General features: G+C 67.8%; 45 protein-coding genes and 1 pseudogene (1 of these 46 cut by a window edge). 17 read left to right on the plus strand and 29 right to left on the minus strand.

All coding sequences use genetic code 11. The features are described from left to right. Together ACLJQZ_RS39745 and ACLJQZ_RS39750 are read left to right on the plus strand one after the other, a co-directional pair. Nucleotides 1-319: the 3' portion of an endo alpha-1,4 polygalactosaminidase gene (locus tag ACLJQZ_RS39745; RefSeq protein ID WP_410625833.1), read on the plus strand. 122 nt of this gene lie to the left of the window's left edge; 319 of the gene's 441 nt are visible here — the last part of the coding sequence; its start codon lies off the left edge, out of view; the stop codon is at nt 317-319. Between the two features lie 165 nt (nt 320-484). Next, nucleotides 485-1,978, plus strand: coding sequence for a serine hydrolase domain-containing protein (locus tag ACLJQZ_RS39750; protein ID WP_410625835.1), 1,494 nt, complete (start codon nt 485-487; stop codon nt 1,976-1,978). Nucleotides 1,979-1,984: 6 nt separating this feature from the next. Here ACLJQZ_RS39750 and ACLJQZ_RS39755 read toward each other — a convergent pair whose 3' ends face one another. The 6 genes from ACLJQZ_RS39755 to ACLJQZ_RS39780 form a co-directional block, all read right to left on the minus strand. Then, nucleotides 1,985-3,199: a cytochrome P450 family protein gene (locus tag ACLJQZ_RS39755; RefSeq protein ID WP_410625837.1), complete on the minus strand. Its 1,215-nt coding sequence runs from the start codon at nt 3,197-3,199 to the stop codon at nt 1,985-1,987. A gap of 45 nt (nt 3,200-3,244) precedes the next feature. After that, a complete protein-coding gene (locus ACLJQZ_RS39760; protein ID WP_410625839.1) occupies nt 3,245-4,258 on the minus strand; it encodes an ABC transporter substrate-binding protein in 1,014 nt (337 codons plus the stop codon). A 394-nt stretch (nt 4,259-4,652) separates the two neighbouring features. Continuing rightward, nucleotides 4,653-7,373, minus strand: coding sequence for a glycosyl hydrolase family 95 catalytic domain-containing protein (locus tag ACLJQZ_RS39765; protein ID WP_410625840.1), 2,721 nt, complete (start codon nt 7,371-7,373; stop codon nt 4,653-4,655). A gap of 132 nt (nt 7,374-7,505) precedes the next feature. After that, on the minus strand, nt 7,506-10,292 hold the full coding sequence (locus ACLJQZ_RS39770; RefSeq protein ID WP_410625842.1) for a hypothetical protein: 2,787 nt from the start codon (nt 10,290-10,292) through the stop codon (nt 7,506-7,508). 69 nt (nt 10,293-10,361) lie between these two features. Further along, the gene (locus ACLJQZ_RS39775; protein WP_410625844.1) at nt 10,362-10,760 is read right to left on the minus strand and encodes a DUF5684 domain-containing protein; all 399 of its coding nucleotides are present in this window, start codon (nt 10,758-10,760) and stop codon (nt 10,362-10,364) included. Between the two features lie 150 nt (nt 10,761-10,910). Further along, a complete protein-coding gene (locus ACLJQZ_RS39780) occupies nt 10,911-11,468 on the minus strand; it encodes an ester cyclase (RefSeq protein ID WP_410625846.1) in 558 nt (185 codons plus the stop codon). Between the two features lie 105 nt (nt 11,469-11,573). Between ACLJQZ_RS39780 and ACLJQZ_RS39785 the strand changes: the two genes are divergently transcribed. Further along, nucleotides 11,574-12,197 carry a TetR/AcrR family transcriptional regulator gene (locus ACLJQZ_RS39785; RefSeq protein WP_410625848.1) on the plus strand — a complete coding sequence of 208 codons (624 nt, stop codon included), beginning with the start codon at nt 11,574-11,576 and terminating at the stop codon, nt 12,195-12,197. Between the two features lie 465 nt (nt 12,198-12,662). Here the strand turns inward: ACLJQZ_RS39785 and ACLJQZ_RS39790 are convergent, their stop codons facing one another. The 16 genes from ACLJQZ_RS39790 to ACLJQZ_RS39865 all read right to left on the minus strand — a co-directional run bounded on the left by ACLJQZ_RS39790 (nt 12,663) and on the right by ACLJQZ_RS39865 (nt 29,952). Next, entirely contained in the window at nt 12,663-12,980 is a 318-nt protein-coding gene (locus tag ACLJQZ_RS39790; protein WP_410625850.1) for a hypothetical protein, read from the minus strand. Nucleotides 12,981-13,070: 90 nt separating this feature from the next. Continuing rightward, nucleotides 13,071-14,030 carry a UDP-glucose 4-epimerase GalE gene (gene galE, locus ACLJQZ_RS39795; protein WP_410625852.1) on the minus strand — a complete coding sequence of 320 codons (960 nt, stop codon included), beginning with the start codon at nt 14,028-14,030 and terminating at the stop codon, nt 13,071-13,073. 54 nt (nt 14,031-14,084) lie between these two features. Continuing rightward, nucleotides 14,085-15,170 carry a thioesterase domain-containing protein gene (locus tag ACLJQZ_RS39800; RefSeq protein ID WP_410625854.1) on the minus strand — a complete coding sequence of 362 codons (1,086 nt, stop codon included), beginning with the start codon at nt 15,168-15,170 and terminating at the stop codon, nt 14,085-14,087. A 55-nt stretch (nt 15,171-15,225) separates the two neighbouring features. After that, complete coding sequence (locus ACLJQZ_RS39805; protein WP_410625856.1) at nt 15,226-16,098, minus strand: hypothetical protein; 873 nt, start codon at nt 16,096-16,098, stop codon at nt 15,226-15,228. Further along, on the minus strand, nt 16,095-17,381 hold the full coding sequence (locus tag ACLJQZ_RS39810; protein WP_410625857.1) for a D-arabinono-1,4-lactone oxidase: 1,287 nt from the start codon (nt 17,379-17,381) through the stop codon (nt 16,095-16,097). Before ACLJQZ_RS39810 ends, ACLJQZ_RS39805 begins: the two co-directional genes overlap by 4 nt. Next, a complete protein-coding gene (locus tag ACLJQZ_RS39815; protein ID WP_410625859.1) occupies nt 17,378-18,565 on the minus strand; it encodes an acyltransferase family protein in 1,188 nt (395 codons plus the stop codon). The genes ACLJQZ_RS39810 and ACLJQZ_RS39815 overlap by 4 nt, the downstream gene beginning before the upstream one ends. Nucleotides 18,566-18,571: 6 nt before the next feature. Beyond that, on the minus strand, nt 18,572-19,252 hold the full coding sequence (locus ACLJQZ_RS39820; RefSeq protein ID WP_410625861.1) for an HAD family hydrolase: 681 nt from the start codon (nt 19,250-19,252) through the stop codon (nt 18,572-18,574). After that, nucleotides 19,252-21,093, minus strand: a complete 1,842-nt coding sequence (locus ACLJQZ_RS39825; protein ID WP_410625863.1) for an ABC transporter ATP-binding protein — start codon at nt 21,091-21,093, stop codon at nt 19,252-19,254. Before ACLJQZ_RS39825 ends, ACLJQZ_RS39820 begins: the two co-directional genes overlap by 1 nt. Further along, nucleotides 21,090-22,925, minus strand: a complete 1,836-nt coding sequence (locus tag ACLJQZ_RS39830; protein WP_410625865.1) for an ABC transporter ATP-binding protein — start codon at nt 22,923-22,925, stop codon at nt 21,090-21,092. The genes ACLJQZ_RS39825 and ACLJQZ_RS39830 overlap by 4 nt, the downstream gene beginning before the upstream one ends. After that, nucleotides 22,915-23,910: a R2-like ligand-binding oxidase gene (locus ACLJQZ_RS39835; protein ID WP_410625867.1), complete on the minus strand. Its 996-nt coding sequence runs from the start codon at nt 23,908-23,910 to the stop codon at nt 22,915-22,917. The genes ACLJQZ_RS39830 and ACLJQZ_RS39835 overlap by 11 nt, the downstream gene beginning before the upstream one ends. Beyond that, nucleotides 23,907-25,535, minus strand: a complete 1,629-nt coding sequence (locus ACLJQZ_RS39840; protein ID WP_410625869.1) for an AMP-binding protein — start codon at nt 25,533-25,535, stop codon at nt 23,907-23,909. The genes ACLJQZ_RS39835 and ACLJQZ_RS39840 overlap by 4 nt, the downstream gene beginning before the upstream one ends. A 50-nt stretch (nt 25,536-25,585) precedes the next feature. Next, complete coding sequence (locus ACLJQZ_RS39845) at nt 25,586-26,545, minus strand: hypothetical protein (RefSeq protein ID WP_410625871.1); 960 nt, start codon at nt 26,543-26,545, stop codon at nt 25,586-25,588. Next, the gene (locus ACLJQZ_RS39850; protein WP_410625873.1) at nt 26,542-27,780 is read right to left on the minus strand and encodes a beta-ketoacyl-[acyl-carrier-protein] synthase family protein; all 1,239 of its coding nucleotides are present in this window, start codon (nt 27,778-27,780) and stop codon (nt 26,542-26,544) included. The genes ACLJQZ_RS39845 and ACLJQZ_RS39850 overlap by 4 nt, the downstream gene beginning before the upstream one ends. 35 nt (nt 27,781-27,815) lie before the next feature. Continuing rightward, nucleotides 27,816-28,088: an acyl carrier protein gene (locus ACLJQZ_RS39855; RefSeq protein ID WP_410625875.1), complete on the minus strand. Its 273-nt coding sequence runs from the start codon at nt 28,086-28,088 to the stop codon at nt 27,816-27,818. Then, nucleotides 28,085-28,915, minus strand: coding sequence for a class I SAM-dependent methyltransferase (locus tag ACLJQZ_RS39860; protein WP_410625877.1), 831 nt, complete (start codon nt 28,913-28,915; stop codon nt 28,085-28,087). Before ACLJQZ_RS39860 ends, ACLJQZ_RS39855 begins: the two co-directional genes overlap by 4 nt. Continuing rightward, a complete protein-coding gene (locus ACLJQZ_RS39865) occupies nt 28,912-29,952 on the minus strand; it encodes an inositol-3-phosphate synthase (RefSeq protein WP_410625879.1) in 1,041 nt (346 codons plus the stop codon). The genes ACLJQZ_RS39860 and ACLJQZ_RS39865 overlap by 4 nt, the downstream gene beginning before the upstream one ends. A gap of 861 nt (nt 29,953-30,813) precedes the next feature. On the opposite strand from ACLJQZ_RS39865, the gene ACLJQZ_RS39870 reads away from it, so the two are divergent. The 5 genes from ACLJQZ_RS39870 (at nt 30,814) to ACLJQZ_RS39890 (ending at nt 38,237) form a co-directional block, all read left to right on the plus strand. Then, the gene (locus ACLJQZ_RS39870; protein WP_410625881.1) at nt 30,814-32,247 is read left to right on the plus strand and encodes a polysaccharide pyruvyl transferase family protein; all 1,434 of its coding nucleotides are present in this window, start codon (nt 30,814-30,816) and stop codon (nt 32,245-32,247) included. Then, nucleotides 32,244-34,001 carry a 2-succinyl-5-enolpyruvyl-6-hydroxy-3-cyclohexene-1-carboxylic-acid synthase gene (gene menD / locus ACLJQZ_RS39875; RefSeq protein WP_410625883.1) on the plus strand — a complete coding sequence of 586 codons (1,758 nt, stop codon included), beginning with the start codon at nt 32,244-32,246 and terminating at the stop codon, nt 33,999-34,001. The genes ACLJQZ_RS39870 and menD overlap by 4 nt, the downstream gene beginning before the upstream one ends. 85 nt (nt 34,002-34,086) lie before the next feature. Further along, a complete protein-coding gene (locus ACLJQZ_RS39880; protein WP_410625885.1) occupies nt 34,087-35,295 on the plus strand; it encodes a CaiB/BaiF CoA transferase family protein in 1,209 nt (402 codons plus the stop codon). Further along, nucleotides 35,282-36,571, plus strand: a complete 1,290-nt coding sequence (locus ACLJQZ_RS39885) for a helix-turn-helix transcriptional regulator (protein ID WP_410625887.1) — start codon at nt 35,282-35,284, stop codon at nt 36,569-36,571. The genes ACLJQZ_RS39880 and ACLJQZ_RS39885 overlap by 14 nt, the downstream gene beginning before the upstream one ends. A gap of 82 nt (nt 36,572-36,653) precedes the next feature. Next, complete coding sequence (locus tag ACLJQZ_RS39890; RefSeq protein ID WP_410625889.1) at nt 36,654-38,237, plus strand: acyl-CoA carboxylase subunit beta; 1,584 nt, start codon at nt 36,654-36,656, stop codon at nt 38,235-38,237. A gap of 23 nt (nt 38,238-38,260) precedes the next feature. On the opposite strand, the gene ACLJQZ_RS39895 is transcribed toward ACLJQZ_RS39890, so the two are convergent. Together ACLJQZ_RS39895 and ACLJQZ_RS39900 are read right to left on the minus strand one after the other, a co-directional pair. Beyond that, nucleotides 38,261-38,662 carry a cobalamin-dependent protein gene (locus tag ACLJQZ_RS39895; RefSeq protein WP_410625891.1) on the minus strand — a complete coding sequence of 134 codons (402 nt, stop codon included), beginning with the start codon at nt 38,660-38,662 and terminating at the stop codon, nt 38,261-38,263. After that, nucleotides 38,662-40,239, minus strand: a complete 1,578-nt coding sequence (locus ACLJQZ_RS39900; RefSeq protein ID WP_410625893.1) for a methylmalonyl-CoA mutase family protein — start codon at nt 40,237-40,239, stop codon at nt 38,662-38,664. Before ACLJQZ_RS39900 ends, ACLJQZ_RS39895 begins: the two co-directional genes overlap by 1 nt. 258 nt (nt 40,240-40,497) lie before the next feature. Between ACLJQZ_RS39900 and mce the strand changes: the two genes are divergently transcribed. After that, on the plus strand, nt 40,498-40,935 hold the full coding sequence (gene mce, locus ACLJQZ_RS39905; protein ID WP_410625895.1) for a methylmalonyl-CoA epimerase: 438 nt from the start codon (nt 40,498-40,500) through the stop codon (nt 40,933-40,935). 802 nt (nt 40,936-41,737) lie between these two features. Then, nucleotides 41,738-42,151: a hypothetical protein gene (locus tag ACLJQZ_RS39910; protein WP_410625897.1), complete on the plus strand. Its 414-nt coding sequence runs from the start codon at nt 41,738-41,740 to the stop codon at nt 42,149-42,151. 151 nt (nt 42,152-42,302) lie between these two features. Here the strand turns inward: ACLJQZ_RS39910 and ACLJQZ_RS39915 are convergent, their stop codons facing one another. Next, nucleotides 42,303-42,659 (minus strand): hypothetical protein, encoded by a 357-nt coding sequence (locus ACLJQZ_RS39915; RefSeq protein ID WP_410625899.1) that lies wholly within the window; start codon nt 42,657-42,659, stop codon nt 42,303-42,305. Nucleotides 42,660-43,358: 699 nt separating this feature from the next. Here ACLJQZ_RS39915 and ACLJQZ_RS39920 point away from each other — a divergent pair. The 3 genes from ACLJQZ_RS39920 (at nt 43,359) to ACLJQZ_RS39930 (ending at nt 46,803) form a co-directional block, all read left to right on the plus strand. Next, nucleotides 43,359-43,856, plus strand: coding sequence for an RNA polymerase sigma factor (locus tag ACLJQZ_RS39920; RefSeq protein WP_410625915.1), 498 nt, complete (start codon nt 43,359-43,361; stop codon nt 43,854-43,856). 21 nt (nt 43,857-43,877) lie between these two features. Next, entirely contained in the window at nt 43,878-45,128 is a 1,251-nt protein-coding gene (locus tag ACLJQZ_RS39925) for an ABC transporter substrate-binding protein (protein ID WP_410625901.1), read from the plus strand. Nucleotides 45,129-45,201: 73 nt separating this feature from the next. Beyond that, nucleotides 45,202-46,803 carry a hypothetical protein gene (locus tag ACLJQZ_RS39930; RefSeq protein ID WP_410625903.1) on the plus strand — a complete coding sequence of 534 codons (1,602 nt, stop codon included), beginning with the start codon at nt 45,202-45,204 and terminating at the stop codon, nt 46,801-46,803. Between the two features lie 53 nt (nt 46,804-46,856). Here ACLJQZ_RS39930 and ACLJQZ_RS39935 read toward each other — a convergent pair whose 3' ends face one another. After that, nucleotides 46,857-49,046 (minus strand): ATP-binding protein, encoded by a 2,190-nt coding sequence (locus ACLJQZ_RS39935; protein ID WP_410625905.1) that lies wholly within the window; start codon nt 49,044-49,046, stop codon nt 46,857-46,859. A 751-nt stretch (nt 49,047-49,797) separates the two neighbouring features. Between ACLJQZ_RS39935 and ACLJQZ_RS39940 the strand changes: the two genes are divergently transcribed. Continuing rightward, complete coding sequence (locus tag ACLJQZ_RS39940; protein WP_410625907.1) at nt 49,798-50,652, plus strand: helix-turn-helix domain-containing protein; 855 nt, start codon at nt 49,798-49,800, stop codon at nt 50,650-50,652. Nucleotides 50,653-50,702: 50 nt separating this feature from the next. On the opposite strand, the gene ACLJQZ_RS39945 is transcribed toward ACLJQZ_RS39940, so the two are convergent. Together ACLJQZ_RS39945 and ACLJQZ_RS39950 are read right to left on the minus strand one after the other, a co-directional pair. Further along, entirely contained in the window at nt 50,703-51,080 is a 378-nt protein-coding gene (locus tag ACLJQZ_RS39945; protein ID WP_410625909.1) for a DUF2690 domain-containing protein, read from the minus strand. 132 nt (nt 51,081-51,212) lie between these two features. Beyond that, nucleotides 51,213-51,749 (minus strand): hypothetical protein, encoded by a 537-nt coding sequence (locus ACLJQZ_RS39950; RefSeq protein ID WP_410625910.1) that lies wholly within the window; start codon nt 51,747-51,749, stop codon nt 51,213-51,215. Nucleotides 51,750-51,756: 7 nt separating this feature from the next. On the opposite strand from ACLJQZ_RS39950, the gene ACLJQZ_RS39955 reads away from it, so the two are divergent. Beyond that, the gene (locus tag ACLJQZ_RS39955) at nt 51,757-52,881 is read left to right on the plus strand and encodes a malectin domain-containing carbohydrate-binding protein (RefSeq protein ID WP_410625911.1); all 1,125 of its coding nucleotides are present in this window, start codon (nt 51,757-51,759) and stop codon (nt 52,879-52,881) included. 86 nt (nt 52,882-52,967) lie between these two features. On the opposite strand, the gene ACLJQZ_RS39960 is transcribed toward ACLJQZ_RS39955, so the two are convergent. Continuing rightward, nucleotides 52,968-53,810 (minus strand): NlpC/P60 family protein, encoded by an 843-nt coding sequence (locus ACLJQZ_RS39960; RefSeq protein ID WP_410625912.1) that lies wholly within the window; start codon nt 53,808-53,810, stop codon nt 52,968-52,970. A gap of 151 nt (nt 53,811-53,961) precedes the next feature. On the opposite strand from ACLJQZ_RS39960, the gene ACLJQZ_RS39965 reads away from it, so the two are divergent. Together ACLJQZ_RS39965 and ACLJQZ_RS39970 are read left to right on the plus strand one after the other, a co-directional pair. Then, on the plus strand, nt 53,962-54,834 hold the full coding sequence (locus tag ACLJQZ_RS39965) for a helix-turn-helix domain-containing protein (RefSeq protein ID WP_410625914.1): 873 nt from the start codon (nt 53,962-53,964) through the stop codon (nt 54,832-54,834). Between the two features lie 57 nt (nt 54,835-54,891). Beyond that, nucleotides 54,892-55,176 (plus strand): annotated as a pseudogene (locus tag ACLJQZ_RS39970) (transposase); the annotation flags it as partial. Nucleotides 55,177-55,291: the final 115 nt, after the last annotated feature.

The following is a 55,291-nucleotide window of genomic DNA, read 5'->3' on the forward strand; positions in this document are numbered from 1 at the left end:
CAAGGGGTACCGCGCTGTCGAGCTCGACAACTACGACAGCTACTCCCGCTCCGAAGGTCTTCTGTCCACTGCGGACGCCGAAGAGTTCATGCGGCTGTTGTCCGCGCACGCCCACGCCGCCGGTCTCGCCGTCGGGCAGAAGAACGCGTCGGAGCCGGCGAGCCGGAAAAAAGCGACCGGCGTCGATTTCGCCGTGGCCGAAGAATGCGGTGAACAGGACAACTGCGCCGAATTCACCGAACAGTTCGGCGACGACGTCCTGGTCATCGAATACACCGGTGAAGGTCTCGCCTCGGCGTGCGCGAAATGGGGCGGGTAGCTGAGCATCGTCCTCCGGGACCGGAACGTCGTCACGCCGGCGGCGCGGACTACGTGCGCAAGACCTGCTGAGGCCGTCGACGGTCGTGGTCACCGGGACCGGCGGATGATCACCTTCCGGACGGGCCTCGACTAGGGCATCCTTGGCGGCCTGACGAGGAGGATCATGCTCGACGATGTGATGACGGCGCTCGACACCGTCCTGCCGCGGCTGGCGGCGGTCACCGGCACGCCCGGGGTCGCCGTCGCGGTGGCGACGAGCAGCGAGCTGCGCACGGCCGCGACCGGGTTCGCGGACCTGGCCGCGGGCGCGCCGATGACCGCCGAGACCGTGGCGCCGGCGGGGTCGCTCACCAAGCCCGTCACGGGACTGGCCCTCATGCAGCTGGTCGAGGCGGGCGCGGTCGGCCTGGACACGCCGATCGACGCGCTGCTGCCCGCGGGGCTGCGCGGTCCCGGCGCGGCGCCCGTCACCACGGCCATGCTGGCCGCCCACCAGGGCGGCTACTACAACGACATCGTCACGGCCACGGCGTTCGAGGCGCCGGCCGAGCCGGTCCTCGACTACGTCCGCCGTCGCCACGAAGCCGGGCGCGCCGTCGAGTACGGCGGGGCGTTGCCGCTGGTGACGACGCCGGGTCCCTACTCGTACTCCAGCTTCGGCGTCGGCGTGCTGGGCGGCGCGCTCGAGCACCTGACCGGTGACGCCTACGGCGCGCGCGTCCACCGGGACGTCTTCGCCCCGGCGGGGATGACCGGCACGAGCATCGACGACGGCACGCGGAACCCGTGGGCGACCGGCGCGCCGGGCCGGAGCACCGACCGGGCGACGGGGTACATGGCCTTCGGCGACTGGTGCGTGCCGAGCCCGCCGCTGCGCACCTCGGCCTACCCGGGCGTCGGGATGCACACCAGCGCCGCGGACGCCGGGCGGCTGCTGCAGTCCTTGCTGCGCACCGCCCGCGGCGACCGCGGTCTCGTCCGGCCGGAGTCGCTCGCGGTCATGGTGACGCCGCGGGTCGCCCGCCCCAGCCACGGCGCCCCCTCGTTCTCCGGCCTGACGCTCGAGCTCGCCGACCCGGAGCTGGGCGACGACTGGTGGTGGGGCCACACCGCGGCGTTCCCGTGGGGCTTCTGGTGGGAGGCGCGGGTCTGGCCGCACCGCGACCTCGCCGCCGTCGCGGTCGGCACCCGGTGGGACATGGCCCGGTTCCACAACCCTGCCACCCGCAGTGCCCCGGGCCTGGCCGTCGAGTGGGCCGGCCGCTGGGCCGTGTCCGGGGTCCCTGCGAGCTTCCCGGACGCGGACGCGCGCCCCCGCTGGACCGGACCCCGCCCCACGCCGGAAACCTCGCGCTGGATGGGGGTGCTGGCCGGGGAACGCACCCACGGCCTGCTCGGCGTCACCGACCCGCTGCCGGCCGCGACGCTGACCGCGATGACCAAGGGGGCGCGCAGCCTCGGCGAGGCCGTCCCCGACGGCTGGGACCCGGACGCGTTCACGCGCGGGGTGGCGCAGGCGCGCGCGGTCGCCCCCGATCCGGACGCGCTCGGCGCACTGGGCCGGGACCTCGGGCCCGCCGCGGCGCTGTGGATGCTCGAGTGCGGGGCGTCGAGCGCCGAGGTGACGATGCCGGTCGGCTTCTACGCGCGGGCGTAGCGACGATCAGCGCAGCCGGACGTCCAGGTTGACGCGGTGGCGGCCGCGCGGTAGCGGCACCCACGCCGGCTCGGTCACCGGGGACACCTCGGGAAAGCGGGCGAACAGCGTGCTCAGCGCGACCTCGGCCTCCAGCTTCGCCAGCGCGACGCCGAGGCAGAAGTGCGGCCCCCAGCCGAACCCGACGCTGCCCGCGCGGCCGCCGTAGAGGGCCTGCCACCGCACGTCGGTGTCGTGGGGGTGGGCGAACTGCGCGGGATCGCGGTTGGCCGCCCCGAGCACCGCCTGCACCGCGTCACCCGCGCTGATCCGCACGCCGCCGACCTCGAGGTCGGTCGCGGCGTAGCGCAGCCGGGCGAGCTGCACCGGCCCGTCGGTGCGCACCAGCTCGCGCACCGCGGCCGGCCAGAGCTCGGGCTCGGCGCGCAGCAGCTCCCGCTGGGCGGGGTCGCGCATCAGGGCGAGCGCCGCGTTGGACAGCATGTGCGCCATGGTTTCGTGCCCGGCGAGCACGAGGAACACCAGGACGGCCACGGCGTCGACGTCGGTCAGGTCGTCCTTGGCGACGACCTGGCTGATCAGGTCGTCGCGCGGCTCGGCGCGGCGCCGGTCCACCAGGGCGTGGCAGAAAGCGAACATCTCGCCCAGCGTCGGCGTGATCTGCGCCGGATCGCCGCCGACCAGCACCTTGCCCCAGCGCCACCAGTCCGCCCAGTCGGCTTCGGGGACCCCGACCAGTTCGCAGACCACGGCCATGGCCAGCGGGTAGGCGTACTCGTCGAGCAGGTTCACCGTCTCCGCCGCGGCGAAGCCGTCGAGCAGCTCGTCGACGATCTCCTGCACCCGGGGCCGCAGCGTGGCGACCTGAGCCGCGCCGAAGGCGTGGCTGATGCTACGGCGCAGCCGGGTGTGCTCGGCACCGTCCAGGCTGAGCAGGCTCGCCCGCAGGTAGGGCAGGTGTTCCGGGGGCGTGCCCAGCGCGAGGAACGCCTGCTCCTGCGTCTGGGCGCCCGCCCCCGGCAAGCCGGTGGGATCGTTGCGCACGGCCGGGTCGGAGAGCACGGCGCGGACGTCGTCGCTCCGGGTGACCAGCCAGCCCTCCTCGCCGCCCGGCAGCCGGGCCCAGCAGACCGGTGACTCGGCGAGGATGCGGTCGTAGCCGGACACGGGGTCACCGAGGATGGCCGGATCGCGCAGGTCCACAACGGGTTCGGGCGGCACCCGGCCATCCTGCCACGAAGATCGCCCCGGGCGGAGCGGCCCGCGTCACTTGCCCGGCTGCGGCCCGAGCATCGTGTTCACGTCGATCGGCGACGGGATGGCGCCGAGCTGCAGCAGCAGGTCCGGCACCCGCTGCAGCCGCCGTGAGTCCAGGCTCGACCCGTAGCCCGGCAAGGTGAGCAGCTTGGCCGTGTCCTCGTCGATCTTGGCGAACCGCACCAGCAGCGGCTCGACCTTGGCGCGGTCGTTGGTGGCCTCGTGGGTGGCCTTCTGCATCGCCCGCTGGAACGCGGCCAGCGTCTTCGGGTTCTCCCGCACCCACTTCTTCGTCGCGCCGAAGCCGGTCAGCGGGAAGTCCTGGGTCGCGCCGGTGTTGATGTCGATCACCGGGATCGCGCCGGCCGTCTTGGCGGCCTGCGTGATGTAGGGCTCCGGCAGGTACGCGGCGTCGGCCTCGCCCCGTTGCAACGCCGCCGCGATGTTCGGCAGCGGGATCAGCACCCATTTCACCTTGCCGAAGTCCACGCCGTGGTCCTGCATCACCGACCGGGTGAGCAGATCCGACGCGGTGTTCTTGGCCGTGATGGCGATCTTGCTGCCGGCCAGGTCGAAGATCGTTTTCACCGGCGAATTCGGCACCGTGACGATCGCGTTGGTCTTCGCGTTGACCGACGTGGCGTCGGCGACCAGTTCCATGTCGGCGGCGCCGGTGCTCTTCGCGATGAAGAACGGCGGGTAGGTCGAGAACGCGATGTCGGCTTCACCCGAGATCGCCTTCGTCAGCGAGGCCTGCCCGCTGGCGGCGACCACGGACTGGACGTCGAGGCCCTCGTCCTTGAAGTAGCCGCTGTCCTGGGCCAGCCAGAACGGCCCGAGGTCCGTGGTGGGCAGGATCGAGACCTTCAGCGTCGTCTTCTCCAGGCCGGTGCCCGCGGAGGCTTTCGAATCGGTCGAACCGAGTGCACCGCAACCGGTGACGAGCGTGACGACGGTGGCGGCCGCGAGGGCGAGGGTGGCGCGAAGAGCGCGATCCCGGCTGCTCCTGGCGATTCCAAACAAGACCTGCTCCTTGACGGAGATGATGGTTGATGTGCTTCTTCCAAAGAAGTCGGGTGAATAATTCCCGGAGTCAGGCAGGTGACTGTAGGGACCTGCGAACCGCGTGGCAATGCGTTGGTGTGCCCCGAAACCGGGATTTCACCAGAATGGCGGTGCGTATTCTTGATCGACGATCATGAATTGATCTTCGCCGAGCACGGCGTAATTCTACGAATCGCTGCGGCCGACCGGCGGGGCGCTGCCGATTCCTCCGGCCACGGCCGCCGGGATCGCGGATTCGCGCGGGGGCCGGTGGCGGCCGGTGGTGACCGGTGGTGTGCGGTGGCCACCCATCCGGCCCAACGGTGCCGGTTCCCGCTTGCCGTTGGAGTCCATTGTGGACTCGACGAGGTATCTACGTGGTGACGCGAAAAGCGTCGATCATGCCGACGGACGTGCTGCGGTTGACGACCCGGACGGTGTGCTGCGCCGCGCTCAGCCCGCTCTTCTGCCAGACCACCTGCCGCACCTGCCGGGCGCCGTCGGCGTGCAGGTCGACGGTCGCCTGGAAGGTGTTGTCGAGGTAGACGTCGACGGCGCCCATGTCGCCGTTGCGTTCGGAGAGGTACTGGATTCCGGTGCCGGTGAAGGAGTAGTTCGCGGTGGCGCCGACGACGGTCGAGTGGTGCGTGTCGTCGTTGTAGTCGCCGTAACCGCGGTTGGTGGTGGCGAACCAGTTGCTGTCGTAAGCGACGTCGGTGTCGTTGACCAGGCCGCCGCCACCGCCGGCGTCGAGGCCCAGGGTGGAAGCGGCGCCGCTCAAGGCTTTGGCGCCCTGGTTCGGGCTGCCGGTCAGCCGGGTCGTCGCGTACGAGGTCAGCGGCTTCGCGGTGCGCTCGACGACGTACGTGGTGCCGCCGGCCGTGGGGAACTCGAACTCCGCGTCGGTGGTGGTCAGGAGGATCGTGTTGTCCGACGCGCGCCGCACGCGTACCTGCTGCCCGCTCCAGGGGTTGACGACGTGCGCGGTGGCGCCCCACTGGCTGCGCAGGCCGACGTACTTCGTCTCGTTGGCCTCGCGCTCGGAGCTGACGAGGAAGCCGTTCTTCGCCAGCAGCGTGAACTTCCCGACGAACGAGGAGTTTCCGGGCACGGCCGGGAAGACACGGATCTTGTCGTTGTACGACTGCAGCAGGGCCTCGTTCATCGCGGAGAGGTTGACGCCGTGGTACTCGAAGACGCCGTTGGTGTTGCCGGTGAACCCGTTGGGGTAGTTCTGGTACTGCCGCAGCATCCGCTTCACGCCGTCGAAGGTCTGGTCGCCGAGGCCGAGGCGCGCGGCCTGCACGGCGTCGTTGGCCCACACGTTGCCGTAGGGGAACGGCCGGCTGTTCCAGGCGTTCAGGGCGGTCTGGTAGTCGGGGGCGCCGATGCCGGTGACGTTGTAGGGCCAGATCAGCTCCGAGGCGACGTTCTCGTTGTTGCGCGTCGGGGCCGGCGGTGGCTGGTGCGGCTGGTACGCGCCGTTCTGCTGCGGGTAGGCGACGAGGTTGGCGAGGACGCGCTGCCATTCGGGGCGCAGGCTCGCGTCGGCGCCGAGCTGCTGGGAAACCTGGATGGCGATGGGGAAGATGCTGCGCACGGCGGCGAGGTCGGTGATGGCGTTCGGGACGTTCCAGTACGTCTCGTGCGCGTTCGAATTGGCCATGTAGTACTTGCCGTTGCCGTCGACGGAAAGCATCCGCGAGTAGAACTTCGCCGTTTCCCGGATGAACGGGTAGGCGACGGTGCGCAGGTAGTTGTCGTCGTTGGTGTAGCGGTACTGCAGGTACATGTTGTACGCGGCTTCGTAGCCGGTGGAGAGGATGTTCTTGGTGTAGTCGCTGCCGACCGTGCCGCGCGCGTTGCCGTCCCAGCCCATGGTTTCCGGCACCCACAGGCCGTCGACGCCGTACCGGGTCCGGGTGTAGGACTTCAGTGCGGTGTAGTTGCGGCTGTAGAGGTTGTTAAAGGTGTTCATCAGGTCGACGTGGTTCGAGGCGAGGAACGAGTTGTAGACGTCGCGCTGGTTCCAGTACCAGTAGGCGTTGCTCCACTTCGTCTGGTCACCGGTCGCGCGGAAGACGCCGTTGATGAAGTGGTAGGGGTAGTTGCCGTAGCCGCCGGCGGCGATCAGGTACGTCGAAAGGTAGTAGACGTTCTCGAGGTAGTCGGCGTCGCCGCCGAGCCCGCCGTACTGGACGAAGGACTTGCCCCAGAAGCTGTGCCACCAATTCCGGTAGGCGGTGTAGGTGCTCGGGTAGCCGGTGGCCTTGACCGCGCTGAGCGCGGTTTTCGCCTGGTTGACGGAGTTGTTGCCGGCGGCGTTGAGCCGGGTGCTCGCCGTGAACCACACGGTGTAGCTCGAAGTGGGGGTGATGGTGAGGCGCACGCGGCTGTTGTTCACGACCGAGGCGCTGTAGTTCGCGCCTTCGACGGTGGCCGCGAGGGTGTAGCCGAACTTCTGCGGGTCGGCCTGGCCGCGGCTGATCCCGGCGCCACTGGCGTCGGCGTAGCTCGACACCTGGCGCCAGGTGTTGATATCGGGCACGTCGCCGCTGTTGGCCAGGTTCGCCACGTCCCACAGTGACAGTTCGAGGGTCACGCTGCTCACCCCGCCGCGGGTGTCGTCGATGTGGACGCCCATGACCTCGGAGCCGGGCTGCCCCATGATCGTGACGGTCCGGTCGGCGTCGTACTTCGTCGTCAGCGTCCCGTCGTAGAGGGACAGCCGCTGCTGGTAGGTGCTGTAGCTGGAGTCCATCGCCGGCGTGGTGGCCAGGTTGACCAGGCCGGCCCCGAAAGCGGTCTGCTGCGACGCGTCGACGTTCGACACCTGCATGGTCAGGCCGCCCGCCTGCCAGACCATCGCCCCGGTGCGGCCGTTGCCGACGGTCAGGCCGTAGTCCGGGTTCGTGTTCGGCCGGTTGTAGACGATGTCGTGCTTGGCCAGGTAGCCGGCGTAGTCGACGTCGAGGCGGCCGGCCGCGGGGGAGAACGCGGCGTCGCCCGGAGCGGCCAGCGCGGGCGAGGTGACGGGGACAGCGAGCGCGGCACCCAGCAGCACGGCGACGGGCAGCAGGCGGATCGACCTCATGGAGCACCTTCCGGAGCCAGAGATATGATGAATCGATCAGATATTGAGCGCGTAACCGAACTAGGGCCTTGTTTAAGGTTGTAGCAGACGTCAGGCATCGCGTAAAGAACCGATGTCTGGACCTTTGGCCGCTTAGGAATCGGGCGGGCACCAGGTGTCGGACGTCGGACCGTCGGCGGCGCCGCAGAAGCCGTGCACCGACTTGTCGACCTCGCCGCCGGCCACCCCCATCACCGCGACCGGCTTGTTCTGCGGCACGTTCCGGCTGATGTCGCCGCCGTAGTCGATGGTGCCGGTGACGCCTTCGAGGTACTTGTTGACCTGCTTGCCGTCCGCGCGCGAGGTGTGGATCGCGGTGATCTCGCGCCAGATCGCCCCCGGCGTCACCGGGATTTCGGCGGCGGTCTCCCGCAGGTACGCCGCCGCGACGATCATCACCTGTGCGGCGTCGTAGGCGAGCGCGGCGTGGCCGTCGTACGAGCGGCCCTCCGGCGTCCGCTCGAACGGGAACAGCGTCTGGTCCAGCGTCGTGTAGAAGTCGAGCGCCGCGCCCCTCGGCTCGGTGACCGGCGCGGTGGCGAACGACATGAAGTAGTACGGCAGCGCGCGGTTGCGCTGGCGTTCGCCCTGGTCGGCGACGAACCGCGTGACGTCGTCGTCGCCGATCACGGTGGCCCGGCTGCCGCACAGCGCGGCGCTGCTGATGAACTGGCCAAAGTCGGGGACGCCCCGGCCGGCGAAGAACACGAAGCCGTCGTAGGAGCAGGTGTCGCGGCCCGCCGCGCCGGCGTTGCCCACCAGCGTCTCGCCGTACCGCACGTGAGAAGGCGGCCCGCCCGGGCCGCCGTCCGGTGTGAACGCCCGCGCCTCGACCTGGAAACCCTTGTCCCGGAACGACTTCAGCGTGTCGTCGCGCAGGTTGGTGCTGTAGACGTCGGCGTCGTCGTCGGAGTAGTAGACGCGGAGCACGCGCGGACCCGGCAGCTGCTCGGCGAACCCGGCCGCCACCGCGGCCTCGCGCCGGTTCTGCGGCGTGACCTGGAAGTACATCGGGTTCAGGTCGGCCAGGGGGTCGGCGGACAGTGTCGAGGCGACCATCGGCAGCCCGGCGTTGGTCAGCGCGGCGATGGTCTGCTGGGTCGGCTGGCTGCTCAGGTCCAGCCCGACCACCCCGACGATGCTGCGATCCTGCTCGGCCTGCTGCCGCAGCTGGTTCGCCACCCGCACGCCTTGGCGCATGTCGCGGCCGGCGTTGGCGATGAGCAGCCGGACGATCGGGTCGGCCGAACCCGGCGCGTTCAGCTGCCGCAGCTGGGCGACCGCGAACCCCTCCAGCGATTCGCGCTCGCTGGTCAGCCCCTCCGCGAGGTCGTTGGACGACGTCAGCGCCTCCAGCGCGACGAGCGTGATGTACGGCCGCTCCGGGTGGGCCTCGTGCAGCTTCTCCGCGCGGTGGTTCTGGTCCAGCACCACCGCTTCGACCTGCCGGATCGTCGCGTCCGACGGCTGGAAGACGTCCTGGGAGCCGTCCGTGGTGCCGACGCACTCGCTGCCGGTCCAGGTCAGCCAGGGGTTGTCCGAACCGCAGTGCACGGCGTAGGTGTCTTGGTGGCGGTAGGCGACGAACCCGGCGACCAGCGCCACCACCACGACCGGCACGCCGATCCGCGTCCACCGGCTCGCCCACCACGGCGGGCGCACCTGCCGGCGGAACCGGTAGTCGCTGCCGAGGGTCTGCAGCATCTGCTGGACCTTCGGCTCGTCGGCGTCGGCGGGCGGCCGGACGCCGATCGGCAGGTACCACGCGGTCGGCTGCCGTTCCCGCCGGTCGCGTTCGAGCTGGTTCTGCCAGGCCACGTAGGCCGCGCGCGCCTGCTCCGCCTGGAACTGCGGACGGCGCGAGGTCGGCACCGCGTCCGGCGGCGGCGCCGGGCTGGCGCTGACCACCAGCAGCGGGTCGAACAGGCCGACCTGGTTGCGGACCGAGTTGACCAGCTCCAGCAGGCGATAACCGCCGTTGCCGACGCTCACCTCGTCCAGCAGCAGCACCGGGTAGGTCATCCGGCGCCGCCGCCACACCCGCCACGGCCGCAGCCGGTAGGCACGCCGCAGGTCCTCGAGGAAGGCGTTGAGCAGCAGCCGGCAGACGTATTCGGGCGCCTCCTCCTGCCACTGCCCCTCGGTGAGCCGCCGCGCGAACCGCACGAAGCTGCCGGACATCTCCGGCGCCAGGTGCGGCTGCCGCAGGAACCAGCGGTACCGGCCGGACAGCAGCGGGACGCGCCCGGTGACGGCGATCCGGAAGGTCAGCAGGGTCAGCCCGCGCACGAGCAGCGAGAAGACCTTCCAGATGCCCTGGTTCTCCGGCAGCCGCTTGACCGCGTCCTCGGCCGACGAGCTGAACCGTTCGGCGAGGCTGATCCGCCGGATGGCCCGCCGCAGCACCCCGTCGGGATCGTCACGGCCGTCGTAGTCCTGCAGCATCAGCCAGTAGACGAGGTCGAACAGCGGGAACGGCAGCCGGCTGGTGTGCGCGGTCGCGCTGTCGCCGAGCCCCTTGCGCGCCTCCCGCAGGACGTCCCGGACGACGGTCACGGAGTCCGCCGTCGCCGCCCCCGCCTCGTCCCGGCCCTCGTGCTCGGCGAGCCCGGGCCGCGCGTACCGGATGCTGCCCTGCGGTTTCGCGGTCTTGAGCCGATCCGCGACCGCGGCCAGCACATCGGCGCTTTCCGGCGGCCGGACCAGGCACACCATCGGCAACCCGCGCCGTTCGGACCGCTCGTCCTGGTAGTCGGTCCACTCGCACTGTTCGTCGAGTTTCCGCGGCCGATCCCCGAATCGCGGCCGCAGGCACAGCGCGCCGAGCAGTTTCACCAGCGCGTCGGCCCCGAGAAAGCCGAGCGGTCCCGTTCTCCCCATGGGCCCAGAATGGCACATTGGGAGCGGGAGTGGTCCCGGAAATGTACCGGCAATGCCGGAACCGAAAACCTATCCCCGCTGGACGTCGGGCCCGCCGGCGGCGGCCGGACCGGAGTACCGCGCCCCGCCGAAGGCGAGAATCAGGTAGCCGATGATGGAGAACAGGAACAGCCCGAAGAACCCGAAAACCCCGCTCTTGCCGAACGCCTTCGCGACGTCGATCGAGACGATGATCGCCACGACCAGGTTCACCAGCGGGATCAGCAGCAGGAGCAGCCACCACCCGGAGCGACCGGCGATCTTCAGCAGGATGTAGGCGTTGTAAATCGGGATGATCGCCGCCCAGCCGGGCCGCCCGGCCTTGGTGAACACCTTCCACAGCGCGATGATCGTGAGCACAGCGAAGATCAGGCCGGAACCGAACCCGATGCCGATGCCGAAGACGGACGTCGAGTTTTGATCGTTCATGGAGCGGGAGTGTCCTTCCGGGAGCGTCAGTCGTGACGGGTGACCTTAGCGTCGACCGAATCGGCTCATCGCAGGTGGGCGGTCATTTCCCGCGGCTTCGAATATCGGGCGGCCCACCGCATTCGAACGCGCCGGGATCACGGGCGTTGCTCAGCCCAGCCGGCCGGCTTCCGCCGCGGCCCGGGTCACCGACTCCGCCGCGCGGCGGGACGAGCCGGTCAGCTTCCCGCGGGCCATCGCCAGGAGCACGGCCGGCTTCGGCGGGAACGCGCCGAGCTGGCTGAGCATGGTCAGGTCGTCCCGCACCGCCTCGTGACTCGTGACGCCGTCCGGGCCGACGCGCAGCACGTGGATCTGTTCGAAGTCCATCGCCCGGCCGGTGGCCGGCAGGATCTTGTCGGGCTTGCCGTCCCGGAACCGGACGAACGGCCGGTTCTGCACCCCCTGCATCCGCAGCCGGACCCAGGCGACCCCGGCGTCGAAACCCGCGTCGAGCACCGGGAATCGCAGGTCGTCGAAGGCGGCGCGCATCCAGGCGCCCGAGGCGAGCAGCGCGCCCGGCCCGGGGACCGAGCAGGCGGGCGGGGCGACCGCGGCCTCCCGGTTGACGAACGTCGGCGCGGCCACCGCCCGCGCGAGATCGGGATCGCCGGTCACCAGGACCCGGAAGACGTCGATCGCGGACTGCAGCTCGGTGCTGGTGGTCACGGTTCCCTCCTCGGACCGGCCCGCGCTGATCCGGCGTAGCTCCATATAATGATAATAATGCATTCCAGTCAATGTGACGCTTGACGGTGAAGTACGCTGAGCGGCGTGACGCGCCCCTACAAGTCCGTCAGGCGGACGTCCGCGGCGGCGGAAACCCGCCGCGCCGTGCTCGCGGCCGCACTCGCCCTGTTCGAAGAGCGGGGCTACGTCGGGGCGACGCTGGCGGAGATCGCCACGCGTGCGGAGGTGGCGGTCAACACCGTCTACACGAGCGTCGGCGGGAAGCCGCAGCTGCTGATCGAGCTGATCCGCGAAGCCGCGAACAACGACCAGATCGACGATTCCCTGCGCAAGCTGAACTCCGCCCGGTCCGGCCGAGAGGTCATCGCCGAAGTCGCGCAAGGCACCGCGACGGTCTTCCGCGACCGCGCCTGGCTGCTGGGCGCGCTGTACGACAACGCGGGCACCGAACCACTGCTCACCGAGGCGGTCGAAAGCGCCGAGACCGCCTACGCCGACAGGCTCGCCGAAGCGGCGGCCCGCATAGCGGCCCTGGGCGAACTCCGCGAGGGAATCGACACCGCGAGCGCGTCGGACATCCTCTGGTTCCACTTCGGTTTCCGCCCGTGGCGAGACCTCCGCACCCGCGGCTGGTCCTGGGAGCGAGCGGCCACCTGGCTGACCACCCAGGCCGGCCACGCACTGCTCACCGAGCCACCGCCCCACTGAGCGGCGGTTTCACCAGGCTGCTTCGAACACACGGACACCACCGCGCGGGAGCCGAGACGAACGGCATCCCCGCACGACCCGGATCATCGCCTCGGCGGGATCGTGCGCCCGGCCGGAGCCCGTCGCCAAGGGAGGCCGGCCGGCCGACGCCGCGACCAGTCCATCGTCGCTACTCGCATACCTACGGGTCTGTCTTATCGACCGCCAACCCGGCGGAAGCGCCGCTTCGATCCACGGCAGCACCGAATAACCGATGCACGGCTCCGATCGACGGGCCGAAACTGCGTAGAGCCTGGACGACGCGGCCCGAAAGCTCATCGGAGCGATCCCACGAAGACCTTTCCGTCCACTGGCCCTATCGGACTCCCGAGCGGCCACAGTGAACAGTCCGCGGCCGGATGAAGGTTTCCGAAATCACAACCCCAGGCCGAAGAGGTCTTTGACCCTGGGAGTGAGGGTGCGCCATCAGGAGTTCTCCACCGACACAGGCTCGGCCGCCGCGTGGATGGCCGGTGTGCAGTGCAGCGTGACGATGCGCCGGCCGCTGTGCTCGCGGGTGTGCCGGATGTGCCTCGCGTCCTCCAGCCGGTTCAGCAGTGACGACGTCGCACCGGTGGTGAGGGCGATACGTTCGGCCGGCCGGGCCGGTGTCAGGGGTCGGCCGCGTTGTCGTCGGCCGGGATGCGGTGCAGGGCCATCAGAATGCCTCTTGCCGGTCCGGACCGGCAGCAAGTCCTCGATCAAGGCCCACGGATCGTCCGAGAGCAGCTGAAAGCGCGACACGCTGGGCAGAACCTCAGCAGCCGGCCGAAACCTCGGTCAGACGCGCCCTGTCTGGCGAGCTCCTGGTCGATGGACGTTTCGGGTGACGGCTCAGTGGTGGTTGGTGTGGAAGGCCCAAGCGTCCGCGACGATGTCGCGCAGATCGGGCTTGCTCGGCTGCCAGCCAAGGTCCTTGTGCGCCTTCTCGCTGCTCGCGACGGTGATCACCGCGTCGCCGTCTCGCCGAGAGGCCATCACCACCGGGATCGGGTGGCCGGTGACCTCGCGAGCTGCTTCCACCACCTGCATGTTGGTGTAGCCGTTGCCGTTGCCGAGGTTGTAGATCTCGTGCCGGCCGGGCTCGATCGCCTCCAGGGCCAGGACATGCGCCGTGGCCAGGTCGGCGACGTGGATGTAATCGCGCACGCAGGTGCCGTCCGGGGTCGGGTAGTCGTCGCCGTACATCTGCAGCTGCTCCCGCTTGCCCGCGGCGACCTGCAGCACGATGGGGATGAGGTGACTTTCCGGGTCGTGTCGCTCGCCGAGGTCGCCGACCGCGCCTGCCGCGTTGAAGTAGCGCAGGCTCGTAGCGCCGAGGCCGAACGCGGTGGCTTCCGCGGACAGCATCAGGTCGACCATGAGCTTGCTGGCTGCGTACGGGTTGCGCGGTTCCACTCGGGCGGTCTCGGCGAGCTTTTCGTCGCCGTCGGCCCGGTACATCGAACCTGTCGACGAGAAGATCAGCCGGGGGACCCGGGCCACCCTGATCGCTTCCAGCAGGGCGAGGGAGCCACGCACGTTGACGTCCCAGTAGATGTCCGGCCGGGCGACGGACTCCGCGACCTCGATCCGGCCGGCGAAGTGAAGGACCCCGTCGAAGCCTGCTTCGGGGGTCAGCACCCGGGCCGCGTCGTGCACGGACATCTCGTGGAACACCACGCTGTCCGGGACGCTTTTCCGGTGACCGGTCGACAGGTCATCCAGCACTTCGACCTCGTGCCCGGACGTCAGCAGGGCCCGCGTCACCACGCTCCCGATGTAGCCAGCGCCTCCCGTGACCAGCAGTTTCACCGTGCATTCCTCCTCGTCGACCGACCCGGGCAGTCTAGCGATGAGGAGGTCCGGTCACACAACCGGCCGCCACTCCGAAATGCGTCGTTCCAGATCGCGGGCCACCCGTGGGCCGTTTTCGCCACGGAACACCTGCTCGTGATCGCCGGGCAGCACCATCACTTCGCCGCGCAACCGGAAGTGCTCCCCCCAGCCGTAGTCCACGGCGCCAGGACGCTCGAAGCAGCGGTAGAACGCGACGTCCGCGTCCAGCCAGCTGGGCTCGTAGGCGGCGGCCGCAGCCAGCGTGTAGTCGTACGTCTCCAGCATCCGGTTCATCGAAGGTGCGGAGTAATCGGCGGGGAGCGTCCCCTTGGTCTTCGCCATCGCCGTGATGGCGGCCACGCGCGCGGCGGGTTCGACGCTGCGGAGGTGTTCTTCGTCCACTTCGCTGAGCTCCAGTCCGATCCGCAGCTTCCCCAGCCGCATCTGGCCATCCGCGCCCTCCGCGGCGAAGCCCCTGGGGGGTACGCCGAGCGAGGCGTCCGCCAGTGCCACCATGCCCAGCGGCAGCTTCGAGGCCACCAACTGCTTGGCCATTTCGAAGGTGATCTTTCCGCCCAGCGAGTAGCCCAGCAGGTGGTAGGGGCCGGCGGGATTCAGTGTGCGCATTTCGGCGATGTACCGAGCGGCCATCTGCTCGATGGTCCGGTCGGGTTCGCGATGTGGCTCCAGACCGTAGAACTGCATCCCGTAGAGCCGCCGCTCTCCCGGGTAGGCGTTGGCGAGCGAGATGTACTTGAACACCGTGCCCGGCATGGGGTGCATGCAGAACAGTGGGGGAACCTCCGGGGCGCCGTCCTTGAGCAGCACGGTGCACGGTGTTACACCGTCGAGTGTCCGTGCGCGGATGATCTTTGCGTAGTCGTCCACCGTGGGGTGTTCGACCAGGAGCTCCACCGGCAGATCGGTTCCGAAGTGGACGTTGATCCGCTCGGTCAGCTCGACGGCTTTGTCCTTGGTTCCTTCTCGGGTGAAGTAGTCGTCGTACAGTCCCATCAATCCACTGCCGGCCGAACCGGTGAACAGGGCGCACAAGGTGATCTCGATGGCGTCGCGGCCGGTGGTCCGGCGCGGTGTTCCTGCCTGGGTCATGGTCATCCTTTCTCGATGCGCGAATCAGCCGCAGGGCGGCTATCAGCCGAAGCCCGGGTGATCAGACGAAGACTCCATTGCCGAGGAGGGGACGCAACCCCGCCCACCACCAGTGGTCTTCGGTGAACGCCGACCATGGATGGCGCTGGTACCCGCCGGCTACCGCCCGCTCGACCTTCCGTAGGGTGATCAGCCGCTCCACCAGGGGCTCGTCGTGCCCGTGGCGCAGCTCGGCGACCGCGTCATGAATGGCGTTCCACTCTGGGAGACGGCCGGCCCGTGAAGCGGTCAACCTCCACTTGTACGGCGGTGGCCATTGGCCGTTCTGCAGGTACGCGATGTGAACGAGGGTGTGCAACGCGGTGTCGAAGCAGTCCGCCGCGGCCATGGGCTCCTGCCGGAGTACTCCCTGCTTGATCGCCGAATACACCTGCTTCCCGTAGGTCTCCAGCGCGTACCCGGCCATCCCGATGGCATCGGTGGTCATCCGGGCACGCGTGCGGTCGATGATCGTCCGGATCGCGCTTCCGGGTACCTCGGCCAGCACCAGGTAGTGGTAGAGGGAATGGATCTTCTCGAGGTACAGCTCGTCCAGATTCGGTTCTTGGTTCGCGAAGCGCCAGACCCGGTGCACAGTCATGTGCTTGAGGTCGATGTCGAGCCCGCAGGCGAGGTGCCGATGCTCGAGGAAGTACTCCCGCCGCCGTACGGTGATTCTTGTGCCGAACGCGGCCGACCATCGTGCGGCGAACTCGTCCGGAGGGCACAGGCTCGACTGCCAGTACACGAAGATGTCGAGGTCGGAAATCGCATCGGTGGCTTCCACCGCGTAGGCGACGCTGCCGCCGAGGCACACCGCGGACGCCTCGGGAAACGCGGTCAAGATCTGCTGTGCCAATTCGGTCGCGACCGCGACCGCCGCTTCTCTGTTCATCGATTCCTCCCGGTCCGGCCGGATCCGGTGATCCCGAGCACGCGGCGCAGGTGTTCGTTGACGAATCGCTGCTCCGGATCCACGGCGGTCCGGACCCGCTGGAACAGCTCCCAGCCGGGGTAGCGGTCGCGGATGTACTCAGCGGCGGCGAAGTGCCGTTTCCCCCAGTGCGGCCGGCCTCCGTGCTCCCGGCAGGCCGCGTCGAACCGCCGCAGCACTGCGACGTCTCCGGCTTTGTTCGGTGTCGCGAAGTTCAGGTACATCGTCGGCCGGTCTGCGGCCAAGCTGAGAGCGGCGTCCTCGGCCGCGGACACGCGCACGGTGAACGGGTACGGCGACCTTGGTTCGTGGCCGACCAGGGCATCGCACACCGCGGTGAGCACCTCGCCGCCACCCTCCAACGGGAACGCGTATTCGCACGCGCTGAACCGTGCCGGCTCCCAGACCGTGAATGCGTTTTGGCTGTCGGTCACGTAGTCCCGAGACGGTATCGGCCCTGCCCACCTCGCCGCAGTGCGGACCTGGGCCGCCGTGCCGGCGAGCCGGATCAAGCCGGCTCGCGGTGACGTCTCGTCCGGCACCGCTGACATGTGTCGCATGTGGACCTCGCGGCCGCCCGGCCGGAACGAGAAGTAGGTGTGCTCGGCCTCCGCCGGCCAGTGCGCGAACCGTTCCAGCACCGCGGCGAGTGGTTCGGGGCGTTCGGTCACCCGGAGCCGGAACGCCGGGCGAACCCGCATCGTCACCGCACTGAGTATCCCGAGCCCGCCGAGTGCGGTGCGGACGCAGCGGAACAGGTCACCACTCGCGGCGGTCAGATTCGCCACGTCGCCGTCTCCCCGCACGAGCCGGACGGAGGTGACCTCCCCGGCCAGCGGCGGGTGGCTCCGGCCGCTGCCGTGGTTGCCCGTGGAGATGGCGCCGCCGAGGGTCTGCCCGGCCAGGTGCCCGAGGTTGGCAACGGCCAGCCCGGCCCGGTGCAGCGCGGTGTTCAGCGCGGCGATCGTGGTGCCGGCCCGGACGGTCACCTCTCCGGCGTCCCGGTCGATCGAGACGATCCCGCGGTGCCGGGCGAGGTCCAGCCGGACACCAGGGGTACAGGCGATCGCGTTGGACGAGTGTCCCGACCCGGTCACCCGGATCTCGTCATCACGGTCCGCCGCGGCCCGCACCGCGCCGATGATGTCGTCCTCGTGGCGGGCCGCGATGGTCAGGCACGGCGTGCACGATTCGGTGCCTGCCCAGTTGCGCCACTGGCGGCTCCGCGTACCGGTCACGGTCATGAGGTCACTCCTTCGCGGTCCGGCTCGGCTGACGTCACCGGGGACAGCGCGTTGCGCTTGCGACGCAGCCACGGCATTTCGAGCCATCGGTAGGAGATGGCTGTCAGGCCGAACAGGACAACGAGGAACACCACGATGGACACCGGACCGGGTGTCCCCGCACCGGGTGAACGACCGTTGTCGCGCTGGCTCAGCAAGGCGACGGAGAGCCCGATCAACGGCACGTGGATCAGGTAGGCGCCGTAGGAGACTTTTCCGATCCAGGCAAAGGGGGCGATCCCGAAGACTCGGGCGGCGCGACCGGGTGTGCTCAGTGCGTAGGTGAGCGCCCCCGCGGCGAGCGCGATCATCGAGTATTGCCAGATCCACCCGGCGCCGGCGCCCAGCATGTTCGGCCAGCCGAGGTCCGCCGGCACCCGATGCGTGCGGGCGAACCCGGTCAGCACGGCGACGAGCGAGACCACGAGCACCGCCCCCAGGGTGACCGAAACGACGACCGCCGGCCGGGGCAGCCTCGCCCGGATCTCCGGCAGTGCCACGCACGTGCCCACTGCGAAGGCGTCGAGGTAGGAAAACGGCAGCAGGTAGACACCCTGGACCGCGCCGGCTCCGGACGTGCCGGCCCCCATCAGGAGCAGCCAGGCCAGCACTCGCAGCGCCGGGCCCGCCAGCACCAGGGCCGGCATGGTCCGCACCAGCGAACGCCGGGAAAGGCACAGCACCAGGGCGGCCCACACCAGGTAGACCTGCACCTCGAGGCCGAGCGACCAAACGTGGTTGTAGAGCACCAGCCCGTTCGGCGTGTACCCGGGCAGCAAGGGGCGCAGGTTGTAGGTCCAGGTCCAGATGTAGGGCAGGTCGCCCGGCAGCGACCGGCCACCTTCGCCGCAGGCGGCCAGCACCGTCAGCGCCACGCAGAACACCAAGTAGAGCGGCACCAGCCGTAACGCCCGGTTCCGGAAGAAGTCCCTGGCCCTCGGTCCGCGTGGCGCGCCGGCGTGCTGTAGCAGGGTGCGAGTGATGAAGTGCCCGCTGAGCACGAAGAACACCGGCACGCCGAGCCAACCGGGCTGGAACAGGCCGAGGTGGAAAAGGATCACGGCGAGCACGGCCACGGCACGCAGGCTGTCGAGTGCCCGGGAGTGCGTGCCGGTCGCGGAAGTCAGGTGCTCGGTGGTCGCCATGGTGACCTAGCCCCGGTCCGCGTTGGCGTTCGTCTTCGCGACCAGGGCGGGCAGGTCGGTGAGCGTGTCCAGCACGAACCGGCAGCGCCGGGAGATCTCCGTGTCGTGCGGGATGTACCCCCACGGGCCGCGGCGGATCCACGCGGTGGCGAGACCACATCGCTGCGCCGGCCGGACATCGTTGTCCAGCCGGTCGCCGACGTAGAGGATCTGCTCGCGGGGTACGCCGGCGACCTCGACGACCTTCTCGAAGAACGCGTCGTCCGGCTTTTCCACGCCCCAGTTCTCGGAGGTACCGATGAAGTCCACCGGGAGGTCGAGACCGCGCAGCGTGCGCTCGTTGCGAGCCGTCTGGTTGCCCGCGAGGCCGACGCGGACGCCGAGCGCGCACAACTCGGACAAGCAGCCGACCGCGTCCGGGTACAGATCGTCCGCAGTGAACACCTCGGGAACGCCGGCTTCAGCCCGCTTCTCCCGTTCCGCGTGCAAGTCGAACCCCGGGCGGAAACGCTGGAAGGTGTCCCGGTAGTCACCGCCGGTCGCGATCACGGCCCCGAACACCGAGGAGAAGGTGTGCCGGGGCACTCCGAGCCAGTCGGCCCAGGCGCCGTACTCCCACGTCTCGTCGAGGATCGTCTCCCCGACGTCGAAGACGACCGCATCGATCGCGGCACCGTTCTGGGGCATCAGTTTCCTCCGTCGTGTCCGGCCGCCGCCGCGTCCGGCAGCGAACCTGTGGATGGGGGCAGCGGCCGGCCGTGGATGGCCGCGTGCATGCGGAAGAGCTCGGCGTAGTAGCCATCGCGGGCCAGCAGCTGCGCGTGGTCGCCGGTTTCGGTGATCCGCCCGTCACGGAGCACCACGATGAGGTCCGCCGTGCGAACGGTGGCGAACCGGTGGGACACCAGCACGGTGACCGTGCCGTGCTCGCGGGCCAGCCGCCGCGCGCTCTTCGCGTAGTTCTCGAACAGGGCCTGTTCGACGGCCGGCGCGAGACTCGCGGTCGGCTCGTCGAGCATCAGCAGCATCGGCGCGTCGCGCATCATCGCTCTGGCCAGGGCAAGCTGTTGCCACTGACCGCCGGAAAGCCCGGTCCCACCGGACAGCTGCTCGTCGAGGCCGGCCGGGTGCGTCCCGACGAGACCGGTCCCGTCCGCACGGGCCAAGGCGGAACGGATGGCCTGCTCGTCGTCGAGCCGGGGCAGGTCGCCCACGCCGACGTTCTGCCCCACGGTGAGTTCGTAACGCGCGAAATCCTGGAACGCCACCGAGATCCGGCCGTGCCAGGCCGGGGCCGGCACCGTGGCCAGGTCGACGCCGTCCACGAGGACGGTGCCCTCGTCTGCTGCGTACAGCCCGGCGAGGAGCTTGACCAGCGTGGTCTTGCCGGCGCCGTTCTCGCCCACGACCGCGACCGTCGTACCCGCCGGAATGCGCAGGTCGAGATCGCGCAGTACCGGCCGGGTCCGGTCGAACCCGAATGTCACGGACCGCAACTCGATGCCGGAGCGCAGCGAGGCCGGCAGCCTGCCGGCCGCGTCAGCGGACCGAACACTCGTCCGCGTCGCGTAGTCCTCCAGCCAGCGCAGGCTGCGCACCGTGGACGAGATGGTGCCCAGCTGGCTGGTCGTCTCGCCGATCTGCGCGAACTGGACCTGAGCCCGGCGCACCAGCACGATCGTCATGAGCAGTTGCCCCAGGCTGGTCTCGCCCTCGGCGGTGCGCACGATGACCACGGCGATCCCGGCGAGGAACAAGCCCGCGAAGATCACCCAGCCGAGGGCGCGCAGCAAACCGGACGCGGCCGCGCCGGCGGCCGTTCCGCGCGCGATCCGGTCCGACAGGCGGACATGTCTACGCAGCAGGTCTTCGGCAGCACGGTACGTCCGCAGTTCCGGCCCGTACCTGGGCGTGACGGTCACGGTGAAAAGGTCGTCGGCGAGCCGTCGCTGCTCCCGCAGGGCCTCGTCGAGTCGTTGCTTGGGCCGATCGGCGACGCGGTCGACGAAGTAGGGGATGAGGCCGGCGAACGCGAGCGCGGCGAGCGGCGGATACACCGTGGCCAGCAGGACGACCACCACAGCCAACCGCACCAGCACGCCGAGCAACGCGATGGCCTGACGAGGGTAGCCCGAGAGCAGCTTCACCCGATCCTGCAACAACTCCAGGTGCCGCAGGTAGCCGGGCCGCTCGAAGTGCTCGATGCCCGGCACCGAGTTGATCAGTTCGGCGATCCGGCATTTCAGCTCCATGCCGGCGCGCTCGGTGAGCCCGGCGACAAGATTGGCGCTCAGCCCACCGCACACCCAGCCCGCGACGTAGAGCAGGGCCATCAGGACCGCGCCGATCACTACCGCCGATCGGTCGCCGCCGAGGAACCCGTCGGTGAACATCCGCAATCCGAACGGATACAGCGACAGGCTGATCGCTCCGGCGACACTGACAGTCGTGGCTGCCCATGTCCAGTTCGGCGCCACACCCCGGCTGAGCTCGTCGAGCAGCCGCCAGTTCCCGTGGGCCCGCTTCACGGCGACTCCGCGGCGAATCGTTCGGCCTGCAGCCGGTACATCCGAGCGTAGTGGCCTTCGGCCGAGACCAGTTCGTCGTGGGTGCCGCTCTCCGCGACGCCGGTCTCACCCAGCACGTGGATGCGATCGGCCAGTCGGACGGTCGCGAAGCGGTGCGAGATGAGCACTGTGGTCACACCACGGGTGAGGTCGAGGAAGTCTCGGTAGAAATCGGCCTCGGCGCGGACGTCGAGAGCAGCGGTCGGCTCGTCGAGCACCAGCACCGTGGCTCCGTGACCGAGGGCGAACACGGCACGGGCGAGCGCGATGCGTTGCCACTGGCCGCCGGACAGATCGACGCCGTCGGAGTACGAGGCGGCGAGCCTGGTGTCGACGCCGTTCGGCAACTCGTCCACGAACGCGACGGCACCCGCTTTGGCCAGCGCCGCCCGGATTCCTGGTTCGTCAGTCGCGGCGAAGGCGACGTTGTCCCGTACGGACAGTGGCAGGTGCAGGAAGTCCTGGGTGATAAGGGCGATGCGCTGCTGCCACTGCCACGCGTCGAGTTCGCTCAGGTCGGCGCCGTCCACCGTGATGCGTCCGTCGACCGGGTCGTAGAGCCGGGCGAGCAGTTTGACAAGGGTGGACTTCCCGGCGCCGTTGGCGCCGACGATCGCGGTCGACCGACCGGCGGGGATGGTCAGGCACAGGCCATCGAACACCGCCTGCTTCGCTCCGGGGTAGCCGAACCGCACCTCGTCGAACTCGATCGCGGTGCGTACCTCGGCCGGGGCCGGTCGCGCGCTGGACAGTGCCGAGGCGGCTCGCTCCAGGCGGGCGTTGAGCCGTTCCAGGCGCCGAAGACCGTCGGCCATCCACTCCAGGGCGATGTCGCGGTAACTGATTCCGCCGACGGCCGAGGTCAGCAGCAACGACGGCGCCAGCAAGCCGATCCGCGTCAGGCTCAGCTCTCCGTTCAGCGCGGCGTCCGCGAGGAACCAGCACACCAGCAGGTACACCACGGTCATCACGCCGCCGATGATCAGGACGACCCGGGTCAATCGGCTGCGAGAGCGCCACACCTCGCGCATCCCGTCCAGCCAGAGCGCGCGGTAGCGGCCGATCAGCCAGCTCGCCAAGCGGAAGACCCGGACCTCCTTCCCGAACTCCGCGCCGCCGGCGACCCTGGCGAAGTAGCGGGCGCGGTGCACCAGCGCGACGTCCTGCTGCAGAGCCACGGTCTGGCGGGCGATGATGCGTCGCAACGGAACCCGGGCAGCCTGCCACGCGCCGAGCAGAAGGAGGCCGAGCCACCAGTGCCAAGTCGCCACGATGACGCAGGCGAGGATGCCGCTGAGCCGGTTGCTCACGATTCGCGACAGCATCAGCGGCGCTTCTGCCGGTGCGAAGTTGGTCAACGCACCCCGCGCGATGGCCAGTCCCGTGGACACCTCCGGAACCTCGAGGTGGCTCACGTCGGGGAGCCGGTTCAGCCCCGAAGCCAGTCGGCGCTGCAGTGAGTACGTGAGCCGGACGGCCACAACCGAGCCGATCGAATCGGTGGCCACGTCCACGATCATGGCACCCGTCAACACCGCAGCGGCCACGCCGAACGTGTGCCACAGCCGCGTCGCCGAGGCGGAGTCCAGCCCTACCTGCACGACTCCCGGCATCAGGCCGGTCAGCACGGCCATCAGGATGATGAAAGCCGCGGGTAACACGGCGGTGAGCACGGCGCAGAGCGTCAGCGCGCCGCTGGCCACCGGACAGTGCCGGAAGCTGAGCCGGACGACCAGCCAGTAACCGGGAAGCGCGGAACGGATTCGCGCTGAACCCGGGCGGTCAGCTGCCATCGCCGTCCCTCGTCGGAGACATCGTGGCCACGCCCAGCAGCCGCTCAGCCCGGCTCGCCGCCTCGGCGTCTTCCTCGGCATGCCGCTCTTCCAGCTCCTCGGGCGAGAGCGAGCCGGACTCCGTCGGCGTGTCGTTCCCGCGCACCGCACTCTCGATCGCGCGCAGCCGGCGATCCGCACACGCGCGCGCGAACTGCTTGGTGATCCGCCTGCCGAACCGGAACGGGGTGCCGCCCATCTGGTCGAACACCCAGTCCAGCGCCGACATTGCGACCGGCCGCAGCTCGGCGAAGGTCTGCTCGGCCGTCGCCCAGTTCGCCCGGTCGGCCGTGACGAGCCGGCGACACGTGTACGTGCCCCAGGCCATGTGCCGGCGCTCGTCCTCGCCGATGAGCCGGATCAGCTCGCCCATTCCGGGCAGGATGTCGAGGCTGCGGCAGAACACGCCGAATGAAAAGTACCCGGTGAGAGCCAGTGTGCCCTCGACGACATGGTTGTAGATCACCGAGGCGACCACTTGATTGGCCGGGGAGGGATCGCTGTCCAGTGCGTGTAGGGCGGCGGGCAGTCGCCGATAGAAGATCTCCCGGTAGCCGGGGTTGTCCGCGACGTATTCGTGCAAATCCTCGGTCAGCCCGACCGCGCTCAGCCAACGGCAGAACACCTCGGTGTGCCGTGCTTCCTCGAACGCGAACTGGGTGAGGTACAGGGTGTCACCCAGTCGCCCTTCGGCCGCTATCGCCCGGGCGAGGGGGTGGATGTCGGTCGCCACCGCTTCCTCGCCCGCCACGAACATGGCGACCTGGAAGGTCAGCGCGCGCCGGTACGTCTCCGGCAGCCGGGCCCAGTCGGCCGCGTCCCGCTCGAAGTCCAGGTCGGCGGGGTTCCAGAACTTGCGATTTCCTTTGGTCAGCAGGCGAAGCGGCAGCGAGTTCCAGTCCAGCCGATCCTCGGTGAGCACTTGGAAGCCAGTCCGTGTGGTCATCCCCGCGTCCCCACGTCGAGTGGGCTGAGCTCGCCGGCCAGGTATCGCCGCCACATGGTCCTGCGCCGCGGCTTTCCGCTCGTGGTGCGTTCGATGGTGCGGAACGGCCCGCAGACGACGTCGATCTCGACGCCCGCGGTCAGGCGCGCCAGCAGCTTGGTCACCCGCGCCACCATGTCCTCGGGCACCTCCTCCAGCACAGCGACCGCGACCGGCTCGGTCCCGCGGGTGCCCAGCAGCACCGCGACCGCGTGCCCGGATATGCCCAGTTCGCGCAGTGCCACTTCGAGGTCCTCGGCGAACAGGGCCCGTCCGCGAACCTTCATGCTGTCGCCGAGCCGGCCGACGGGGAACAGCTCACCGTCGTGCACCACCCCGGCATCGCCGGTATTCAGCACCGTTTCGGCGAACGTCGTCAACGATGCCGAATCCGCCACGCCCGAGACGTAGCCGTCCGCCAGCGAGGTACTGGACACGACGATCTCGCCGACCGTGCCTTCCGGCACCGGGGCGCCACTCTCGTCCACGATGCGGACGTCGACCCCGCCGAGCGGCGTGCCACAGCCGATGAGCGCGCCGTGGGTGTCGCTGGTGACCACGGCTCGGCCGTCTTGGTCCAGCCGGACATAGCGTGGCTCGCGCAACCGGGACAAGCCACTGACCGCGAGCGTCGCCTCGGCCAGGCCGTACGCGGGCGTCAACGCGGAGCGCCGGAAGCCGAACGGTGCCAGCAAGTCGGTGAACTGCTCGAACACCACGGGATCGAGCCGTTCCGCGCCCACGACGACCGACCGCCAACCGGAGAAGTCCAGTCCGGCCAGGCGCTCGGGCGTGACCCGGCTGATCACCTGCTCGAGCCCGAAGTTCGGCATAGTACCGATTTCCGCGCCGCCCGCCTCGCCGAAACAGCGCAAGTAGGCGAGAGGATCGCGCACGAAGTCACCCGGTCGCAGGCTCCAGCAGTCACTCTGGTGAACCGCGGGCATCAGCAAGCCACCGATCAGGCCCATGTCGTGGTGGAACGGCATCCAATGTGCCGAGCATGGGCGGTCGGCGAGATCGAGCCAGCGGTGAATCGCGCGCATGTTGTTCGACAACGCGCGCCTGGACACCCGGACGCCCCTCGGATTTCCGCTGGAACCGGACGTAAGTTGCAGCAAGGCCAGGTCCGACGGAGCGGTGCGGAACGGACTGCCGTTCGCCATCAGGTCTTCGTAGCTGATCAGTTCGCTGCCCGCGGCAGCCACCGCGTCGGCGAACTGCCCGGCTTTGTTCGCACCGGCCACCACCTTCTTCGGGCGGGCGACGCCGAGGACCCGAGTCAGGTGGGCGTTGTACTGACCGCTCTGGTGCCACACGGCCGCCGGCGCCACCGGCGACACCGTGGCGCCGGCCAGCATCGCGCCGAAGAGCGCCACCACGAACCGAGGCCCGGACGGCAGTACGGACACGACGACGTCGTCCGGTTCGACGCCGGACTCGGCCAGCGCACCCGCCATCAAGCCGGCGTTCTCCGCCAGGCGTTGATACGACCAGAAGTCCCATCCGTCGGAGCCGAGAAAACTGATGCCGTGGTCGGGTCGCGGTTCCTCGGTCCAGGTCAACACGTCGTCGAGCTCACGCATCGGCGATTCTCCTTTGGCGGCTGTTCCGTTCGGGTCGGCGGTCGGGCGGTTCATATGTCAGGGAAGTAGCGCAGCTGCGACCACTGGTCGACGTGTCGGGCGATGGCGTCCTCGACGGCCGGCGCGAGGTAGCCGAAGAAGTTCTCCGCGTCGTCCATCGGGGGAGCCAGGTTCCGGTACTCGAAACGCACCGTGCCCGCTTCGGTGAGAATCGAATAGCCGAGCACGACTCTCAGTTCGTGGCGGCGTGCCATCTCGTAGGGCAGCACTGAAACCCGCCTTCGCAGGCCGAACAGCGGCAGTTCGGCCGTGTTCCGAGACACGCCGGCGCCGACAGTCGTGTCCGGTTGCCACACCAGCGAGTACCCGCGGCGGACCGCGGTGTGGACGAAGCGGCCGACGAACGGATTGGGAACGGGCAGCAGGCGAACCGCGGCGCCGGGCGGGAAGTTCAGGAGGTCGGCGATCTTGGACAGCAGCAGGAACGGCGCACCCTGTGGACTTTGGTTCCGGTAGACCGGCATCACCACGCGAGCCCCCATCAGCGCCATGTGCAGCGGGACCGCGAACAACGGACCGATGTGGGGGGTGACGAGGAGGGTCGGTCTGCCGTCCGGCGAAGGTACGTCGCCCCGCGCCGGAAATTCGGTCGTTCCCTCGAACTCGGCCAAAGTGCGCAGCAACCCACTCGCCCGGTGCCGCACCAGCCACGTGATCGAGTCGGCCATCGCGTGACGCCCGCCGTGTGCGTCGACCGCTGCGCGCAGTCTGTGAGGCAGTACGGCCGTGGAAGGGAGTTGGATCTCGCGGGTGGCGACCTTCGTGCTGACGTTGCCGAACTTCCTGGCGACCGCGGCGAGCCGATCGGGCACGGGCAACCGGGAGAGTGCACGGCCACCTGATCGGCCGTGCAGATCCAGTTCGACCACGGCCGGCAGGTACTGGCCGGCTCGACGTAACGTCTCGTCGGAGAGCGCCGAAATGGACATGGTGCCGTCGCTGCCGCTCACGCGGCCACCACCGCGTCGGGCGCCGGCCGCAGGACAAGCGCGCTGTTGTGCCCGCCGAAGCCGAGGTTGATCTTCAGCAGCACCCGGATGTCCTTGGCGACACCATGCCTTCCGGCCAGTTCCATGCCGCAGCCCGGATCGCTGCGGAGCAGGTTCGCGATGGGCGGCGCGAATCCGTTCCGGAGCGCCAGCAGCGCCGCTGCCGTCTCCAGCGCGCCGCACGCGCCAAGCGTGTGGCCGAGAACGGACTTGCCGGCCGAAAGAGTGATCCGGTCCGCCTGCGCGCCCAGCGCGGCGCGGATGGCCAGTGCTTCGACCGGGTCGTTGTCCTTGGTCGACGTGCCATGCGTGTCGACGTGATCCACAGCGGACGGTTCGATCCCGGCGTCTGACAGGGCGATCCGCATCGCCTGCGCGGCCCGTTGCCCGTCGGGCAACGGCCGTGTCGGGTGGTGAGCGTCGCAGGTCGATCCGGTACCGACGATGAGGCCGTAGATGCGCGCCCCGCGTGACACGGCCGAAGTGAGTGATTCGAGGTGCAGCGCGGCAGCGCCTTCTGCTGGTACCAGGCCGTCCCGGTCCACATCGAACGGGCGGCTGGCGATCGCGGCTTCCTCGCCCGATCGCTTGCTCACCGCGCCCAACCTGCTGAACGACCGAAGGGCCAAGGGCGAGATCCAGCACTCCACCCCCGACGCCACGACCTGGTCGGCGCGACCGAGCGCGATGTGGTCGCACGCGAGCGCGATCGCGTCGGTGGATGCCGCGCACGCGGTGCCGATCGTCAGGCAGCGTCCGCCGAGGCCGAGTACTTGGGCGGCCACGGTCGCGGGCGTGTGCGAGAGAATCTTCAGCGGAGCGAGCCGATCGGTACTGCGCCACACCCCATCGCGGACCGAGAACAGGGCCGGCATCTCGGAGAATCCGCCGAGCGAAGTGCCGCACACGAGCGCGTGCTCGGCACAGTCCATGACACCTGCGTCCAGCAATGCCTTGTGCACGACCGCCAAGTGCATCTGCTGGAAGCGCGACATCCGGCGCAGCTCGGACTCGCTCACCACGTCGGGTGCCTCGAAGTCGACGACCCCGCCCACCGCACAACCGGACGCCTCGGCGACGTCCCGCGGCAGCGCCCGGTGTCCTGACCGGCCCGAGCGCACGGCGGACCAGAATCCGTCCAGCGCGCTGCCCACACACGACTCGACGCCCAAGCCGGTAACGGCTATCGGTTGCACGGCCCCCCGCTTTCCTGTTCGCTGAACGGTCCGGCTCAGTCGACGGCGGTAGCCGACGCGGCGATCAGTTCGTTCACCAGGTCGATGACATCCTGCACAGTCACGAGACGCTCGAAGCTCAGTTCGTCGTCATCGATCTCCAGACTGAGTTCACGTTCGAGGATGGTGAGCATCTCCAGCGCCCCGATCGAGTCGATGCCCAGGTCCTCATCGCCGAAGAGCCTGGCGTCCAGCCGGATCTCGGCGTCGGTCTCCAGAGTGCTGACCGAGCGCACGGTCTCCAGCACGACATCGACAACGTTGCTCATCGTTCGTTCTCCCGCCCCTGAGTTCGGCCGTCGTCCAGCCGCGCCACCACCAAGAGGTAGTCGCGCCGGACGTCGGCGAGATCCGTCTTCGCCGCCACCTCGCGCACCGATTCGATCAACGCCGGTCCGGCCACCTCCGGGTCGACACCGGTGAACACGCCTGAGGCGAACATCTCCGAGCCCACCGTCGCCTCGGCCAGTTCCTGGTCGAAGGACAAGGCGAGAACCTCTTCGGCGAGCGTGGTGAATCCGGCCGCACCGAGCCACGAACGCAGATCGACCCGGCGGAACTGGAGGCGCTCGGCCGCGACGCGGTCGAGCCGCACCCCGGTCACGCCGGCGTGTGCCATGCGCTTCATCGCCCCACGAAGCACTTTCGCGTACACCGGTACCGCGCGTGCGCTGACGGCCCCGTCGAAGTAGCCGCTGAGCATCACGAACAATCCGCCCGGCGCCAACATGGTGGCCACCGACCGCACCGCGTCCGCGATACTTTCGGCCAGGTGCAGGGAGTTCGCGGCGAAGACCCGATCGAACCCTCGTTCCGGCACGACATCAGTCATCTCCTCGAACCCGCATCGGTAGGTCGCGTCCACTGTCCGCCGGTTCGCGCGGGTGAAGGCGAGCATGCCCTCGTCGGGGTCCAGCGCGGTGACGGCGATCCCGGCCGGGCAGCACTTCTCGATGACGGACGGCACGATCCCCGTGCCCGTGCCGACGTCGAGCACCCGGCAGCCGGCCGTCAACCCGGCCCGCTCCACCATGGCCTCACACATCCCGCGATATCCGGGGTGGTCGTCGACCTTCTCCCAGGCGGCGATGCTCATTTCGGCACGCTCCAGCTTTCCATGGCCGCGTCCAGATCTTGGAACGAAGTACTGATCGCGGATTGCGAATATGCTGAGTGGCCGTCGGGTGGAGACTTGAGCAGGGCAGCCGCGGCGGGCACGAAGCCCTTCAGCCCGATCCGCCGGGCGGCAACCGCGATGCGCACGAGGTCGATGATCACCCCCGCGGCGTTGCTGGAGTCCTGGACGCGCAACCGCAGCTCCAGGCTCACCGGGGTACCTGCCCAGCCGATGCCGTCCAAGCTGATGTAGGCAACCTTCTGGTCGCCCAGCCCGGCGACATAACCGCCGGAGGGAATGACGTCCACCCGGTCCAGCGCCAGCCCGTCCTGGGCGAGAGCGTTCAGTTTGGACACCTTCTTGCTCTCGCCGTGCTCACGCAGGTTACGGAAGTCCTCGTTGCCGCCGATGTTGATCTGGTACGTCTGGTTCAAGGTGATACCGCGTTCCCGGAGCAGAAGCAGCAGCGCACGATGCACGATCGAAGACCCGAAGTGCGAGGCGAGATCGTCGCCCAGCACCGGAACACCCGCGGCGACGAACGCGTCGAGCATCCGCTGGTCCCGGGACACCAGCTCCGGTGTGCAGTTGACCAGCGCAACGCCGGCCGCTGCTGCTGCTGTCGCGTACGCGGTCGCGGCCCATTGCAGGCCGGTCGGCAGCGAGTACACCAGCACTTCGGCGCCACTACTGCGCAGCGATTCGGTCACCCGTTGCACATCCGCGTCCGTGCAGGGCTCGCGGATACCGGGTTCGACACTCACTCCTGTGGCGGGCAGGGGGACTTCGAGCCGCGGGTAGTTGTTCTTGTCGGCGAGGATGGCTTCGACCAGGTCGAGGCCGATCTTGGCCGGACTGACCTCATACGCCGCAACGAACTCCACGTCCTGCGGACGCAGTGAACCGATCATCGGCCGGCGGATGCCGGGCAGCTCGGGATCGTCCGCAGCCGGCGGGTCTTTGTAGTACTGCACGCCCTGAAGCAAAGCGGATATATTGTTGCCGACCCCGGCCACGGCGACTCTCGCCTGAACCACGGAATTCCCCCTGTCTGGAACCGCACGGACGCGTTCGCGCCATGGATTAATAGCTCGACGACAGCCAATCAAGGCAAGCGAAATGACCGCGCGGCGGACTGGTCCGCAACGGAACGCATCAGTGATGCCCTGACGCTGTGCGGTGACCGCGCGAAAATATCGAATGTTCGGCTTCAGGTACTCGGCAGACGCCAAGACTGCTGCCTTGAACAAGGCGGCGGCCCGGCGGAAATGCTAAATCGATGCGATTGATCACCCCCATGATCAACTGATTCACCCCTGAACCCCTCGAAACCGGGTTCCCAGCACACTGCCCGACCACACCTTGCTGCGCAATCTGCCATTTGGGCTATCTGGTCAAGGGTGCGTGCATGCCGGGTCCTTCCCCGGACGGTGGCAGGAAAGTGTGGGCAGATGGGCCATATCTGACAAAATCGCACAAATCGACCTCGTGATCAGAACTGCTTCGCCTGTCCTCGGCGGGCCACGACGTCGTTCCTGTCGACCGGATTCCTGGTTGACAAGTGCAGGTCGGGCAATATACTCGATTTTCATTTGGCCGAGATCCACTTCGGCCTTCCGGCGGGGCCGCTGCCGTGACTGGGGTACTGCGCACGAATATCGTGGCGATCCGGGCGTGGGACGTCGCAATTCGAACAACGGGGCATGTTCTGGGGCTCGATGGATCGCCGGTGTGACAATGGAGTCGTCGTTGTCTCGACATCATTCGCAGTATCGGAACCGACGGCGAAGGCACAAGCAGTGATCAACCGGGCCGAGTGGTGTCGGGAACACACCAGAGGGGGTGCTGTGGTGGGCAATGGCCTTGACGTCGGTGTGATGAGCCGCCGGCTGCGTGAGTTTCTCCGTTCGTCGACGCCGGAAGCCACGATGTTCCAGCACATGGGGGACATCGTGACGCGGCACCGCTCGAGCGCGCGTCCGATGGCGACTCTCGAGTCGCCGTTGCGACTGTTCCTGGCCGGGTATTCGGGAACCCGCAACATCGGCGCGGACATCCGGGTGGCGGAGATGGTCCGGCAGCTGCGGCACATGTTCGGGCCGCGGGCGATCGAGTTCGAGCGGCTGGCGGTCGGCGACCACGGGGTGGCGGAACCGACCCCGGAGGTCGGTACCGCCAAGGTGGACCGCTACTTGCCGGAGGTGCTGCAAGACCGGGTGGCTGCCGCAGATGGGGTCGTCGCCTGCGAAGGTTCCATGTTCAAGTCCTCCTTCTCCAACGTGCTGGCGTTGTTGCTGACCGGGAGCCTGGCGTTGGCCTCGGCGCAGGGCAAGCTGGCGGTGGCATGGGGAGCCGAGGCGGGCAAGATGGATCCTTTGCTCAGTGACTTCGTCGAGCGCTTCTGTGCCGAAGGACTGACGGTGGCCAGGAATCCGGCGAGCGAACGCGCGCTGGCCGGGCTCGGGTTGCGGACGTACCTCGGCGCCGACCCGGCTTGGACGTACCGGCCCGCGTCCCGCGATCGCGCCTGGAAGCTGCTGCGGTCGATCGGCTGGGATGGAGCCCGGCAGATCACCTGTGTGTGTCCGGTGAACCCGTTCTGGTATCCGGTCCGGCCGGATGTCGGCCGAGCCCGGGAGCTGGCCAGGACCGGGGAACAGCCTGCGGACCACTTCGGAGCGCTGTTGTTCCACGAGCAGTCTCCGGCGTCGGGCCGCCGGTACCACTCGTACCTCGAACGACTCGCGTCGACGTTGCGGGAGCATGCTCGCTCCGCCCGGTTTCTCGTCATCGTCGGGATGGAACGGCTGGACCGGCAAGCGTGCGCGGACTTGTCGGAGGCGCTCGGCGGAGAGGTGCCGATCCTGACCGCCGATGAGCTGTCCGCCGCCGAAGTGGTGGCCGTGCTCCGAAGCGCGGATCTCCTCGTCAGCTCCCGTTACCACGCTCTCCTCACGGCGATGCCGGGGCTGGTCCCGACCGTCGGCGTGGCCACCGACGAGCGGATCCCCAATCTCATGGACGAACTCGGCCGTCCCGACCTCTGCGTGCCGGCGGACGCACCCGATCTGGCAGCACGGCTGAGCCAGGCCATCGCCACGGCGACTTCCGACGTCGATGGTCTCCGCGGGGCGCAAGGCCGGCTCGTGGCCGGCCAGGTCCGCCGGATCGGTCTCGGCGGCCGACGTGTCGCGGAAGAGCTGGCGCGGTTGCACCCCGGCTTCCACCACCTCGACACGACGGCGAGCTGGGAGCGATTCGTCCCGGACGTCGATCCGGCCGTGGCGGACCTGCTGGAGTCGAACGCATGACCGCGGCGGACGACCGGTCGTGGGTCGACGACTACAACCCCAATGCGCTGTGGTGTCGGCTGCTGGTGGAACAGCTGGTCACCGCGGGGATCCGCGATGTCGTGCTCTGCCCCGGTGGGCGGTCCGCCGCGATGGCGCTGCAGATCTTCCACGATCCGAGGCTGAGCACCACAGTGCAGACCGACGAACGCATCGGCGGGTTCATGGCGCTCGGCATGGCGCTGACCGGCGGTCGGCCGGTCGCGGTGTGCACTACGTCCGGCAGCGCGGTCGGCAACCTGGTTCCCGCGCTGCTGGAAGCCGATGCGTCGAAGATCCCCTTGGTCGTGCTCAGCTGCGACCGCCCGGTCGCCTACCGGGGCACCGGCGCTTGGCAGACCACCGATCAACTGGCCATCTGCGCACCGTTCGTCCGGGCCGCGGTCGATCTGCCGGAGCCCGGCGACGACGCTTCGGCCATGGTGGACGCACTTGAGGAAGTGGCGGCGACGTTGGTCCGTGCCACTCGCGAAGGCCAAGAGGGCCCGGTTCAACTCAACGTCCCGTTTCCTGGGACGTGGTGTCCCACGGCTGAGCAGCCGGGCTGGCTTGGCCCGCCGCCCGCACCGGCCCTGGCCGCTGTCGAGATGCCGACTGCCGACGGACCGGCGCTACAACCCGAGGTAGCGGTCGCGGAACTGCTCGACGAGCTCGGAGTGGGGGCCGGCCTGCGCGGACTGATCGTCGCCGGACCAGGCCTGCGGGCGCCGAGGTCCGCAGTCGACATCCTCGCCGAGATGACCGGCTATCCGGTGCTAGCGGACGCCGCCAGTGGATTGCGTCGTCCCGCGGTGCGGAACGTCGTTTGCGAGGCGGACGCCCTCGTCTTTCACCCGTTTCTCGCCAGAACCAAACCGGAGCTGATCATCCGTCTCGGGCAAGCCCCGGTGTCGCACACCGTACACAGCTACTTGGCGGCCCAGGACTGTCCGCAGCTGCGGGACGTCGGTGCCGATGTCGCCGGAGACGTGCTCAGCGATTCGTCGTACGGGCTCGGGTCACTGGACACGGTGGTCGCACGGCGACTCGGTGAGTGCCTCGGCCCTGGCGACGGCGAATGGCGGAGCTGGTGGGAACAGGCCGCCGCACGTGCCCGTCGCGGGCGGGAGCACGCACTGCGCAGGCTGGCGTGGGGCGAGTCCAGAGCGGTGGACGCGGTCTGCCGGGCGAGCGATGGGTTCGACTTCATCCACCTGGCGAATTCGATGTCCGTCCGTAACGCCAACTTGCACCTCAGCCCGGAGGCACGGACCATGCCGGTGTTCGCCAACCGCGGTCTCAACGGCATCGACGGCACCATCGCCACTTTCGCTGGGGAGTTGATCGCGGGCAAAGCACGTGGCCTACTGCTCATCGGTGACCAAGCGGCCTGCCACGACCTCTCCGCCCTCGGCGCGCTGCGACAGGACGGTGTGCGCGGCTGTATCTGCGTCGTCAACAACGGCGGTGGCGCCGTGTTCGATTTCGTGGCTTGCCATCGGCTGCCCGGATACAAGGAAGCCATCCGTCATCCCCCATCGGTCGATCTCGCCGGCGCCGCGCAAGCCTTCGGGCTGCCGTTCCGTCGTTGCCTTGATGAGGTCCAGCTCGCGCAGGCCCTGACCGACTCGGATTCCCAGGCCGCGGTCACTCTCATCGAGGTGATGGTGCCGCCGGACTCGCTGGCCGGCGAACTCGATCGGTTGTTCCTGAGCATGGTTCGCCAACGCCATTGAGCATTCGCGGCCCGCTCGACGCCGACCAGTTCCGATGGCTTCGCTCACGCCGGCCCGACCGGCTCCCTGCCGCAGAGGAGTGCCGATGACCGAGACCCCCGGCTTGATGACGGCGGCCACCGAACAGGACACGGCCGCGTCACCGCTCGACGGCATCCGGGTCGTTGCGCTGGAGCATGCTGTCGCCGCACCACTGTGTTCGCGTCATCTGGCGGACCTCGGCGCCGACGTGGTGAAGGTCGAACCGCCGGCCGGTGATCTCGCGCGCCACTACGACTCCGTGGTCAACGGCCAAGCCACGTACTTCGTCTGGGCTAACAGAGGGAAACGCAGTGTCGTGCTCGACCTCAAGTCCGTTGCGGGGAAGAAGACCTTCGAACAGCTCTTGGGCAGCGCCGACGTCTTCGTCCACAATCTCGGCCCCGGCGCGGTGGATCGCCTCGGCTTCGACCGTGACACACTCCGGCAGCGTCTACCCCGGCTGGTCAACTGCGCCATCTCCGGCTATGGCGTCGACGGGCCGTACCGGAACCGCAAGGCGTTCGACCTGCTGATCCAAAGCGAAGCGGGCCTCCTGTCCGTCACCGGAGGGCTCCAACAGCCAGCCAAGGCCGGGGTATCGGTCGCGGACATGTGCGCCGCGGTGTACGCGGTGGCGGCGATCGTCGCCGCACTCCGCCGCCGGGATGCCACCGGGAGCGGCGGCTTCATCGACATCTCGATGCTGGACTGCCTCAGCGAATGGATGATGCCGCCCGCCTACTACCAGCTTTACGCCGGTACGCAACTTCCCCGTTCCGGCGCCCGGCACAACATGGTGGTGCCGTATGGCGTTTACCCCACCGGAGGCGACGAGCACGTCAACTTCGCCGTGCAGACAGCCTCCCAGTGGCGGCGCCTTTGCGAGAAGGTTCTCGATGATCCGGAGCTGGCCGACGATCCCCGGTTCGCCACGAACGAGCTCCGTGTTCGCCATCGCGGCGAGCTAGAGCCGATGATCGAGGCGAAGCTGAGCGACCTGGGTACGGCAAAGGCCACCGAGCTACTGCTGGCCGCCGGCATTCCCATGGCGGCCGTGAACGACCTCAACGGCCTGGTGACGCACCCACAGCACGAGGCGCGGGGCCGGTGGACCTTCGCCGACTCGCCCGGTGGCCCGGTCCGGGTGCTGCGTTCGCCGTTCAATATGGAGGGGACAGTGGAGTACGCCGGCGCCATACCCGGCCTCGGTGAACACACAGGCGAGGTCCTGGCCGAACTTCGCGGGAAGGTCGTCGCCGGTGAAGAGAAGTGACCCGTACGCGCCGGAGTGTCCTTTTCCCCCGCATCCTTTCTCGAGTTCCGTCGCTGATTTCCGCCTCGGGACCTGCGCCGCCGCCGAGTGTTTTCGAAAGTCCGCCTGGGCGTGGTCCGACGGCCGGCTCGACGTCGGGCTCGGATACGCCGTAGCGGCCGCGGCGGCTACCTGTGACGGCACGCACGAGCCATGTGAGCTCGCGCCCTACTGGTATATCGCGTTGCTGGTAAAAGCGCGGGTAGTCGAAGCCGCTCGGCGGGCGTTCGATCGGCTTCGGTCGCGCCGTACCGCGGCGGAATCACCACGGGCTACCGCGACGTCGCACATCGTGCAGGGCGATCTGTTGTGCGCCATGGGCCGGGTGGACGACGGGCTGGCCGAGGTGGCTGCCGGGCTGCGGATCGCTGAGCGGGGCGGTGTTCGGGCAATGCTGCCCACGGGGTACGTGGCGATGGCACTCAGCGCGCTACGTCGCGCTGACATGCCGGTTTGCCTGCATTTCGCGGACAAGCTGGCCCGTGAGGCGCTGTTGGGCCACTTCGGACAGTCGGCCGGCGCGTGGGTGATCGCTCAGGTGGCGGAGATGCGCGGCGGGGTGGGGAGTGCAGCCGGGCTGATCGTGGGCATCGTCACCAACCCCGTCGTGCTGCGGCAGCTGCTGGTTTCCGAACCGGCGGCGGCGTCGTGGCTGGTGCGTGCCGCCGGAAAGCTGGGTGCGTGTGACCTGGCCGAAGTGGTCGTCGCGACGGCGTTCGACATTTCGGCGAAGGCTACGCGATTCCCGGTCACCAGGGCTGCGGCGCTGCATTCCGCGGGACTTCGGGAAGGCGATTTCGCCAAACTGTCGGAAGCGGGGAGGCTCTACCCCGATCGGTGGTGTGGTGCCTCGGCACGGGAGGACCTGGCCGGGTTGTCGGCCGCGCGGCGGTCCGAACGCGCCGACACGATCCGAATTCTCGAGTCCGCACTGGACACTTATACCGCCGTCGATGCCAAGCGGGACGCCGCCAGGGTGGCGAACAAGCTCCGGGAGTTCGGGGTCCGGCGCGGCGTGGTGCGCGCAGGGGCATGCGAGGGCATTTTTCCGCATGGACTGACCAGCACGGAGTTCGCGGTAGCCGACCTCGTGAGCCGGGGCCACACCAACAACGAAGTGGGCCGGCAGCTGTTCATCTCTCGGAACACCGTGGCATTCCACCTCAAGAAGGTGTACCAGAAGATGAGTGTCGCGTCGCGGGTCGAACTGGCGGTGTACTGGAACGTCGCTCATTGACCGGCCGCCGTGCCCTGTTCAGGTGTCAGGACGAGCCGACTGGCGATGCTTCGGCGGGAGCTCGACTCGAAGGGGTTCGAACATGACCGAAATCAGGCCGATGCCGGCTACCACCGCCGACCGCCTCAAGGAGTTGTACCGCCGCACCGAAGAGGCCATAGCACACGGCTCGGCCCGCGCGGCCGAACGCCAGCATTCCCTTGGTCGGATGACCGCACGGGAACGCGTCGAACAGCTGCTGGACCCCGGGTCGTTCGTTGAGCTCGATGCGTTCGTACGCCACCGGTCGACGAACTTCGGCCTGGACCGCAACCGGCCGCTGGGCGACGGCGTGGTGACCGGGTACGGCGATGTGGACGGCCGGCCGGTCTGCGTGTACAGCCAGGACGCCAGCGTGTTCGGCGGGTCGCTGGGCGAGACGCACGGCGGCAAGATCGTCAAGGTGATGGACCTGGCGGTGACCACTGGCCGGCCGATCGTCGGCATCAACGACGGCGCGGGCGGGCGGTTGCAGGAAGGTGTGGTGGCCCAGGCGATCTACGGTGAGATCTTCCGCCGCAACGTGCGCACGTCGGGCGTCGTGCCGCAGATTTCCCTCATCCTGGGGTCCTGCGCGGGTGGCGCCTGCTACTCGCCTGCGCTGACAGACTTCATCGTAATGGTCGACGGCAACTCGCACATGTTCCTCACCGGTCCGGGTGTCATCCGAGGCTCCACCGGCGAGGAGGTGGGCATGGAGGAACTGAGCGGCGGCCTGACGCACAACACACGATCAGGCAACGCCCACTACCTCGCCACGAGCGAGGAGGACGCCATCGGCTACGTGCAGCAACTTCTGTCGTACCTGCCGGCCAACAACCTGAGCGACCCACCCTCCTACGCGTCCGTCGGTGTTCCCCCGGTCGCCGTCGACCTGGACACGCTGATCCCGGACCTGGCCACCGAGCCGTACGACATGCGCGATGCAGTGCGCGCCGTGGTCGACGACGGTGAGCTCCACGAGGTGCAGGAGTTGTACGCGCCGAACATCATCGTCGGCTTCGCTCGCGTCGAGGGCCGGAGTGTCGGCATCGTCGCCAACCAGCCCGCGCGCCTGGCCGGCTGCCTGGACATCAGCGCGTCGGAGAAAGCCGCCAGGTTCGTCCGCACCTGCGACGCCTTCAACGTCCCGATAGTGACCTTCGTGGACGTTCCCGGCTTCCTCCCGGGTACCGAACAGGAATGGAACGGCATCATCCGACGGGGCGCCAAACTCATCTACGCCTACGCCGACGCATCGGTCCCGTTGGTCACCGTCGTGATGCGCAAGGCGTACGGCGGCGCCTACGACGTCATGGGCTCCAAGCACCTCGGCGCCGACCTCAACTTCGCCTGGCCCACCGCGCAGATCGCGGTGATGGGCGCCACCAACGCGACTGATGTGCTGTATCGCAGGGCGATCGCCGAGGCCGCCGGGCAGGGCGACGACGTGGCAGCACTGCGTGCCAAACTGGCCCAGGAGTACGAGGAAACCCTCCTCACGCCATACCTGGCCGCCGAACACGGCTACATCGACGCCGTCATCCCGCCTTCGCGGACCCGGGAGTACGTCGCCACCGGGCTCAGGGGCTTGCAAGGCAAACGAGATCTCCGGCCGCCCCGCAAACACGGGAACATCCCGTTGTAGAGCCGGAATCGTCGGACCGGTGGTCAGCCGGCTGTCTCCTGCCCGGTGAGCCTGCCGATCTCGGCCACGAGCACGTCCAGCGCCGTACCTGTCGGGAAGACCGCTACCGCGCCCGCCTCTCGCAGCCGGGGCACGTCTTCGCGGGGGATCGTGCCGCCGACGACCACGGCGATGTCGCCGGCACCGGCGGCCCGCAACTGCTCGATGACCTGCGTCGTCAATGACAGGTGTGCGCCGGACAGGATACTCAGGCCGACCAGGGCGACATCCTCCTGCACAGCTGTGGCCACGATTTCCCCGACCCGTTTGCGGATGCCGGTGAAGATCACCTCGAACCGGGCGTCGCGCAGCGCGCGGGCGACGATCTTTGCACCCCGGTCGTGGCCGTCCAGTCCGGGCTTGGCGATCAGCACCCGGGCCGGCATCAGAACACCACCGGCTGGCGGAACTCGCCCCAGACCTCCGTGAGCGCGCCGACCATCTCGCCGATCGTGCAGTAGGCGTTGGCGCAGTCGATCAACGCCGGCATCAGGTTTCCGGTACCTTCCGCGGTTGCCGACAGGACGGCCAGGCTGGTGCGCACCGCAGCGCCGTCCCGCTCCGCCCTCACCCGGGCCAACCGCTTCACCTGGCGTTCCTGGCCCTCGGCGTCGAGCTCGTACATGGCGAGGTCGGGTGGTTCTTCGGCCGAGGTGTAGCGGTTGACGCCGACAACCGGGTGCGTTCCCGCCTCGGTGCGCCGGTGCAGCCGGTACGCCTCGTCGGCGATGAGCCCCTGCAGATAGCCGTCCTCGATGGCGCGGACCATGCCGCCGTGCGCCTCGATGTCCGCCATGATCTCGATGATCCGCTCCTCGGTCGCGTCCGTCAGCGCCTCGACGAAGTAGGAACCACCGAGTGGATCCACGACGCGAGCCACGCCGGTCTCGTACGCGAGGATCTGCTGCGTCCGCAACGCGAGTGTCGCCGATTCTTCGCTCGGCAGAGCGAACGGCTCGTCCCAGGCGGCGGTGAACATCGACTGCACCCCACCGAGCACGGACGCCATCGCCTCGTACGCCACCCGGACGACGTTGTTGCTCGCCTGGGGCGCGTAGAGCGAGGCCCCGCCGGCGACGCAGCCGAAGCGGAACATCGCCGCCCGTTCGGTCTTCGCGCCGTACCGCTCGTGGACGATCGTCGCCCAGCGACGCCGGCCCGCACGGTACTTGGCGATCTCCTCGAAGAAGTCGCCGTGGGTGTAGAAGAAGAACGAGATCTGCGAGGCGAACTCGTCGATCGTCATCCGGCCCCGGGCCAGCACGGTGTCGCAGTAGGTGATCCCGTCGGCGAGGGTGAAGGCCATCTCCTGAACGGCGGTCGCGCCCGCATCCCGGAAGTGCGCGCCGGCCACCGAGATCGCGTTGAACCTCGGCACCTCGGCCGCGCAGAACTCGACGGTGTCGGCGATCAGCCGCAGCGATGGCTCGGGCGGCCAGATCCAGGTGCCGCGCGAGGCGTATTCCTTGAGGATGTCGTTCTGGATCGTGCCGGTCAGTTTCGCCCGGGGCACGCCTGCGCGCTCGGCGGCGGCGACGTAGAGCGCCAACAGGATGCCGGCCGTGCCGTTGACCGTGAAGCTCGTGCTGATCCGATCCAGCGGGATGCCGGCGAACAGGATCTCTGCGTCCGCGAGCGTGTCCACCGCCACGCCGACCCGGCCGACCTCCTCGGCCACTTCCGGATCGTCGGAGTCGTAGCCGCACTGGGAAGGTAGGTCGAGCGCGACTGACAAGCCGGTACCGCCCTGCTCTAGCAGGTAACGGTACCGGCGGTTGGACTCCTCGGCCGTGCCGAACCCCGAGTACTGCCGGAACGTCCAGAGCTTCTGGCGGTAGCCCGTGGCGAAGTTGCCCCGGGTGAACGGGAATATGCCGGGGTCCGGCGGATCGGCATCCCGATCCGCCGGACCGTAAACCGCGCGGACCGGAATGCCCGACGGGGTGCGAGGGCCGTCATCCATGGTTGATCATGTTGTTTGCTCGCGACATACAGGCGCCCATGGACGCCGTCCAGCGCCACCGGCTCGGTATGGGCGCTCGGCCCGGCGACCCGGCCGGTACAAGACCGGCACCGACCAGTGCCGTTTCGAGCCTGCTCACGGCACACCGCCTTTCCTGTCGGTGTCCGACGGTCTGGCCAGACTTACCGAAGCGGCGCGACAGGTCCACTACCAACATGGGTAGTTCTGCGTTCCGCTGAAGCTCGTTACCTTCGGGACATGTCCAGCGAACCCGTTGTCACGGCGATCGACCACGTCGGCATCGCCGTACCCGACCTGGACGAGGCCATCGCGTTCTACACCGATACCTTCGGGCTGGTCGTGACCGCGATCGAGGTCAGCACGGAGCAAGGTGTGCGCGAAGCCATGCTGCGCGCCCCTGGGGATGACGGCGCGGGCACGGCCATCCAGTTGCTCGCGCCGCTGACTTCGGACTCACCTGTCGGCCGGTTCCTCGCCCGCAGAGGACCCGGGCTTCAGCAACTCGCCTACCGGGTGGCCGACGTGGACCGAATGTCCGCCGCAGTCGCGGCGCGTGGCGGAAAGACGATCTTCGACGGGCCTCGACGGGGCACCGCGAACAGCCGAGTGCAGTTCTTCCACCCCAAGTCCACTGGTGGCGTGTTGGTCGAACTGGTCGAGCCAGCAACGGACTGAGTGACGGCGATGACCGTTCACCAGGCATGAGCGTGGTGGACGCTGGCCGGCTTGCCCACTTGGACGGTCGGTGATGTCGGTCGACCGCGTAGCCGAACTGGTGACAAGACTGCTGATCGTGGGCGCCGGTTCTTGCTGCACGACGCGGTGCGCCGGCTGGTCCGGTCAGGGGCGTGGGTCCTCCTCGTCCCGGCGGCCGATCTGGCCATGATCACGCGCGTGTTGGCGGCCTGTATCGGGCGCTGGTCTTCGCGGCAAGCGAGCACCCTCGTCGAGAGCGACCAGGCCGACCTCGACCACGCCGAACACTCTTCCGGCGGATGCCCGGTGGTGTGGTTCCTCGATGACACGACCTCGACGCGACAGCCACGACGTGGTCGCTCGGTCCTCGACATCCAGGACCGGCCCAAGTACCGACCGCAGGGTCCTACGGCGTCTGGTCCGCCGCAGCGCTGGCGAACGCGACATCGTCGATGACCGTGCGTTCGCCGTCGAAGGGCAGCCGGCTGACATCGCTGCGGGCACTGATCTGGCGCGGTCGGCCAAGATCCGCGTCGCCGGGGGGACGCCGGCCATCCAGGTGTTGCGCACGATCCACAGCGATGAGCGGCGGCCTATCAAGGCCTCGGTGTTGATCAAGGGGAGCATCTGTACGAGCTGATCCACCGGCGGGAGATCGGCTCGTTCTGACCTCGGGGTCCGACCGTTGGGGGTTACGTTGGCGGGGCCGTTCGCTCTCGACGTTCAGTGGCGGATTTCGCCAGGTCAGGGAGCAGTTTTCGGCCTTGCTCCGAATGCCGACATGTTCCCCGGCACGCGTGGCCGCCAGGTCACGCTCGAACACAGCGCGCCGAAGGCGCTCCGTCTGGGCGACCTCCTCGCGAGCGGCGCGTTCTGGTGGGTGACCACCGCCGCGGTCGCGATCCTGATCGCGGTCTTCGTCCTCCACCGACACATTCGTTCCCACCACCTCCGCTCCCGTGTCCGGTTCGACCTGCTGCCGACGGCAACGTTCGATCCGTCGCCGCGGGCGGTGCTCGGCTTCGCGCATCAGTCGGGGCGCGTGCGGCCGGTGCAGGGGTGGGTGCCGACATCACCCCGTCGGGGTGCGGGTCCGGTTCAGCACGGATCCGGAGTCCGGAAGATGGTGATGAGCGTCGAAGGACGTCAGTCGGTGACCGGCGTATTGGACGAGCCAGCGTATCCGGACGTTTAGATCCGGCGCGCTCAAGGTGAAGTGTCCTCCGTTGCCGAGGAGGGTGGTTCGTCCTCGCCGCCGGCGGGCGGCTCGCGGTGATCTCTCCTCGGTGATCCCCGGCAGCCGCTCGATGAAGAAGCCCGGGCTCGCTGTCTTCGACCGTGAGCCGTCAATTCACATTCGTGACGAGGACGCGGTTCGGTGTGGTGCCGTTGATCTCGGCCCAGCCGGTGATGACGGTGCCGCTTTCGCGCGTCGGGGTGTCGATCGCTCCGTGAGCCAGCGGTTGTGCAGTGGTCAGCTCGAGGCGGCTGCCGAGTTCGGGTCCGTGGCAACCGAGGGTGAAGGAGTCGTTGAAGGGGTAAGCGCCCAACGCGCGGGCGGCGTGCACGGCGCCGCGTTGGATGTGGGGTGCGTCCAGCGCCGCAGGCGCGTCGACGTGAAGCGCGATGGCGGCGAGATTGAGTGGGGCGTAGCTGCGGTGGACCTGGTCCGCTTTGCCGCCACCGATCGCGTGCGTGATCAAAGACCGGCACGACCTCGATGCCGGCCAGGGCGTCGGACAGCTCGCTCTCGCCGGCTACACCTTGACTTAACGTTTATGCGCTGATCACCGCGGCGCAGCTCGGCGACCGGTTCGGTTACCGGCGGCTGTTCGTCGCTGGTACAGCGGTGTTGACGCTGGTGTCGGCGGCCGGGGCGGTCGTGCCGGACGCTGAGACGCTCGTCGTCTGGCTCCTGTCGGAGTTCGGAGCTGGCTGAGGCACCCGATCTGTGGACAAACCCCGGCTGAAGACGGAGTCGATCATCAGCCGATGGCTTCCGGCCTGCGACCGGCCGCGGACAAGGATTCCAGGGGTGCTTTGATCGGTTTCGGGCATGAGTCTGCCGCCCGACGACGCGATAGTTCGGAATTTTAGGCCGTTCGAGTGAACCCGAACGGTGCGCGCGCAATTGATCATCGACGGTCGACTACCAGTTATGCGACTGTCCCGGGTTGGGTGTGAAAGCAAGGCGATCGCCGTCCCTGGCTCGAATTTGTCCAAGATTTGACTATAGCCGGTTCTCCGTGCTGGCAGGAAACTGTCGGCGACCCTGGTGTGACGACCTCATCGCCAGTGGTCAACGGTAGTGGCAAAGCTGGTGAGTGGTGAAAGGCTATCCGAGCGTGGTCGACGATCAACGCGTCACAAAAGGTAGAAGTCCTCTCGAAGAGAAGTTTGAAATGATATATCCGGTGTTGCGTGCGAAGATCCATCGGTTCGCCAGGTTTCGCGCCGACTGGCTGGACTGTGACGAAATAACGGATGCGGTGATAGAGCGACTATGGGAGCGGGTTCGTGGTCGGGGGCCCGCTGTCCGGGAGCTCGAGGCAATGGCGATCGCCATCGCCTCGAACGTGGTGAAAGATGCGATCAAGAAGAAGCGACCGGTCTACACGGACGATATCGCGAGTGTCACCACCGGCTTCGACCTCCTCGGGACGGCAGGTGATCAGGAAGGACGTCTTGATCTGCGGGATGCCATCGAGGCGCTCGAGCCCGCCCTGAAGGAGTCGCTCAAGCTGGTCCACATCGACGAGCTGTCCATGGTGCAGGCGGCAGCTGTTCTCGGTGTCGGAAGGGGTGTCGTGCGGCGCCGCGTCGACCGGGCGCTCGCGGAGCTCCGACGACTGCTCGAGGATCGCCCGCCTGGCCATGGCCCGAGTTTGCCGCGGAAGTGATGTGTGGAAGGGGAGTGCGAAATGAGAATCTCGTGGTGGCGTTCCAAGAATGCGGATGCCGGATATGCGGGTGATCTCGAGAGCCGGCTTACCGATCTCCGGGAGGCGATGTTCCAAGCGTCGTACTCCCGGAGCGATCCGGCTCGGCAACGTGAATTCCTGGAAAGGCTCTTCGAGGGATCGCGAAGTCGGGACTCGTTTGTTTCGGTCGTGGAGAGTCGGGACTATCCGGATGAAACGGCCGAGGCCGCGCGGGCGCCGGTTTCGAATCGCGGCATGTCATGGCCGAAACGCAGGGGCATGGTTGGTGCTGTCGCCGCTGCGGTGATCCTCCTGGTGGTGGGCGTGTGTTACGGCGTCGTGCACCTGTCGCGGTCAGGGGGGAGCAATGAAGCGGCCGGTCAGTCCGCGACGCTGCGTGTCGGTCTGCTGAACGTCGTGGACACCGCCCCGTTCTACCGTGCATTCGATCGGGGTTATTTCAAGGACGAGCACATCAACATCGAGATCGAGAAGTTCCGAGGCGGCCCCGATGCGATCAGTGAGCTGGTCGCAAGGAAGATCGACATCGCCTTCACCAGTTACCCCGGCGCCTTGACGGCGCAGGCAAGCGGGGCGGTCGACCTCAAGATCGCCGCAGCGGCTTATACGGCACGTAACAGTCATCTCATGCTGATGGGGCTCCCCGACGGTCCGCTGACTCATGCCCGCGAAGCGCCGGGCAAGCGTATCGCGGTGACCGCTACGGGGTCGATCTCGGACATCGGCACAATGCTGGCTCTCCGCGACGCCGACGTCGACCCGGGGACGATCTCCTGGGTGTCGCTGTCCATGGACGACATGCTCGGCGCGCTGAGGCGAGGAGAGGTCGACGGTGCCGTCATGGCGGAGCCCTACGTGACACAAGCGGAGGAGGCCGGAGCAGTCCCGGTGCTCGACGTGACCTTGGGGCGCACGGCACTGCTGCCGCTGTCCGGCTGGTTCGTCACCGCTGAGCAGGTGAAGAGCCAGGGGGAGGTCATCCGCGGGTTTCAGCGTGCCCTGGCGCGCGGGGTGAGCGACGTGCAGAAGCGTGACATCAGGGACCTGGTGCTGACCAAGTACCTCAACGTGACCCCGGCTCAGGTCGATGATGTCCGCATCGGGACGTATCCAGAGGTCGTCGATCCGGTCGAAATCAAGAAGGTAGCGGACCTCATGTCACTCAACGGCTTCTTGCACACGCCGGTGGACGTTCGGAAGATGGTGATCCACTGGCCAAGTACCGACTGAGTCGGGCGGGATGGCTCAATGAGTCATCCCTTTCACTCTTTATCGATTCAGTGTGGATTCGAGGAGTTGGCTCGTGCCAGTATTCGTCGCCTACGCGCATGATGATCGAGGGAGAGCGCTCGCGAGTGCGCTGGTGTCGGTCTTGCGCAGCAACGATGTCCCCGTGATCTGGGACAAAGATCTCAAAGAGCAAAATGTGGTGTCGCAGGCGGCTTGGATGTCCGCTGCGATCGCCGAAAACGTGGTCATTTGTATACTTTCCGAAGAATTTGTCGAGCACTTCGGCCGGACTTCGGAGTCGTCCGTGCACCGTGGAGTGCGGTTCGAAAGCTTTCTCATCATCCAGAAGTTCTACGACCACGTGCGGTCGACTCACTGTCCGATCATCCCCGTCGCCGACGAGAAGTTCGCCGCGGAATCGGCGCCGGGGATCCTGGCCGGTATATCTATCAGCCGGCTCGGGGCGGATCCCGCAAAGGGATTCGCGGAGATCATCAGGCGGATCCGTGACATCGAGGAGGCCACGCCGGACGTGATCCCGAAGCCGCGAAAGCTACCGGAAATCGTCGATGACCTGGAGTCGACCGGGATCACCGAGGTGTCCGGGCTCGATCTCGTTCGCGAGTGGCTGAGCTGCCTGACCACGACGCCGATCGACCCCGGTGAGTTCGTCGGCACGTTCCCTGCGGTCGAGAACGTCATCCGTGGAGCCATGGACGATCAGCTGACGCAGGAACTGACCGACAGGTGTGTCGCGGTGCTGAACGTGATGGCGGCCGGTTCGCTGGGACCGGGCGAAAAAGCGAGAGCCCTCATCGTAGGACTGGCTTGGTTGCTGAGGCGGCAGCGGGAGTTCGGGCTGGCGGCCAAAGTCGTGCACGAAGCGGTCGAGATCGCTGAGGGGGCCAGGGATCACTCGACCGCGGCGCTCGGTTATGCCTGTCTGGGTCACATTTACCGGCAACTCGCCGAGGATACTGCCGGCCGGCAGTGTGCGGACCTTCTCCGGTCCGCAGAAGAGAATGTGAAGAAGGCGGTCAAACTGCTCCGTCGTCAAGGGGATCGCAGCGGCCGAATCGGCGCGTGTCACCACGTGCGCGCTCACATCCGGTGGAGCCGATACCAGCTGCTCGGTGACATGCTCTCGCTGAGAGTGGCGGATCGGCTGGCGGAGAAAGCGGCTCGGCAGCTGAGCGCGGCAGACCTCCCGATGCACCACGAGCTGCTGTTGTTGCGTGCGGAGATCGCCGCATGCCGAGGTGACGTTCAACGCGCGGGAGAGCTGGCCGGTCGTGTGGTGCGGACGCTCACGACTCAGCCGGGCGGCTCGGTCGCGTTCTCCGCCCTGGCCGGCCGGGCCCACTTGGTGTCGGCCGAGATCTATCGGCGTACGGCGCCGGCGAAAGCCGCTCACCACGCGGAGACGGCCCTGAAGTTCTTCGATCGGGCGCAGATGTCACGGTTCGCCGACCTGAGCCGGTGGGTGCTCGTGACGCTCGATCCCGGATCATCAGGCCTGGGGCCGGCGGATGTTCGCTACCTGGAAAGGTGCTGTCAGAAGCCTGGTCTCCTGCTGCGAGCGGTGGCCGAGCGGCGCCGTCGTGTCGACGACCGCGTTCGACGCCGGAGGACGACGCGGGCGGAGTGGCGTGACATCCTCGAGGTGGTCGGCTGAGCCGGGTGCTTGGGAGTCGCACGGCGAACCAGGCGAGAGCGCGAGGTCCGGGGTCAGGTGTCGTTGCCGGGTTGGTCCGAGCTCAACCTGGCTCGCACCCGTTCCGCCTCCTGGCGGCGGTTTTGCCCGGCGTAAAGCTCGTATGCTCTGTGCAACGCCTGTAAAGCTGCTTCGCGCGCTCCCAGTTCGGCCAACGCGTCGGCAAGGTTCTCGTTGATTTCGGCCTGGGCGAAGTAGTTTCGAAACTCGTCGGCGAGGGCCAGAGCGTGTGAATAGCGGGTGGCGGCGTCTTGGGGGTTCCCGGTCTGTGCGGCGATGTATCCGAGAGCGTCGAGAGTCGCCACTTGCCCGCTTGTGTTGTCGTTCTCGGTGTGCAACTCCAGAGCTCTCAGGCAGCAGCTCTCGGCAGCGGCGAAGTTCTGCATCTGCGCGTGCTGTCGACCCTGGGCGTTCAGCGAGTGTGCTTCGCCGATGAGGTTCTTGTCGAGTTGGTAGAGCTTGAGAGCCGATGTGGCGTGTTCGAGCGCGTCGTCGTATCGGCCGAGTAGTGAGTAAACCCGTTGCAGGTCATGGTGCGCGTGGGCGCGTCCCGCAGTGAATCCGGCTCTCACCTCGAGTTCCAGGGCTTGATGGAGATACGATTCGGCGTTCTGCAGATCACCCACCCGCGTGTGTGCCCGCCCGAGCTGTCGTGTGGCCGACGCCTGAAGCCGTAATGAACCCGTGGCTTCGGCGGCCGCCAATCCGATTTGTGACGTCGCCACGTTCTCGCTCGAGTAGCCGCGTCGGTATTGATAGGTGTCCAACCCGTGCGATATGTGCCAGGCCGCCTCCGGCCACTGCTCGTTCATCGCCGTCCGCTGGATCGCGAGCAGCGTCTGGTGTTCCTCGTCGAACCAGGTCAGCGCCGCCGGCTCGTCGTTCGGCAGGAAACGTTCGGTGCCACTGGGTGCACGTGGCGGAGAGGCCGCTGTCCGGTAGGGGTAGAGCAGGAGATCAGCGGCTCGCGCCGCGGCCGCGTAGAAATCGACCACACGGTGTAGTGCTTCTTCCCGGTACCGCAAGGTTTCCTCGTTGCCCAGGAGCTCGGTCGCGTAGGCACGCACGAGATCGTGCATGCGAAAGCGGGTCGGCTTATACCGCTGGACCAGATTGGTGATCTCGAGCGAGCGCAGGTTCTTCCCCGCCACTTCTGGTGGGCAACCCAGCAGACAGGCGACCGTGACCGCGGTGAACTCCGAGAGCGGAGCGAGGCCGAGCACTCTGAACGTTCGAGCGGCGTCGTCACCGAGAGAAGCAACCGACCACGACAGCACGGCTCGGAGATCCGAAGTGTCGTCGCCGGCGTTGAACGCGTTCAGCATCGTGGACTCCTGGCGGAGTTCGTCGGCGAGATCTGACATCGGGAAGCTCGGGTGGTCGGCGACGCGTGACGCGACGAGTGCCAGGGCCAGCGGCAGACCTCCGCAGCGTCGTATCACCGCGGTTGTCGCCGGAACGTCGGCGTCGAGCACTTGTTCGGTGAGGTGCCGGCTCAGCAGGGACCGCGCACCGGCCGGGGTGAGCGTGGCCAGACGTAAGCTGGTCGCGCCCCGGAGACGGAGGCTCGGCAAGTGGCGGCGAGTGGTCACGATGACCGCGCACGAATCCGCCCCGGGAAGCAGGGGGAACACCTGGTCCGCGTCCCATGCGTTGTCGAGAAAGATCAGCATTCGCCTCGAAGCGACCGAACTGCGGTACAGGGCCGCCGCGGCATCCGGGTCCGGGGGGATGCTGTTCGGCTCGGTGCGCAGGGCCAGCAGGAAACCGCGGAGGATCGTTTCCGGACGGGTGGGCGTCGCGCGGGAGTCGAAGCCCCGCAGGTCGGCGTAGAGTTGCCCATCGGGAAAGGCTTCTGCCTGGCGATGAGCCCAGCGCAAGGCCAGTGTCGTCTTGCCGACACCCGCGACGCCTTCGACGACGACCACGGAAGGCCCGGTATTCGCTTCACCGGCCACCAGGGCCGTCGTCAGTTCGTCGAATTCCTGCTCCCGGCCGATGCACCAGGGGGGAGCCATGGGGAGCTGTTGCGGTCGTTCGGCACGCTGCGATGGCAGTTCGAAGCGGTCGTCGCGGGCGGGCGGCCCGTAGCGCTGGGCGTTGGTGATCTCGGCGAAGCCGAGCGGCTCGTGTGGTGCACCAGCCATGGTTCCCCGATCCAGAGGTCGTCCCGGCGCGATCCGCCTGCAGCGCATCCGTTCCATGGTGCCGGGTCGATCCGGTGCTGAGCAGCGCCATTCGAGGGATCTACGGGCACGCTGCGCAGTCATGGCGCGGCCGGACGAAGGGCGTAGCCGAGCGTGATGACAGTCACTGATCATCGTTCTCGGCTGTGTCCGGACGCCCTCAAGTGGAGAAATGACGCTTTTGCCATCACTTAGTGATTTCGCGAGAACGAATGTTTGCTGGCGTTGCGGCGAACATCGCCGCGCTTGCGCTGGCTCCGGTCGCCGGAACCGGGGCGACCGGGGCATACGGACCGCGAGGCGACCTGGCAATTGCGGGGGATGGTGCATGGCTCGTCCGTGAGATGGCCTTCGCGGACGTAGAAGTGTTCGGCCATGTCTCGCTGCCAGTCCGGCGATGACATGCGATCTTGATGGGGGGCGAGGTACTGCCGTAGAAGGCGAACCGCAACCCTCCGCTGATCTTCGACGAGGGAGAGTGCCGCACGACCAGGTCTTACTACTGATCTCCGCATAATCGGACTGCTTCCACCCTCTCGCTCCTGGCGACTTCTTTAGTATGCAATCGAGGTGGTGGATAAATCGAGATAGCCGATCATGTATTTGCCAAGAAGGTTTCCGTTGGTCGGCCACTTTGTTATTTGATCACAAATGACTGGAAGATTACTCGCTGCTGCTCCAGACGGGTGCAGTTACAAATCAAGGCTGGCCATAAATAGCGGCTTCGATGACAATTCAATGCTTGCGCGCCAGCGGGAGGAGTGGGGTCATGGGCAGGCCGGAGCGCTCTCTCGACCTTGAAGGCAGCCTGCTGGCACAGTTCGCGGCCGACTTGAGACGCGTGCGCGAGCAAGCCGGTAAACCCACCTATCGCGCAATGTCACGGCTTGCGCATCGCTCCCAAACCACGCTGTCGGAAGCCGCGGGGGGACGCACGATCCCGACCTGGGAGACGGTCCAGGCGTTCCTCCAGGCCTGCGACATCACGGAGTTCAGCCAATGGCGCAAAAGGTGGGAGCGCCTCGGCGGCACCCCCTCCTCCCTGTCTGCGGGCTCTGTAGAGACGACACACGCAGAGACCGGCGTCGGGCGCCGACGCAATCGGATGCTGGCCGCCATCATTACGGCTGTGGCTCTGGTAGCAGGACTTACGTTGGCTGTACTCCTCGCGTCAGACCAGTCCATCAACGCACCTGAGGGTTCTTCGGCTGCCGGAGTTGCCGACGGCGCAGATCCCGAAGAGTCCGGCTGTGCGAACGATCCTGCTGCCACGACCGTCGATGCCAAGGAAGTCGACGTCGACCAGGCGCCGGCGGGCGTCATCGAGTTGCGCTTCTCGCCACGATGCGGCGTTAGTTGGCCGCGATTTACGCCAGCGGATCCCCGGTACAGCACTATCAACCGCCCCGGCCCGATCGAGGCTCATGTGTCAGTGGTCCCTGTTGACAATCAGGCTGGGGCTGTGACCTTTTCAATGAAGTACGTTGGTCTTCCTGTGTTCGGCAATGTCATCAACAGTCTCGCCACCTGCGTGCGGGCTGAGGCTTATTTCAGCGGTCCGTCGTGGCAGTCGACGACGGGCAAGACTGCCTGCTACAAGGGGAGTGTCGCTGCCAGGTATTGAGTGCCACCAGGGCACGCCGACCATGTCAGCGTGCCCTGGCGGCGGCGAGGTCAGCAGCCGACGGCGTAGGTGCTCCACGGTCCGTTGTTGATTGAACCGGTAGCCACGGCGCAGACCCCGGTCGGCGCGTACACCATGTCGGTGTACACCGAGGTCGAGGTGGCCGAGTAGGACGCCGAGTCCGACGGTGAGGCAACGATCGCCTGGACGTAGGCGGTGCCGATGTTGCTGACCGTCTTGGCCCAGTTGGTGCCGCACCGCGGCGAGTACCGCAGCTGCACCTGACCGACCGTCCCGCCGCCGTTCTTGATCGGCTGAGTGCTGACGGTGTACGCGTCCGACGCACAGCCGGTCTGGATCGGGTCGCCGACCGATGCGCTGGCCGGCACCGCGCTGAGCACGGCACCTGCCGACAACGCGATTGTCATCACGGCGACGGTCACGGCCTTCCTGCTTCGCCGAGCCTGCCTTGTGGTGGGGCCGGACGACGCTGCACGCGTGAGCATCATGATTCCTCCAGGAGTTCGAAAAGGATCGGTGTGTCGTGTCTGCCGATCGCGTCACCGGAGCGGGACGTGAATCGAGGATCTGCGTTCGCGACGTTGTCCCGATAGGCCGATGAAGGCGGGACAATCAAGGCAAACAACCTGGTCAATGTCGTCAGGCGAGCCGCTGGCAGCTCGCAGCGCCATCACGTGTCGCCCTACCGCGCAGTTGATCTTTTGGTAGCGAGCCGCGAGGCGCCACGTTCGAGCGCGGTCTGGGATGTCGCAACGTTCCAGGAACGTTTCACTGCAGGTGAGCAGCCCTTCTTCGCGCACGATCGAGGCAGCTGGCACGGCGTAGACGAGGTCGAAGATGTCCGGCTCGAGGCCGGTTGAAGTGACCGCACCGTCGCCAGACGTATCGGACTGCAGCAACTCGTGCTGATGAAAGGTGACAACGATGAGTACCGTGCTCCCCGGGCGGGGACGACTCCGCCGACTACTTGCCGGCTCGGCGGCGCTGAGCTGCATCGTGCTGGTGTTGATCCCATCGTCCCCCGCCTTCGGCTCTCCCCGTGCGGCCACAACGGCGACGACATCGGAGCAGAGCATCTACCGGATGAACAGCGGTGGCCCGGCGGTGACCGACTCGATCGGCCGGCAGTGGCGAGCCGACGAGTACTACATCGGCGGTGGCACGCACACGGTGGCCAACACGATCGCGGGCACTGCGGACCAGGCCTTGTTCCAGTCCGAACGCTGGGGAATGTCCGGCTACGACATCCCGGTCGCCAACGGCACCTACACCCTGCAGTTACTGCTGGCCGAGCTCAATCCCGCATCCGGCGCGCGGGTCTTCAGCGCCACCGCCAACGGCCAGCCCGTGATCACCAACTACAACATCGCCGCCGAGGTCGGCAACTTCCGCGCCGACGTCGTCCGCCAGACCGTTACCGTCACCAACGGCGTCCTGCAGCTCCGGTTCATCGCCAGCAGCAACTCCGCGAGCGTCACCGGCATCGAACTGCTCACCACCAGTACACCGTCCGGGCAGCCCATGCCGACCGGCGACCTTGCCGGCTGGCACCAGATCTTCAGCGACGACTTCATCACCCCCGCCGCCACCGGGTCGTTCCCCGGCACCGCCTACGGTTCGACCTGGAACGGCTACGACGGCTCCCGCGACACGTCCAAGCAAGGTGTCTACTCGCCCGCCAAGACGCTGAGCGTCTCCGGCGGAGCCCTCACCATGAACTTGCACACCGAGAACGGCACGCACCTGGTCGCAGCGCCCTACCCGCGGCTGCCGGGTGGCGCGTTCGGCCAGACCTACGGGCGTTACTCGGTTCGGTTCCGTGCCGACGCGGTGGCCGGATACAAGACCGCCTGGCTGCTGTGGCCCGACACCAACAACTGGTCCGACGGTGAGATCGACTTTCCCGAAGGCAACCTGACCGGGCACATCGAGGCGTTCTCCCACCACGTCGGAGCACCCACCCAGCAGGACCAGTTCAGCACCGCGGCCACTTACGGCACCTGGCACACTGCCACAACCGAGTGGACCCCGGGCCGTGTGACCTTCGTCCTCGACGGGATCACCATCGGCAGCGCGACTACGGCCATCCCGACCACCTCGATGCACTTCGTGCTCCAGACCGAGACGTGCACCGACGGCTGCACCGTCTCGAACACCGCGACCGGCAACGTCCAGGTCGACTGGATCAGCATCTACTCCAGAAGTTAGACACCTGCGGCACTCCGCTGGGTGCCCCGACAAGAAGGGCGTGTTCCGCTCCCGCAGGTGCTGCGGGAGCGGAACACCTTCGTTTGTCAGCGGTACCGGCGGTAGCCCAGGGGGACACCGGCGTAGGCGACGGTGTCGTACCGCACCCCGGTGTTGTGGTTCAACGCCTGGATCACCTCGTCGTTGCCGACGTAGATCGCGACGTGGCTGGGTGAGGGGCCGTAGTAGAAGACCAGGTCTCCGGGCTGCAGGTCCGTGCGGCCAATGGACCATCCGAGGGTGTACTGCGACTGGCTGGAGTGCGGCAGGCTGACGCCGCCGGCCGCGTAAGCCGTCTTGGTCAGACCGGAGCAGTCGAACGAGTTCGGTCCCTCGGCACCGTAGACGTAGGCTTTGCCGACCTGCGCGCGAGCGTAGGCAACCGCAGCGGCGGCCGCCATCTTGTCGACACCACCGCCCGTATAGGTCGACCAGAACGGCCCGGCGCCTCCGGCAGCGACGACGTTCCCGTCGTTCTGCATGACGAGCGTGCCCCCGCCGGTCGAACGGCTCCGGCTGGCCCACGCCACACTCCGGTCCGACCGGTAGATCACGAGATTGCCGTCACCCTGATTGGCCAAGTACGCGCTTGGGTTGCCGTTGGTGTAGGTCGCCCACAGCGCTCCCTGCGGGCCGTAGAGCACCAGGTTGCCGTCGGTCTGCATGCTGAGCCGATATGTCCCGTTGGCCGACTGCGGCCAGTCACCCGACGCTAGGTTCGCGATGCCGATCCGGTCGCCCACCTGGTTCGCTGACGCCGGCAACGCCGGAGTCGCCAGCATCGCCAGTGTGACGACCAGTGTCGCCACCGTCCGTAACAACAAGATCAGTCGACTTCGTGATTTCACCATTGATCTTCTCTCAATTCGCGTCATGTCGATGGCGAGCAACCGTCAAACGAAAATTTCGCCAGATGCTTGTCCGGTAACGACTAATAGCGTGATCGCTCGTCTGCCTTGTTTTCTAGCCTGTGAACGTTTCACGTAACGTTTCTTGGCGGCAGAGCGACCTGGAATGTGGAGACCAGCATGAGGAGGGCTCGTGGGAAACGCCAACGGTTCTCAGCGTTCGCCACGTCCTCTGGCAGCGCTCTCGGCAAGACTCCCTTCGGCCAGATCCGCGCTGGCACAGGAGCTTCGGAGAGGCCGTGACATCGCCAACGTGAGCCTCAGCGCGCTCGCGAAGGCGACCTTCTCCTCGAAGGCATCGATTAGCCGCTGGCTCAGCGGCACCACACTCCCGAGTCGCGATCAGGCAAAACGGTGGGCCGAGCACTGCGGCACTGACTCCGCAGAAATGCTGCGGCTATGGGACGTGGCTGCAGCTGTCGACACAACATCAACCAGCGCCGTATCAGTTGTTGGAGACGGCGGCTCAACTGCCGACGCCGGCACCCCAACCGTCGTTGACGACAGTGCGGCCAAGCCGCAATCGCGACGTCGGCGATGGATCACGCTCGGCGCGGTGATGGTGCTGACGCTCGCCGGCGTCGTTGTCACGACCTTGCTGAGCGCAGCCGAAAGCGCCTGCACGGCGGCGTTCCCGCTCGAACTGGAGATGCCGGGTACGACCGGCGCCACTTTCGGGGTCACGATCAAGGCCGACTGCGACGGCGCGCTCGAGCGCAGCTACTACCTTGTCGAAGAGCTACCTGACGTCGACCCGCGTAACCCTCACCCAGCCTTCTTTTTGAAGGGCGAGTTCGGTGCCCTCACCGCGGGCAGCAGCACCTCGATGCAGCTGTTGATCAGAGAACCTGTGGACACCCAGGCCATGTTCTTCGTTATCAGCGTCGACAGTGCCGGCAAACGCGCCCTCGGGCAGAACCACGTGGAAGATGACGGCCTGCTCGAACTGCCCGTCGGCCACAGACAAGAGTCAGCGATGGTCTGGCACCGGAAAGGTTGGGAATAGGATTCTGAACCGCCCCGGGTTTGATGGAGGCTCCTCGTGTGAGTGAGGATGTGGATCATGACCCGGAGGCCTAGATATTCGGCCGAGGTGCGGGAACGCGCCATCGCGCTGGTGTTTGAGCAGGTAGAGCAGTACTCGTCGCAGTGGGAGACAATCTGTTCGGTCGCGGCGAAGGTGAACGTGTCCAGCGAGACACTACGCAAGTGGGTGCGTCAGGCCGAGGTCGATGCCGGGGCCCGGGCAGGCGCGACGAGTGAGGAGTCCGAGGAGCTGAAGCGGCTGCGTCGGGAGGTCGCGGAATTGCGTCGGGCGAATGAGATCTTGAAGGCCGCGTCGGCTTTCTTCGCGTCAATGTCATGATCTTGGTGTCCGGCGGGGTTCGCTCGTTTCTTCGCTGCCCCAGGCGACTGGTGGCTTGTCCTGATGTGCGGCCCCGCCGGATACCTGCTGGGTGGGG

It is taken from the genome of Amycolatopsis sp. cmx-8-4 (assembly GCF_046548675.1).
GTDB lineage: Bacteria > Actinomycetota > Actinomycetes > Mycobacteriales > Pseudonocardiaceae > Amycolatopsis.

Excerpts from the sequence above, each read along its gene's own strand:
- ACLJQZ_RS39870 (WP_410625881.1), top strand. The coding sequence starts at position 30,814 with ATGAGCCGCCGGCTGCGTGAGTTTCTCCGTTCGTCGACGCCGGAAGCC.
- ACLJQZ_RS39775 (WP_410625844.1), bottom strand. The coding sequence starts at position 10,760 with ATGAACGATCAAAACTCGACGTCCGTCTTCGGCATCGGCATCGGGTTC.
- menD (WP_410625883.1), top strand. The coding sequence starts at position 32,244 with ATGACCGCGGCGGACGACCGGTCGTGGGTCGACGACTACAACCCCAAT.
- ACLJQZ_RS39805 (WP_410625856.1), bottom strand. The coding sequence starts at position 16,098 with ATGAACAGAGAAGCGGCGGTCGCGGTCGCGACCGAATTGGCACAGCAG.
- ACLJQZ_RS39800 (WP_410625854.1), bottom strand. The coding sequence starts at position 15,170 with ATGACCATGACCCAGGCAGGAACACCGCGCCGGACCACCGGCCGCGAC.
- ACLJQZ_RS39810 (WP_410625857.1), bottom strand. The coding sequence starts at position 17,381 with ATGACCGTGACCGGTACGCGGAGCCGCCAGTGGCGCAACTGGGCAGGC.
- ACLJQZ_RS39895 (WP_410625891.1), bottom strand. The coding sequence starts at position 38,662 with ATGCCGGCCCGGGTGCTGATCGCCAAGCCCGGACTGGACGGCCACGAC.
- ACLJQZ_RS39855 (WP_410625875.1), bottom strand. The coding sequence starts at position 28,088 with ATGAGCAACGTTGTCGATGTCGTGCTGGAGACCGTGCGCTCGGTCAGC.
- ACLJQZ_RS39950 (WP_410625910.1), bottom strand. The coding sequence starts at position 51,749 with ATGCTCTGCTCCGATGTCGTCGCCGTTGTGGCCGCACGGGGAGAGCCG.
- ACLJQZ_RS39900 (WP_410625893.1), bottom strand. The coding sequence starts at position 40,239 with ATGGATGACGGCCCTCGCACCCCGTCGGGCATTCCGGTCCGCGCGGTT.
- ACLJQZ_RS39925 (WP_410625901.1), top strand. The coding sequence starts at position 43,878 with ATGAGAATCTCGTGGTGGCGTTCCAAGAATGCGGATGCCGGATATGCG.
- ACLJQZ_RS39815 (WP_410625859.1), bottom strand. The coding sequence starts at position 18,565 with ATGGCGACCACCGAGCACCTGACTTCCGCGACCGGCACGCACTCCCGG.
- ACLJQZ_RS39830 (WP_410625865.1), bottom strand. The coding sequence starts at position 22,925 with ATGGCAGCTGACCGCCCGGGTTCAGCGCGAATCCGTTCCGCGCTTCCC.
- mce (WP_410625895.1), top strand. The coding sequence starts at position 40,498 with ATGTCCAGCGAACCCGTTGTCACGGCGATCGACCACGTCGGCATCGCC.
- ACLJQZ_RS39910 (WP_410625897.1), top strand. The coding sequence starts at position 41,738 with ATGTTCCCCGGCACGCGTGGCCGCCAGGTCACGCTCGAACACAGCGCG.
- ACLJQZ_RS39750 (WP_410625835.1), top strand. The coding sequence starts at position 485 with ATGCTCGACGATGTGATGACGGCGCTCGACACCGTCCTGCCGCGGCTG.
- ACLJQZ_RS39770 (WP_410625842.1), bottom strand. The coding sequence starts at position 10,292 with ATGGGGAGAACGGGACCGCTCGGCTTTCTCGGGGCCGACGCGCTGGTG.
- ACLJQZ_RS39935 (WP_410625905.1), bottom strand. The coding sequence starts at position 49,046 with ATGGAACGGATGCGCTGCAGGCGGATCGCGCCGGGACGACCTCTGGAT.
- ACLJQZ_RS39860 (WP_410625877.1), bottom strand. The coding sequence starts at position 28,915 with ATGAGCATCGCCGCCTGGGAGAAGGTCGACGACCACCCCGGATATCGC.
- ACLJQZ_RS39765 (WP_410625840.1), bottom strand. The coding sequence starts at position 7,373 with ATGAGGTCGATCCGCCTGCTGCCCGTCGCCGTGCTGCTGGGTGCCGCG.
- ACLJQZ_RS39955 (WP_410625911.1), top strand. The coding sequence starts at position 51,757 with ATGAACAGCGGTGGCCCGGCGGTGACCGACTCGATCGGCCGGCAGTGG.
- ACLJQZ_RS39945 (WP_410625909.1), bottom strand. The coding sequence starts at position 51,080 with ATGACAATCGCGTTGTCGGCAGGTGCCGTGCTCAGCGCGGTGCCGGCC.
- ACLJQZ_RS39920 (WP_410625915.1), top strand. The coding sequence starts at position 43,359 with ATGATATATCCGGTGTTGCGTGCGAAGATCCATCGGTTCGCCAGGTTT.
- ACLJQZ_RS39840 (WP_410625869.1), bottom strand. The coding sequence starts at position 25,535 with ATGCGTGAGCTCGACGACGTGTTGACCTGGACCGAGGAACCGCGACCC.
- ACLJQZ_RS39820 (WP_410625861.1), bottom strand. The coding sequence starts at position 19,252 with ATGCCCCAGAACGGTGCCGCGATCGATGCGGTCGTCTTCGACGTCGGG.
- ACLJQZ_RS39835 (WP_410625867.1), bottom strand. The coding sequence starts at position 23,910 with ATGACCACACGGACTGGCTTCCAAGTGCTCACCGAGGATCGGCTGGAC.
- ACLJQZ_RS39940 (WP_410625907.1), top strand. The coding sequence starts at position 49,798 with ATGGGCAGGCCGGAGCGCTCTCTCGACCTTGAAGGCAGCCTGCTGGCA.
- ACLJQZ_RS39880 (WP_410625885.1), top strand. The coding sequence starts at position 34,087 with ATGACCGAGACCCCCGGCTTGATGACGGCGGCCACCGAACAGGACACG.
- ACLJQZ_RS39890 (WP_410625889.1), top strand. The coding sequence starts at position 36,654 with ATGACCGAAATCAGGCCGATGCCGGCTACCACCGCCGACCGCCTCAAG.